Below are 44,634 nucleotides of genomic sequence, written 5' to 3'. Positions count from 1 at the left end.
TCGATTACAAAACACCCATTAGCCGACTCCGCTTGGACGTGAACAACCTGGTGGGTTTACACACCTAGGGCCTGTCGTCGCGAGATAGGCCCTACGCGGGGCGATGATCAACCCGGCATGAAACGCTTCATGCCGGGTTGAATGCGTTAGCCATAACGAGCCGGCCCGTTTTCGGGCCGGCTTTTTCATGCCTGGCTGGATGACGTGTGCGTATCGAGCCAGTCGGCGACCCGCGGCCAGATCTCGGCCTGCGCGGGCTTGCTGACCACGATGCCCGGATGATCGAAATCCACGCTGTAGCCGTGGCTGATGCCGGCGCGCTCGAATTGCGTATCGGTACTGGAAAAATGGCCGATAAAACGTTCGCAGCCCGCGCTCGGGTCGACCCGGTCGGCCGCGCCGGATAGGGCCAGTACCGGCTGGGTCACGCCGGCCAGCGTGGCGCGCAGGTAATCCTGGCGGCGACCGGTTTCCACCCAGTGGGTCGCGTCCATCATGGCGGCCGTGGGTTCGTTTTCCGGGCCCAGTCCGGCCGCACGCGCGGGGAAATACCCCAACAGGCGAGCCAGACCACGGGTGAGGCGATTGGCCGGCCAGTCGAGCATACGTTTGCCGACTTCGAATTGACTGGCGAACAGCACCAGCCCCGCGACCGCCTCGGCTTCCAGATAGCGTGCACAGGCCAGCGCGCTCATCACGCCGCCGAATGAATGCCCGATCCAGAAGGCTGGCCGCGGGTCCTGCGCCTGGAGGTGGCGTTGCACGGCCGGCAGGTCGTATTTGACGTGCTCGATCAGCCCCGCGCGCCCGGCGCTGGCCGGCGAGTCGGATAGGCCGCGGCGTTGCACGATCACGCCCGGGTAACCGCGTCGTGCCAGATAAGCGGCCAGGCCAATCTGCTTATCCGATAACCAGAAGCGCCGCCCGGTGAACATGCCGGGGACCAGTACCACGGGTGCGCGGGCGTTGGCCGCCTGGGCGCGCACATGGGTTATCTGGCAACAGCCACCGTCGGCACCGGTGATCGTCTGGGTTTCGACCGTCAGCGCGGCGTCTGCGTGATCGTCAGCCACGGCTCACCCGCCAGGCAATGGCCACGATACACAGGGTCACCACCAGGGTGAGTAGCCGGCGCAGCTGCAGAAAACCACGGCTTTGCCAGCCGCGCCGTGCGCCGTGTTCGTCGATCAGCCAGGCGGCCAGCAGCGCTGCGATCAGCAGAATGGCCCGCCAGGGCGCGGCCGTGAGCAACGCGCCCCAGGCGACGATGGCGGGCACCACGGCCAGCGCCATGTCCAGGCCCGCCGCGCGCCCGGCCGCGAGCATGCGTCCCCATTGCACGCCGCCGATGAAGGCCACGATCGTGGCCAGATAGGGCAACAGCCAGCGCAGCGCGGTGCGTGCATCCAGTGCATAGCCGCTATAGGCGTAATACACGCCCGCCGCAAACGGCACGAGTGCCAGCAAACCGAGCGCACAGGCCACAGGCAGGGCAGAGCGTTTCTTGGCCATGTCGAACAATCAATACAAGGAAAACGCGATCTTACCCGCTCACGCCGAGCCCGCGTTGAAGTGCGCGACCATCGTGCGCACCAGTGGCTTCATGAAATAGTTGCTGTCGGGCATGAGCGTGACCTGTACACCCTCGGCTTCGAGGCGTTCGGCCACCAGTGGGCCCACTGCGGCCACACATAGCCCGTTCAGGGCCGCGGTAAGGGCTTCATCGCGTTCGTTGGCGCGGGCGACCTTGTACAGGCGCTTGATCTGCGGGGAGCTGGTGAAAGCCACCGCGTCGAGTTCGCCGGCCACGATACGATCAATGAAATCCAGCACCTGCGGCGTTTCGGCCTCGTCGGCGTAGACATAAGGCGCGACCGCCTGCACATGGGCCTGTTTGCGCGCAAGGAAATCCATTAGCGGCGTGTTGGGGTCTTCGCCGTAGAGCTGTACGCGCACCCGATGCCCGGCCAGGTCGATATCGGCCAGCGCTTCGATCACGCCCTGGGTCGTCGGCTGGGTAGCGGCGACATCGCTGCGCAGTTTGAGTGCGCGTAATTCGCGTACCGGCTTGGGTCCGCGCGTGATCGTGCGGGCAGCGTCGAGGCGCGCGATGAACTGCGTGAGGCGCTCGGGGCTGTCGCGCTCGGCGAAGTCGCGCAGCCGGCGCAGGCCTTCGCCGGTCAGCCAGATCATGTCGTCCAGGCCGTGGTCGATAACATCGTTTAGCCAGCGCTGGACATGCGCGTGATCGGGTGTATCGCGGATATCCACCAACGGGCAGCGTAGCGCGACCGCGCCGCGACGCTCGATCATGTCGGCGAACAGGTCGAGCTGGCGCGATTCCGGCACGCCGATCCGGCGGCCTTCGAGGTCTCGAACTTCAGGTGCAGTCGTCATCGGGGCTCAGAGCGTCTGGCAAGCCAATGCACCCAGTGTAGCGAGCGAACGCGCACCTGACAGTTGCTATCGCGCGCCGGATCACGTCACACTGACATCGAGTATTGGCACGGTCCGGAAGACAGTCCATGACGCTTGCAGTCGGTATCAGTATTGTTTTCGCGCTTGCCCTGGCCGTGGTGAGCTATCTGCTCTGGCGTGCATACCGTCGGCTGGATGCGCTCAATGGCCAGATCGATCAGCTCGCCCATGATCTCGAGCACGCCAACGAAGAGCTGGCCGGTGCGCTCAGCGAGGTCAGCGGCAGTCGCATCATCGTGGAGGTCATCAACCCCATGACCCTGGCACGCGCGCGTTCGCGCTGGGGCGCGGCTCTGGTGGGTGTCGCACCGCGCATGATTCGTCGCCGTGTCTATGAAATCGTCGCCCGCGAGATGAAGCAGCAGCTTGCCGAGCAGGGTGTCGAAGCGCACCTGGATATCTTCCACCCCACCGGCTCATGATCGTCATCGCCGCCGTTATCGTTGCGTTCGTGGCCGTGCTCGTGGCAGCGGTCCGGCTGAACATGGCCGTTACTGACGCGGGCGAGCGTTTTCGTGTGCTCGCCGCCGGCTACGGCGATGCCGGCCTGCTGGTGGGTGCGCGCCAGCGCTTCCGGCGCCGCCAGGAAAGCGTGGAACAGGCCGTGGATACCGGCACCGTGGGCCTGCAGACCGCGCATCGTACGATCTCCAGCTGGTTCGGCACGCAGCAAACCGGCGAAGGCTTTTACAACAACGTGCGCGCATTCAACCGCAATCTGGGGCGTACGGTTTCCGGGCTGTTCGCTCCCGGGCCGAAGAAACACAGCGAAAGCCTCGAGGAGTGGCGTGAACAACAGGACTCGGACACGCCGCGCGACAAGCGTTGAGCTCTTAGGTGCCTGCGCACGGCCCCGTTTCGTGCGCCCATGGCATGCAGGCTGTCGATCCTGGGCTACGCCGGCTGTGCTCAAGAATCGGAATGTCGCGGCCGTTAAATCCAGGATGAAACGCATCAATCCCACTCTGGCCGGCGCGGGCGCGCTGATATTCGTCATAGCGATGGCCGTCCCGCCGGTCTGGGCCCAGGCCGCAGGCGCGCCACCGCCTGATGCAGGCACGAATCACGCCGGCCAGGGCACGCATCATGCGCCGTCTCGCCACGGGTACGGCTATCCAGCGCCCGAACTCGAGATCTACATGGCGCCGGAAAACGAGCGCTGGCCGTCGAATTATGTGCCCGACAACTATCGGCTGCATGGCTACGACGGCGAACCGGATCGTGCCACCGTGTGTAGCGGCGAAAGCGGGCGTACCTATGCCACGCGTACGATCGAATGCCCCGATGGCCAGCAGGCCGGAAAGCCGGGACGCAGCTGGTCCACGGCACCGTAAACATCGTCGTGGCAAGGCTCGCGAAAAACGGGCCGAAAAAAGTTTTCTTTTCCTGGCTTATGCATTAAAGGATTCGTGACCCGGCGCCGATAGGCACTGCAACCACGCTCGTTGTATCGAGCAGGCGTTATTCGCAGGTATGCCATGGCACTTACATCGTCACTAGGAATTGGCTCGGGACTGGATCTGAGCTCGCTGCTGGACGGGCTTCGTACGTCCGAGCAGCAGCGTCTGGTTCCGCTGCAAAAACAGGCCAGTAGCTATAACACCAAGTTCTCGGCCTATGGCACGCTGCAAAGCAGCTTCGCCAATTTTCAGTCCGCGGCCGAAGCGCTGGGCAAGGCCAGTCTTTACGAAGGCGTCAAGACCAGCGTCGAGGGCGACGCGTTTAGCGCGGTGGCCAGCGAAAAGGCCGACCCGGGCAGCTACAGCATTGAAGTCGATCAGCTGGCCCGCAGCCAGTCACTGGTCAGCGCCGGTCAGGCCAGCGTAGACGAGCAGATCGGCAACGGCGGTACGATCACGCTCTCGCTGGGCAATAGCGCTGGTGATGTCAGCGAAACCGTGGATATCGACCTCGACGCCGCCGACAGCAGCCTGTCCGGCATTCGCGATGCGATCAACGCCGCCGATATCGGCGTTAACGCCTCGATCGTCAATGATGGCAGCGGCACGCCCTACCGGCTGGTGTTGTCTTCCAATACCACCGGTACCGACTCGCAGATTTCGGTGAGCGTGGCAGAAAACAATGGTGACGGCTCCACGCCGCTGGCGGATCTGCTCGATTACGACAGCACCGCGGGCAACGGCGCGATGAGCGAAACTGTCGCCGCGCGCGACGCCCAGCTCTCGGTCAACGGGATTGCCGTCGTTAGTCAGACCAACCGTGTGGAAGAGGCCATTGCCGGGGTCACCCTGACGCTGTCCAAAACCACCACCGAGCCGCAATCGCTGACCGCCACGCGCGACACCGATGCCGTGAAGTCGGCGCTGCAGAAGTTCGTCAAGGCCTACAACAGCGTCAACTCGATTTCGGACAAGCTCACTGCCTTCGATGCGGAAAAAGAAATCAGCGGCGTGCTGCTGGGCGACTCGACGGCGCGTACCGCCGAAACACGCGTGCGCGGTGCGCTGAACACGCCGATCAGTGGCGGCACGTTCTCGGGGCTGGCCGAAATCGGCATCAGTCTGCAGCGCGACGGCACCATGGAAATCGACGACGAAGCGCTCGACGAGGCGCTGGCGAACAATCTCGCCGATGTCGGGCAGCTGATGGCCGGCAGTGACGGCAATGACGGCCTGTCGCAGGTACTGGTATCCACGCTCGATGCCGTGGCCGGTGACAACGGCCTGTTGCAGTCCGCCAGCGATGGCATGAAACAGCGTATCGACAGGCTCGGCGACCGCATGGAGCGCGAGCAGGAGTCGATCGACGCGACCATCGCACGCTATCAGAAGCAGTTCGTCCAGCTCGACTCGCTGATGGCGTCGATCAACTCGACCAGTAATTACCTCACTCAGCAATTCAAGTCGCTCGGCAATCAGGGCGATTAGTCAAAACAGACACTAAAGGCAAGGAACGCTCATGGCTTCTTACGCAAACCGTGCCGCAAGCGCTTACAAGACTCTCGGCGTCGAAACCGCCGCAATGAGCGCGAGCCCGCATCAATTGATCGTGCTGCTGTTCGACGGCGCGCGCAGCGCCCTCGGGCGGGCCCAGTGGGCTATTTCGCAAGGCGATTCCGCTGGCAAGGGCCAGGCGTTGTCCAAGGCGATCGATATCATCGAACTCGGCCTGCGTGCCGCGCTCGATATCGAGCGCGGCGGCGAGATCGCCGAACGGCTGGATTCGCTATACGATTACATGACCCGTACCCTGATCCGGGCCAACATCAAGAGCGATACCGCGCTGATCGCGCACGTGGATACGCTGCTCGACGACATTGGTTCGGCCTGGAAACAGATCGGTAACGGTGCCGCCCCGGCGACGGCCAGTGCCGCGCCCACGGCCGCGACCGCTTCGGCTTACGCACTACAACAGGCTTGAGGGACATGAACCAGCAGCAGCAGGATATCGTCGCCGGCTATTGTGCGCTTCTCGATCTCAACAAGAAGATGATCGAGATCGCGGTTGCAGGCGAGTGGGAAAATCTGGTCGAAATGAAAAGCGAACACCTGTGTCAGGTGGAAGCGCTGATGAATATCGAATACGACGTGGCCGTCAACGATGCGTTTCGTGAAGCCAAGCGCGCCGTACTGATCCAGATCGCGGCCAGCGAACAGGAACTGCGCGAACGGCTCCAGCAGCGTATGGACGAGTTGTCGGGCGCGCTTTCGCAGGCGCGTTCCCAGCGGCGGGTCAAAAACGCGTATGAAAAGAACGCGGTCTGCTAGTCAGCATTTAAAGATAGATAGGCGACCGTGAGCACGATCACGCCGATGCTCGATACGCTGTTGCCGCAGGTGCTAGGGCGCCGTGCGGACATGGCGCGTTTTACCGGTGCGCGGGTCAATATCCCGCTCGGGCCGGTCGATCCGGTGGCCAGCGTACGCACCGACGGCTTCGATCGGCCGACGCCGGGCACCGGGGCCGATGCCACGCGTGCACGCGGCTCGGGCGAGGCCGATCCGTCCACCCAGGGCGGCGGCGCGCGTCGTACGGGCGAACAGCCCGGCGCGCGCGAGATCGCGACCGGCACGCGTTATCTGCCGGCGGCCAAGCAGCCGCCGGCGGGGCCTCATACCGAGTCAGCCCGCGCCCAGTTCAGCCGCGAGGGCGGCTTGATTGCGTCGCTGCTCGCACGTCGCCCGGCGCCGGTGGCCCATACCACGCCTGCGCATGCAGCCGCGCTTTTCGGTGCCGCCCGGGTGCCGGCCACGCCCATTCTGGCCGCCATTCTGGGCCAGCAGGTCGCACACAGCGGGTTGTTCTACGAATCCCACCTGAGCAAGTGGTTCGATGGCCAGCGTCCGCTTACCGAACTGCTGGAAGAACCGCATAACCAAAAGACACAAAATCCGGCGTCGCAGGGCGATGCGCGGGCGTCGTCGACCCATGCGCCTGCCACGAACACGCGCCAGAGTTTGGCGAATGCCAGCGCCAACGCGTTGCTGGCGCCGGGCGCATTCGATACGGCGGCCGCCCAGGGGCGCGGCGACGGCGCGCGCGGCGATGTGGTCGACGAGCGCCTGCTATCGGTAGTTCGCCAGCAGCTGGATGTGCTGAGCAATTCGGTCTTTCGCTGGCACGGTGATGCCTGGCCCGGCGTCGACATGCAATGGGAGATCCATGAGCACGGCGATGACGGTACGCCGCGACGCGGCCAGGATGAGCAAGGCGAGGCGTCGTTTTCGACCCGCCTGCGTCTGGAGTTGCCGCGTCTCGGGCCGGTGGAGATCGCGCTCAATCTCGCCGGTGGGGCGATCGAGGTTTATGCCTTTGCTTCGAGCGCGCAGGGCGCGGCCACACTCGCGCCCGCCACCGGCGAACTGAAGGCGCGGTTCGAACAGGCCGGTTTCGATCGTGCCCATGTCGAACTTATCGAGGAAGCGGTCGAATGAGTGCTGTCGATCGCTCTCAGTCCCGCGACGAACGCGCCAGCGTCGTCGCCCTGCGCTATGCCGAACAGGATGACGCGCCACGCGTGGTCGCCAAGGGTTATGGCGATATCGCGCAATCCATCATGGATCGGGCCGAAAAACACGGCCTGCACGTACACCGCTCGCCCGAGCTGGTCCGTCTGCTCATGCGTGTCGATCTGGACGATCGTATTCCCCCCGAACTCTATGTGGCCGTGGCGGAACTGCTGGCATGGGTCTACCGGCTGGAAAACGCTGCTGACGCGAAATCGTAGAATCGAGCGCAACACTGCGGCGTAACGTTCACATTTCGTTCGTATCAATCGCGCACAATCCAATATAGAATAAAGGAATGTCGTTAATCGACGACAGTGCGATACGCTGTGTCTTTGCTTTTTCCCACGCGCTGTTGCATTTTTAAAGATACGGCGTTTCAGAAAAAGCACCGAGAGGCGGACATTCTTTTGAGACGGAAAACACAGGCTTACAGCGGTTCGGGCCTGCCCGGCCGGCGCACGAGGGTGACGCGCCGTCAGTACGGGTAACGCTGTCGTTTCACGGCAGGCTTTCGCGACGTCTGCTGCCCGTTTCACGGTACGCTTGTTAGCGACGGGCGTTTTGGTAGGGGAGATAAAATGAGTGTTGATCATCTACTCGATGACGTCCGCGATCTGAATCTGTCCTATCTGATTCTGATGCAGCGGCTGATCAATACCGATCGCGAGCTGGCGATGTTTCGCCTGAAGATCGACGAGGACATGGCCGACCTGCTCAGCCAGATCCCGGTAGCCGATCTCGCGAAGCTGGCCCGTTGCAACCAATTGCTATGCCATTTTTCACTCGATAGCGCCGACCAGCTGTTCGCGCTGATCGATGCGCCGCGTGACGACGATATGCGCCGCCTGCATGCCGGAATTCTGCTGTCGTCGCAGAACAAGCGAAAGAGCGATCGTCGTACCGGTGAACGACGCGCGGCCGGCGACCGGCGTAGCACGGACGGCCCGGACGAGGCCGATGCGCCGGCACGTCGTGGCCAGCCGCGTCGCGAGGCCGACCGCGAGGCGCAGCGTAAAAACGGTAGCGGCGAAGGGTAATCGACGAGCCGCATGAGTCCAACGACGAACAAAAGCGTTATAGACGAGGCCAAGCAGATCGGGCTGGCCATCGAGCTCATCGAGCTCGGTGCACGCCTGCAGGTACTGCAGACCGAAACCGATATCAGTCGTCGTCGGTTAATCAATCTGTACAAGGAAATCCACGGTGTCTCGCCGCCCAAGGGCATGCTGCCGTTTTCGACCGACTGGTATGTCACCTGGCTGCCCAACATCCATTCGTCGCTGTTCTACAACACCTACTGCTACCTGCGCCGGCGCAAGGAACGCAGCCGCATGGAAGCGGTGGTCAACGCCTATCGTCTGTATAACGAGCAGACGCCATTGCAGGATGACGGCAAGCCGGTGCTCAGCCTGACCCGGGCGTGGATGCTGGTGCGCTTTTTCGAAAGCGACATGATGACGCTGTCGGTATGCAACCGCTGCCACGGCAAGTTCGTCAATCGTGCATACAGCCTCGATCAGGATTTCGTGTGCGGAATCTGCCAGCCGCCCTCGCGTGCCGGCAAGACGCTCAAGAACGCGAAAAAGCGCAAGAAGAAAGCATAAGCGCGCGCTGTCTTCGCCTTCCGGCGCCAGCGATTCATTCAAGCTCTGGCCCTGTCGGCCGCTAACCCTTCCTAGAGATTGCGGGTTTACGTGTTTTCACGGCCACTCCATCAGGGAAGGCGACAGTGCTTATATTCTTGGGTTACGTCATCGTCATCGGGTCCGTGCTTGGCGGCTATGCCATGGTCGGCGGGCATATGGGCGCGCTGTACCAGCCGGCGGAACTGGTGATCATCTTCGGCGCGGGTATCGGCGCGTTCGTGGCCGCGAACAATGGCAAGGGAATCGGCGCCACGGTGCGCGTATTGCCCAAGCTGCTGCGCGGCTCGCAGTATTCCAAGGAAATCTGTGTCGATCTGATGACGCTGCTCTACCTGCTGCTGGCCAAGGCACGCCAGTCGGGCATGATGTCGCTCGAGCAGGATATCGAGAATCCGCGCGAAAGCACGCTGTTCTCCGCCTATCCGAAGCTGGTCGAAGACAAGCTGATCATGGATTTTCTTACCGATTATCTGCGCCTGATGATCAGCGGCAACATGGACGCCTTCGAGATCGAGGCGTTGATGGACCACGAGATCGAAACCTTCCAGCACGAAGCGGAAGTGCCGGCCCACGGTCTGGCGGCGATGGGCGACTCGTTGCCGGCCTTCGGTATCGTCGCGGCGGTCATGGGCGTGGTCCACGCGCTGGGCTCGGCCGCACTCGACCCGTCGGAAATCGGCCCGCTGATCGCCCATGCCATGGTGGGTACCTTCCTGGGCATTCTGTTGGCCTACGGTTTCGTCAGTCCGCTGGCTGCACGCGTGCGCTCGCAGGTCGAGGAAGTCGTCAAGATCATGCAGAGCGTGAAGGTCACGCTGCTGGCCAATCTCAACGGCTATGCGCCGCCGCTGTCGATCGAGTTCGGCCGCAAGGCGCTGTTCTCGTCCGAGCGTCCGTCCTTCAATGAGCTCGAAGAACACGTACGCAGCGTGAAATCCGGCGGGACCGCCCAGGCGTCCTCGTGAGCGAGGCACACAAACGCCCGATCGTCATCCGCCGCAAGAAGACGGCGAATCACGGCACTCATGGGGCGTGGAAGATCGCCTATGCCGACTTCATGACTGCAATGATGGCGTTCTTTCTGGTCATGTGGCTGTTGTCGGGCTTGAGTGCAGCCGAACGCGAAGAAGTCGGCGAGTACTTTCGGACCCCGCTCAAGGTCGCGATGATGGGCGGGGACAAGGCCTCGGCCAGCAACAGCGCTATTCCCGGCGGCGGCGACGATCCCATGCATTCGGAAGGCGAGGTATCACTGACCTCGCCCAATGCCACCAATTACCGGCCCAGCCACCGTCCGCTGCGTGATCTGCAGCGCAGCCTGGAGTCGATGATTCATGCCGACCCGGCGCTTGACGAGCTCAGCTCCCAGCTGAGTCTCAAGGTGGTCGAAGACGGCCTGCTCATTCAGATCAGCGACAGCAATAAACGGCCCATGTTCGCGCTCGGCAGTTCCGAGCTGGCCCCGTATATTCGCGATGTGTTGTCCAAGGTCGGGCCCAAACTCAACGAATTTCCCAACTCCATTACGCTGACCGGGCATACCGACGATCTGCGCTTTGCCACCGGCGATCGGCGCTACAGCAACTGGGAGTTATCGGCCGATCGCGCCAATGCGGCGCGGCGTGCGCTCATTCAGGGCGGCATGCAGCCCGACAAACTCTTGCGCGTCATCGGCGCGGCGGCGACCGCGAGCCGGGCAGGCGTCGAGTCGTCGGCCGCCCCGGCAAACCGGCGTATCAGCATTCTCGTGCTCAACGAACACGCACAACATCGTATAGAGCAGGAAAGCGCGCCGCCGACCACAACCCTGTCTGCGGAGGCCGAGGCTGAGGCCGCGCCGCAATCGGGCAGCGAAAGCGGCAATGCCGCGACCATGGTCAAGGTCAAAGATTCGGAAAAAGACGCCCAGTCCGGCTAAACGGGCGGGTAAGCGTAATTCATGTTCGGTCGAACACTAAAGCAACGCGCCGATTGAACGATATGTCTTGAGACATCGGTTTTTTGAGTCCGACCACGAGCGACAGCGGAATAACCAGGCATGACACTAGATATCGCCGAGTTCTACCAGACCTTCTTCGACGAGGCAGACGAACTGCTCGACGAAATGGAGCGCCTGCTCATCAACCTGGATATCGATACGCCGGATAGCGAAGATCTGAACGCGATCTTCCGGGCCGCGCATTCGATCAAGGGCGGTGCTGGCACGTTCGGTTTCACGCATCTGCAGGAAACCACCCACCTGCTGGAAAACCTGCTCGATCGCGCCCGTCACGGCGAACTCGTGCTCGACCGTACGGCGGTAGATCTGTTTCTCGAATGCCGCGATGTGCTCGCCGGGCAGATCGATGCCTACCGCGCGTCCAGCGAACCTGATCAACAGGCCTACGAAGACATCGCCCAGCGCCTGCGCACGCTCGACGAAAAGGGCAGTGCGGCGCTGGCCACAGGCGAGTCGGCTGCCAGCGCGGCGCCGACCGATGCCGAGCCGGACGCACAGCAAGCGCCGGCCAGTTCGGTGCGCGTTGTGGCGATCAGCGGTATCGAAGAAAGCCAGTCCGCCACGCTCGTCGAAGAGCTTGGGCTGTTCGGCGATATCGAAAGCCAGACCTTCGAAGGCGATACGCTGACCGTTACCCTCGCACAGCCGGCCGAGGCCGACGATATCTCGTCGGTGCTGTGTTTCGTTGTCGACGAGGACCAGCTGCATTTCGCTGGTGCGGCGACCGCCGATAGCGACACCACCGCGCCGGCCCAGGACACGGATACCGAGCAGGCCGAAACCGCGGTTGCCCAGGCGGCCAGTGAAGCGGTGGCGGCAGAACGCACACCCGGCACGCAAGCGGCCGCGGCAGCCCAGAACACGCAAGAGGCGGCATCCGCACCGGAAGACAAGAAAGCCGCGCCCGCGGCCAAGTCCAAGGCGTCGGGCAAGTCATCGAGCGAATCCAGTTCCCTGCGCGTATCGACCGAGAAGGTCGACGAAATCATCAACCTCGTTGGCGAGCTGGTCATTACCCAGTCGATGCTGGAACAGACCATCGGCGGACTCGACAGCGAAGCGCACGGCGCGCTGCTTGAAGGTCTGAACCAGCTGCAACGCAATGCCCGCGACCTGCAGGAAGCGGTGATGTCGGTGCGCATGATGCCCATGGACTACGCCTTCAACCGCTTCCCGCGGTTGGTGCGTGATCTCAGCGGCAAGCTGGGCAAGGAAATCAACCTGGTCACCGAGGGCGAATCGACCGAACTCGACAAGGGTCTGATCGAACGCATCATGGACCCGATGACCCATCTGGTGCGCAACAGCCTGGATCACGGTATCGAAACACCGGAACGCCGCAAGGCGGCCGGCAAGCCCGCGGCCGGCACGCTGACCCTGGCGGCCCAGCATCAGGGCGGCAGTATTCTCATCGATATTTCCGACGACGGCGCCGGTCTCAATCGCGAACGCATTCTGGCCAAGGCGCGCCAGAACGGCCTCGCGGTCAGCGATTCGATGAGCGATGACGAAGTCTGGCAGCTGATCTTCGCGCCCGGTTTCTCCACCGCGGAAGCGGTCACCGACGTGTCCGGGCGCGGCGTGGGCATGGATGTGGTCAAGCGCAACATCCAGGAGCTTGGCGGCCACGTGGATATTCGTTCCGCGGCCGGCGAGGGGACGACCATTCGGATCGTGCTGCCGCTGACGCTGGCGATCATGGACGGCATGCTCATTCGCGTGGGCGAAGAGGTGTTCATCATGCCGCTGGGCGCGATCAAGGAATCGATGCAGGTTCAATCCGACCAGCTCAAGCGCGTGTCGCAGGATACGCAGCTGGTCTATGTGCGCGGCGAATATCTGCCGCTGGTCGAAATGCATCGCGTATTCGATATCGATGGCGCGCAGACCGATGTGCTGCGCGGCATCGTCATGGTGATCGAAAGCGAGGGCCGGCATTACGCCGTGCTCGTCGACGAGTTGCTCGGTCAACGCCAGGTCGTGGTCAAGAACCTGGAAACCAACTATCGCAAGGTCGTGGGTATTTCCGCGGCCACGATCCTCGGCGACGGCAGCGTCGCGCTGATTCTCGACGTGGTTGCGCTGTCACGCGCAGGCCCTCAGAGCGAAACCCAGGCACGGCAGGTAGCGCCGGTCTGATTCCTTTCTACATGGACGTTACACGGAGTAAACGACATGGCTGAAGTCATTGCTAACGAAGCCCCGCGCGATGCCACCGCGGATATGGAAGTACTGGTATTCGCGCTCGGCGGCGAAGAGTACGGCGTGGATATCCTCAAGGTCCAGGAAATCCGCGGCTACAATCAGGTCACGCGTATTGCCAACGTGCCGGATTTCGTCAAGGGCGTAACCAACCTGCGCGGCAGCATCGTTCCCATCATCGACGCCCGGATCAAGTTCGGTCTGGAAAATGCGGCCTACGACCAGCATACGGTCGTGATCGTGCTCAACGTGGGCGAACGCGTCGTCGGCGTGGTCGTGGACAGCGTCTCCGACGTACTCACGCTCACGCCCGAACAGATCAAGCCGGCGCCGGATTTCGGCGTGAGTGCCGCCACGGAACACGTACTGGGTCTGGGCAGCGTCGACGATCGCATGCTCATCCTGGTGGATATCGATCGCATGATGAGCAGCCGCGAGCTCGCGCTCGTGGACGAGGTCGAGGCGGTCGCCTGAACCTGATCCGTGGCACGGTTCGACGCCGTGCCAGAACACATCCGAAACGATGCCGGACAACGCTGCGCCGCGTACGGTGCAGCGTTTTTTGTTCCAGCGGCTGTCGACGCCATGCGCGCGCCGTTGTGGGGGGCACCAACGTAGCCCCTGCAACGCGCGCGTCGCTGTGTCGTCGCGCCGCGCCCCGGACGCGCAACGCGTAGGGCTTCCAGGCGCGGCGCCGACCGTCGCGGCGAGCGCCGGTTAATGTGAAGATATGTCGGCAATACAGGGGTCTAGCGCCGTTACGCGGAATCGCTGAACAAGGGCACGACATTTCCTCTGGCCGCCAGCAGCGCTCGGCGCGAACTCACGGGAAACGGCAATAGCCCCTAAGGGTCTGAAAAAACGACGTATTAAAGAAAAAACGCGGTCGGTCGATCCTAGCTACAGGTCCGAATTTCTGCCTCAATCCAGCCGCATTGCAGCGCTGGTTCATGGCACGGGCCTCGCCATCTTCTAGGAGGGCTTGCCCGTGCTGGCTGTTCGAAACGAACGTGATCTATTACTGACGTCGGAAGACTTCGAGTGCGTACGGCGCATGATTCATGCGCGCGCCGGCATCTCGTTGGCGCCGCACAAAACGGAGATGGTCTATAGCCGCCTGGCCAAGCGTATCCGCGTACTCGGGCATACGCGCTTTCACGATTATCTGGCCATGCTGCAGGCCGATGCCAACCATCCGGAATGGGAAGAGTTCGTCAATGCGTTGACGACCAACCTCACCTCGTTCTTTCGCGAAGCCCATCACTTTCCGCTGCTCGCGGCCCACGCCAAGGCGCGCAGCACGCCGCTCAAGGTCTGGACCTGCGCGGCGTCGACGGGCGAAGAGCCGTATTCGATCGCGATCACCCTGGCGGAAGCCCAGGGCCCGGGCCGCGCGCCGGCCAGTATTCTGGCCACCGATATCGATACCCGTGCCATCGAAGTCGCGCGCCGCGGCATCTATTCGATGAACGATGTCAGCAAGATGACCCCGGAGCGGCTACAACGCTTTTTCTTGAAGGGCACCGGCGAGCGCGCAGGCATGGTCCGTGTGCAGCCGAGCCTTTCCCAGAACATCACCTTCCGTGCGCTCAACCTGCTGGACGCCAGCTGGGATATCGAAGGCCCGCTCGATGTGATCTTCTGTCGCAATCTGATGATCTATTTCGACAAGGCCACCCAGGCGCGTCTGCTGGAGCGCTTCGCCGGCTTGCTGCGCGAAGACGGCCTGTTGTTCGCCGGCCATTCGGAGAATTTTTCCAACATCACCCAGTCATTTCGTCTGCGTAGCCACACCGTCTACGAGCGCGTCGCGGGCAAGGGCACGCGTACGGGCAAGGAGTCGGCATGAGCATGCGTGACGGTGCCCGATCGATTCAGAACGGCTCGACCCATACCTATTTCGATCAGCGCCATGGCATGGATGCCATTCGCGTACTGCCCAATGAATACGCGATCACCCGTGAAGACGTAGTGCTGACCACCGTACTCGGCTCCTGCGTGGCGGCCTGCCTGCGCGACCCGGTTGCCGGGGTGGGTGGACTCAACCATTTCATGCTGCCCGCGGCCGGGCCCGATGTTGCCCCGAGCGAAGCGCAATCCATGCGTTATGGCGACTATGCGATGGATACGCTGCTGGAGGCGCTCTACCGGCAGGGCGCGCGTCGCGAGCGTATCGAGGCAAAAGTCTTTGGCGGCGCGATGCTCATGAGCGGCGTGCAGGCCGCGCGGGTGGGGATTGCCAATTCCGATTTCATCCTGGCGTACCTCGACGGCTGCGGCATTGACGTGCTGTCGCAGGAACTCAAGGGCGATTGTGCCCGCCAGGTGCATTATTTTCCGGCCACCGGTCGGGTTCAGCTGCGCCGCTTGCGCGGCGGCGAACGCCGTATGGTTGCCCAGGATGTCGTGTTGGCCAACAAGCTGGCGCCGGTACTGCCGGTGGCCGGTGTGCTGTCGGCCACAACGACCTCGACCAGCACGGGTAAGGAGACGACATCGTGAATACGACGGCCAAACGACCGATTCGTGTGTTGTGTGTCGACGATTCGGCCTTGATTCGCAAACTCGTCACCGAGATCGTCAATAACGAAGACGATATGGAAATGGTGGCCAGTGCGCCCGATCCGCTGGTGGCCCGCGAGCTGATCAAGAAACACAATCCCGACGTGCTCACGCTCGATGTCGAAATGCCGCGCATGGACGGGCTGGACTTTCTCGGCAAGCTCATGCGATTGCGGCCGATGCCGGTGATCATGCTGTCGTCGCTGACCGCGCGCGGCTCGGATATCACCTTGCAGGCACTCGAACTGGGCGCGGTCGATTTCGTGACCAAGCCCAAGCTCGATCTCAATCGCGGCCTGATCGAAAGCGGCCACGAAATCGTGGAAAAGATTCGCGGCGCGGCGCGCGCTACCCTGCGCCGGCCGACCCCCAGGCCCGCCGGTGCCCAGCCGCTGGTGGCCCCGCGGGTATCCAGCGAAAAGCTGTTCATCGTGGGCGCATCGACCGGCGGTACGGAAGCGATTCGCGAGTTTCTCGAACCCATGCCGGCCGATGCACCAGCGATTCTGATCACCCAGCATATGCCGGGCGGTTTCACCGGCTCGTTCGCGCGACGTATGGATTCGCTGTGCCGGATCCAGGTCAAGGAAGCCGAGCACGGCGAACGCGTACTGCCCGGGCGCGCCTATATCGCGCCCGGCGGCGAACAGCATCTGCGGCTGTCGCGCAGCGGCGCGAACTATGTCGTGGCGCTGGAAGCCGGCCCGCCCGTCAACCGACATCGGCCGTCGGTCGATGTGCTGTTCGAATCGGCCGCCAAGCATGCCGGGCGTAATGCAATCGGCATTCTCATGACCGGCATGGGCAAGGACGGCGCGCAGGGGCTATTGCAGATGCGTGAAGCCGGCGCGGCCACGCTCGCGCAGGACGAAGCCAGCTGCGTCGTATTCGGCATGCCGCGCGAAGCCATCGCCATCGGTGCCGCGCAGTCGGTGGTTTCCATCGACGACATGGCAAGACACGCACTGGGCCTGCTGGGCGGGCCGGACAGTCGCGCGCTGCGCATCTAACAGGCGCCGGGCGCCGACCCGGCCAGTATTCACAACGCTTCACTCATCCACAGGCCAGTCAACAAAACCGAGATATCGCCATGGCGGACAAGAACCTCAATTTCCTCGTCGTCGACGACTTTTCCACGATGCGCCGGATCGTGCGCAACCTGCTCAAGGAGCTGGGCTACAACAACGTCGAAGAAGCCGAAGACGGCGCCGAGGCACTGGAAAAGCTCAATACCGGCAAATTCCAGTTCGTCGTATCGGACTGGAACATGCCCAATCTGGACGGGCTGGAAATGCTCAAGCGTATTCGGGCAAGTGATACGCTCAAGCATCTACCCGTGCTGATGGTCACCGCCGAAGCGAAGAAGGAAAACATCGTCGCGGCAGCCCAGGCGGGCGCCAGCGGCTACGTGGTCAAGCCGTTTTCTGCCGCGACGCTGGAAGAAAAACTCGAGCGTATCTTCGACAAACTCGGCATGTAAGCGCGTGCCCGACGGGCAGGAGAAGCCAGCATCATGGAAAATACGAATCCGGCCGATCAGGCCGCACCCGAGCAGGCAGGAGAACTGATCGATCGTATCGGTCAGCTCACGCGCGCTTTGAACGAAAGCATGCGCGAACTCGGCCTGGATCGCGAGGTGGAAAAAGCCGCAGACGCGATCCCCGACGCGCGCGACCGGCTCAACTATATCGCCAGCATGACCGAACAGGCGGCCGAAACCGCGTTGTCTTCGATCGAAGTCGCACAGCCGTTGCAAACCGAAATCGAAAACCGTGCCGTCAAGCTCGATGGGCGCTGGCAAACGTGGTTCGATGCACCGATCGAACTCGCCGATGCGCGCGAACTGGTCCGCGATACGCGTAGTTATCTGCAATGGGTGCCACAGCAAACCCAGGCCACCCAGGGCCAGCTGCACGACATCATGATGGCGCAGGATTTCCAGGATCTGACCGGGCAGGTGATCAAGAAGCTCGTGGTCGTGATCCGCGATATCGAAAAACAGTTGATCGACGTGCTGTTGCAGTATCTGCCGGAAGATCGCGTGCGTGGCCGTGAAGCCGAACTGCGTGAGAAAAAGGGCGAGAATTCGTCGCTGCTCAACGGTCCGCAGATCCAGACCGAGGGCAACACCGAGATCGTGACCGACCAGGCCCAGGTCGACGACTTGCTCGATAGCCTCGGCTTTTAACGCCTGCTTCAAGCCGGTCACATCGCGCCGCGACGCCGGGTGACCGGCGCTTTCGCGGTGCTCATCCGATGATAAGCGCCCATTAACGCCGCTGTTCGCGCAATCGGCGCGCGTGCACGCTTTGCATAATGCTTACTCGAAACTTCGGCTGCTGGCTGTGTATTAGGCCAGCACCCCATCGGGTAAGGCATGTCCAACGAAAGCGACGCCGAAAAAACAGAACCGGCAACCCCGCGGCGCCTGGAAAAGGCGCGCGAGGATGGCCAGGTTCCGCGTTCGCGCGAGCTGGCGACGTTCATGCTGTTGTGTGTGGGCCTGGCCAGCCTGTGGATGCTGTCGGGCTGGATGGGCAGCCAGATGATGACCGTCATGCAGGCGAGCATGCGTTTCGACGCGGCCATGGCCATGGACAGCTCGCGGCTGCTCGATCATCAATGGGCGCAGGTCTTGACCACGCTCGGCGCGCTCGCGCCGATCACGCTGCCACTGGTGGCCGTGGCACTGCTGGCGCCGACGCTGCTCGGCGGCTGGCTGTTCTCGCCCAAATCCATCAAGTTCGATGCCAAGAAGCTCGATCCCATCAAGGGGCTGGGCCGGATATTCTCGTCGCAGGGCGTTATCGAGCTCGTCAAGGCGATCGCGAAGTCGGTGCTCATCGGCTCGGTCGCGGCCTGGTTCGTCTACACCCATCTCGACGAGTTGCTGGTGCTGGCCAAGGAGCAGGGCAATGGCGCACTGCTGCATGCGCTGACGCTGATCGTGACCTGCTGTGCGTTCATGCTGCTGGCGTTTACCGTGGTGGTCGGCATCGACGTGCCCTACCAGCTGTGGAGCCATCACAAGAAGCTGCGCATGAGCCGTCAGGAGATCAAGGACGAACACAAGGAATCCGAAGGCGACCCGCAGCTCAAGGCCAAGATTCGTCAGCAGCAACAGGCGATGGCGCGCGGACGTATGATGAGCGAGGTGCCCACCGCTGACGTCATCGTGACCAACCCGACCCACTATGCGGTCGCCCTGTCGTATCGCGACGGCGAGATGAACGCGCCGCGCGTGGTCGCCAAGGGCGCCGACAATGTCGCTGCCAAGATTCGCGAACTGGGCGCCGAGTCGGGCGTGCCCCTGCTCGAAGCGCCGCCGCTGGCGCGCGCGCTCTATCGCCACGGCGATCTCGATACGGAAATTCCGGCCGCGCTGTATACCGCGGTCGCCGAGGTGCTGGCCTGGGTGTTCCAGCTCAAGCGCTATGAACAAGCCGGCGGCGTGGCGCCGGTCAAACCCACGGCGATCGCCGTGCCCCCGGGCCTCGACCCGGACGAACCAGACACGAACGCATGAACGCTTTAAACACGATGTTGGGCCGCCTCGGCGCGGACGGTGGCAGCCAGTACAAGATGCTGGCTGGCCCGGTACTGATCATCATGATCATGGCGATGATGATCCTGCCGCTGCCGCCGTTCGTGCTGGATCTGTTCTTCACCTTCAATATCGCGCTGTCGATCATGGTGCTGCTGGTGGCAATGTTCACCCAGAAGCCGCTCGACTTCGCCGCGTTTCCCACCGTGTTGCTGTTTGCCACGTTGTTGCGCCTGTCGCTCAACGTCGCGTCGACGCGTGTCGTGCTCATGAACGGGCATTCCGGCGCAGGTGCGGCCGGGCAGGTGATCGAGGCGTTCGGCCAGTTCCTGGTCGGCGGCAATTTCGCGGTCGGTCTGGTCGTGTTCGGTATTCTGATCGTGATCAACTTCATGGTCATCACCAAGGGCGCGGGACGTATTGCCGAAGTGGGCGCGCGCTTCACCCTGGATGCCATGCCGGGCAAGCAGATGGCCATCGATGCCGATCTCAATGCCGGTTTGATCGACGAACAGCAGGCCAAGGAACGCCGCCAGGAAATCGCCCAGGAAGCCGATTTCTTCGGCTCCATGGATGGTGCCAGCAAGTTCGTGCGTGGCGACGCCATCGCCGGCATTCTGATCATGGTGATCAACCTTATCGGCGGGCTGATCATCGGCATGGGCGAGCATGGTCTGTCGGCCAGTGAGGCGGCGCGTACCTATACCCTGCTGACTATCGGCGACGGTCTGGTCGCTCAGGTGCCGGCGCTGGTGATCTCCACCGCGGCCGGCGTGACCGTATCGCGGGTGAGTACCGATCAGGACGTCGGCCAGCAGATGCTCGCCCAGCTGTTCACCAATCCGCAGGTGCTGTTTCTTTCGGCCGGCGTGCTCGGCATGCTCGGGCTGGTGCCGGGTATGCCGAATCTGGTGTTTCTATTCTTCACCGCGCTGCTGGGCGGTCTGGGCTGGTACCTGCAAAAGCAGGCCCGCGAAGCCGAGGCCGAGGCCGTGCAAAAAGCGCCGGCGCCGCCGGTGACCGCAGAAACCAAGGAAGCCAGCTGGGACGACGTGCAGCTGGTCGATCCCTTGAGCCTGGAGGTCGGCTATCGGCTGATCCCGCTGGTCGACGCCCATCAGGATGGCGAACTGCTCAAGCGCATCAAGGGTGTGCGCAAGAAGTTCGCCCAGGAGATCGGCTTTCTGCCGCCGGTGGTGCATATTCGCGACAACCTGGAGTTCCAGCCGCACAGTTACAGCCTCGCGCTCAACGGCGTCGAGATCGGTCGCGGCGAAGCCTATCCCGGGCAATGGCTGGCGATCGACCCCGGCCAGGCGCACGGCACGCTCGAAGGCCGGGCCGGCACCGATCCGGCCTTCGGCCTGCCCGCGGTCTGGATCGAGGAAGGTCATCGCGAACAGGCCGAGATGCAGGGCTTTACCGTGGTCGATGCCTCGACCGTGATCGCCACCCACATCAATCATCTGCTGGCCCAGCACGCCAGCGACATGCTCGGCCGCAGCGAAACCCAGGCCTTGCTGGACCGGGTGAAAAACGACAACCCGGCGCTGGTCGACGACGTGGTACCCAAGCTGGTGCCGTTGAGCACGGTCACGAGCATCCTGCAGAACCTGCTCGAAGAAGATGTCTCGATCCGCGACATGCGCCGGATTCTGGATGTGCTGGCGGTCAATGCCGGCCATACCCAGGACGTCAACGAGCTCACCGCTGGAGTGCGTCTGGCACTGGGTCGCTCGATCGTGCAGCACTGGTACGGCGCGGCGCCGCAGCTGGAAGTCATGACCCTCGACGCCAAGCTCGAACAGATGCTCATGCAGGCGCTGCACAACGGCGGTGGCATGGAGCCGGGCCTGGCCGATACGCTCGTCCAGCAGGTCGAGAACTCGGTCGCCCGTCAGGAAGAGCGCGGTCTGCCGCCGGTGCTGGTGGTGCAACACGAACTACGCCCGCTGCTCACGCGTTTTCTGCGTCGACGCATGCGCCAGCTCGTGGTGCTGTCGCAAAACGAAATCCCCGACGATCGCAGCGTGCGCGTGAACATGCTCATCGGCGGGCGCTAATCGTTCGCCGATGGCGGATGTTGTACACAGCGCCGTACGAATCGCCGCGATCGGCGCGCTTCTGATCCTGGCCCAGGCGCTGGCCGGCTTCGCGAAGCCGGCCATGGCAGCCGGCCGCTGGGTAGCCGAGAGCCAGGCGCCGACGCTTTCGCAACAGGGGTTTCGCTACGCGCTCGGCCCGCTGCTGCCGAGCCGGGACACACCACTGGCAGGTACGGCGATCACGCGCGTGAGCTGGCGTTACAACTATCGTGGATGGCGCCCGCGCGCACTGGCGGTACAGCTATGCGGCGGGGGGCGCTGCGTTGACGCATCGCGCCCCCACGGCCAGACCATGGCCTTTTCCGGCTTGCCCGTGGCGACCGCGTTTCGATTCTATTTTCGAATCGACGGCCCGCCGGCCGCGCGTACGCCGCTGGCCGGCGATCGGCTGAGCTTGATGGTCAACTTCGAGTAGGCCGTTTTTTATCCGACGCCCGGGCACCAGCCGTGCGCTGAATTATGTACAGACGTCAGCCCGCGGCGTGAACATCAGATCATGCGCGTTTTCGGCGATCGCCTGGCGCCTTGTCTGCGTTTGTCTGCGCCCGTGTGCAACCAGGATGCCTGCTCGGTCGCACGACGAATCAGCGCCTGTCGCTGTGTCGGCGAACTGGCGCGACGCCGTCGGTCACACAAACGGCGGCATCCGCGGTCTTTCGTCTTCAAACGAGCAAACCGGTCCGCGAATGCGCGCCAATAAACATAGGTGCAAGGCAGCGATTGATTATCCAAACAGTTATGCATGCGGCGCGAACAGCAAGGCACGCGGTCTCGAGCGATCTGTCTTTCGCCTTGTTCGCGTGTCTTCGCGTTCATTCGCGGACAAGCCCTTCTTTGTCTTGGCTGCCTGTCGTTTGAAGAAATCAGTCCGCAAATAAACGCGAATACACGCCAATGGAAGAACGCGTTTTCCGGCGCACGGGGGCGACGCTGCAGTCTTGCGTCGCCTTCGAAATCTGCGAAACGCTCGTCCGGCCTTTTGCCTTTATTCGCGTTCATTCGCGGACGGGCTTCTGTGCCTTGATTGCCTGTCGCGTGAAGAAATCAGTCCGCAAATAAACGCGAATAAGGCGCAAGTCAGGTCTAAGCCCAGGCTGTCCGCTGTTCACGCTGCATGCTGAACTTTGTACATAATCAAGGCAGGGCTTGGCGGCTGTTTTATTAATCGGGGCACCGAAAACAGCTGACGTGGTCAGCTGTTTTCAACGTCATCGAAAAATAAACGCCGGCCCTGTGCCGGCGTTCTTCGTGGATTCAGAGTGACGAGCGCAAGCGCATACGCGCCAGCGGCCGGGCGCCTCGGCCCCGGCCCGAGCCGCCCCGATTTCTAGACGCCGCTGCGCAGGCTGTGATTGCTGCCGAATGCGCGTGTGCGTCCGTTCGGACCGTAGAGCGTCTGGCCGGTCGCGCGCTGCAGAAACGCCAGCGTGCGGTTGGTGTGGTCCAGGCGCGTTTCGATCGCCAGCCCGTTGATCTGGTTTTGCGCGCGCACGGCTTCGATACGCGTGAGCAGTGCCTGCCAGAGCGCTTCGCAATCCAGGGTCGCGGCCAGGCGGCGGGCGCCATCGCGATCCGTGTCATAGCCGCGTTCGGCCAGCAGCGCACGCCGTTGGCCATCGAGCTGTTCCAGGGCCTTGGCCTGGCCGGCCTTGCGCTCGGTCAACCGCGACAACGCGTCGACGGCGACCGGCGCGTCGGTGAACAACGACTGCTCGGATTCGAGCAGGGTCATGAACTCGCCCAGGGCGTCGTGATGCTGTTGCAGATTGAGCGCGAAGGGGTCGTTCATGCTGTTGTCCTGGTTATGACTTGCCGGAAACCAATGCCTGGGCGCTGGCAATCAGGCCGTCGGCGATCTTGTCGGAACGGATTTCGAGCTTGCCCTGGCTGATCGCGTCGCGAATCTCGTTGACGCGGGCCATGTCGATATCCTGCGATGCGTCCGAAATGCCGGACGCCTGAAACCGGGCCGACGCGGCAGGCGCCTGAGCGCCGGGCTTGGCCTCGTCGGTCTTTTTGATATCGCGCGTTTCGCTCGGGACGATGCGCGGGGTGTTTTGTGTCGGGTCGATGTTCACGGCGGTATTCCTCGAACGTTCCGTTTATTCGGAAACGATTGTGCGTGCCATGGCGCAAACATCGGCGAACGGTTTTTTTTCTTTAATCCCGATCGTCGATTTAGCGCGCGACGGATCAACGCGTGATCGTTACCGTATTCTCGTTCGTGCTCCGACCGATGACAATGGAACCCTCGCGGGTGCTGACGCGCACATCGCCGCCCAGCGGCGCGGCATTGAGGGCCTTGCCCTCGGTGGTAATCGAAAAACCGGGCCCCACGGCCACCACGCGCACCTGCTCACCGCGCTTGATCGCAATCGGCTCGCGCACCATGGCCCCGCCCAGGGGGCGCCCGGCGGCTACGCGTCGGCTCACCGACATGCCGATCAGTGAATCGGGCCGGGTGGCGACGTTGGGCGGCAGGCGCGACAGGTCGCCCTGTTCGCGCCGGATATCTGCCGCGCCAAGCACATCGCCCGGTGACAGATCGCGCGCGGCGACGTAGTAATCCGAGATCACGGTCACGCGCGCCTGAAAATAACGGGTCGCCGGGCGATCCCCTGGGCATTGCACGCCCACGGTGATATTGCCGGCGATGCGCGGGTTACGTGAGGGCAGAAACGGGCGCGGGTGGTGGCATACGGGCATGGACACGCTCGGCATGGCCACCGAAATCTCGACATCGCCCGTGCCGGGCGCCTGTGCGCGTAGATAGTCGCCGATCAACTGCTGCATGTCGGCGTCGTCGGCCTGCGCCGCTATCGCCACGCACACCAGCACCACCGCGGCCAATAGCTGTGGCGCGATGCGTGCTGTGCGGACAAGGGCGACCGGGTTCATTCGTATGCAGGCTCGTAAGGCGCTCGGAAGCTGATGTCGGCGCATTGTAGAGAGGCATGCGCGCGCACCATCCGCCGAAATAGCGCCCAAATCGGTGCCTGTTCTGTCCATCGGCTGGCGTACGGCGCTCTTAGTATGAGCCTCGCAAAACCACCTGTAGGCCATCACGGGGGCCGTCATCATGCTCGACCGACTCGAAGCAACGCTGAGTTTCTACAAGCAGGCGCTGGACATGCGCGACAAGCGCCAGGATGTGCTGGCCGCGAATATCGCCAACGCCGATACGCCCGGGTACAAGGCGCGCGATTTCGATTTTCGTGCCGAGCTCGATCGTGTCCTCGGTGCTGCCGGTAATAACGGCACGCCGGCCGTGCCCTTGAAGACGACCGCGGCCGGGCATATCGGCGCGTCGAGCCCGGGCAGCCTCGAAGGCACGCAGCTGGCCTATCGCAATGCCGCCCAGCCGAGTCTGGATGGCAACACGGTGGATATGGACGTCGAACGCGTCGAATTCATGAACAACGCCGTGCACTACCGCGCCAATCTCCAGATTCTCGGTTCGCAGATCAAGGGACTGCGCGCTGCGATGCAGCCCGAGCGCTAATTGGCGTTTAACCACGAGGGATAAGCATGTCGATTTCCAATCTTTTCAATACCGCCGGCTCGGCGCTGACCGCCCAGGCACAGCGCATGAACGTCGCGGCCAGCAACATGGCCAACGCCGACAGCGTGGCCGGTCCGAACGGCGAGCCGTACCGGGCCAAGCAGGTCAGGTTCGAGCTCGAGGCCGGCGCGGCCGAGGGCATCGGCGGCGTGCGCGTATCCAATGTCCTGGAAAGCGATGCGCCGTTTCGCAAGGAATACAACCCGGGGCATGCGCTGGCCGACGACGCCGGCTATGTCGAAATGCCCAACGTCAATCCCACCGACGAGATGATCAACATGATCTCGTCCTCGCGTTCCTACCAGGCGAACATCGAAGTGCTCAACACCGGCAAGGAGCTGGCGCTGCGTACGTTGTCGCTCGGCGAATAACAACAAGGTTCAAACGTCATGCCTACCGATATTCTGGGTTCCGTCAACGCCGCCGGTGCCGCCAGCGCCACCGGCGCGGCATCGCGCACGCGTGCCAAGGACATGAGCGAGCAGTTCATGACCCTGCTGGTTGCACAGATGCAGAACCAGGACCCGCTCAACCCGATGGACAACTCCCAGGTGACCTCGCAGATCGCGCAGATCAACACCGTGAGTGGCATCAACGATCTCAACGACACCCTGGCCAACATCAACGGCCAGATCGATACCTCGCAGCAGCTGCAGGCCAGCGCGCTGATCGGCCGTGGCGTGCTTGTGCCGGGCAACGACATCAGCGTGGGCGAACAGGGTTCAGCGCTGCCGTTCGGCATGGAGCTGGACGGGCCCGCCAGCGAAATCAAGCTCACCATCACCGACGACAGCGGTGCGGTGGTGCATGAATCGTCCTACGCCGATCAGCCGGCCGGCGTGCAGTCGTTCTCCTGGGATGGCCGCGACGCCGCCGGCAATGTCGTGGCCAAGGGCAATTACCGCGTCAACATCGAGGCTGTGGGCCCCAATGGCGAAGCGGTGAACGCGCAGGCGTTGTCGACGGGCTATGTCAGCGGCGTGGTTGCCGGTGAGAACGGGCCCAAGCTCGATCTCGGGCCCAACAAGGGGCTGGTCGATCTCGATTCCATCCGCCAGATCATTTGATCGCCACAGGTAATGAATTGCGCACGCAAACGCGCGCTAATCGCCTAATCAATTCCACCCGTACGCCGGGATACTAACCACTCGAAACACGAGGGAAACACCATGAGTTTTTCGCAAGGGGTCAGCGGTCTTAACGCGGCCAACAGCAGCCTGAGCAGCATCGGCAACAACATCGCCAACTCGCAGACCGTGGGCTTCAAGTCCGGGCGTAGCGAATTCGCGGACATTTACGCCGGTGCCAAGACCGGTCTCGGCGCCAAAGTGTCGGGTATCACCCAGAACTTCACCGGCGGTGCGCTCAACAACACCGGCCGTAACCTCGACGTGGCCATTGACGGCGGCGGTTTCTTCCGTCTGACCGATGGCACCCAGACCCTGTACTCGCGTAACGGCGAATTCCAGCAGACCAAGGACGGCAACATCGCCAATGCCCAGGGTGCGTTGCTGACCGGTTACAACGTGACCAACTTCAACAACCCGAATGCCGAGCCCGTGGTGGCTGCCGGCGGCAATCCGGTGCCGCTGGTGATCCCGACCGAGCGCATGAATGCCAAGGCGACCACCGAAGCGTCGCTGGAAACCGCGCTGGATGCGGGCGCCGAGATCAAGACCGGCGACTTCAATGCCGATGACACCGACAGCTACAACTGGAGCACGCCCAACACCGTGTTCGATTCGCTGGGCAATGCCCATAGCGTGAATCTGTTCTTTACCAAGACCGCGGCCAACAGCTGGAGCGTCAACGGTGAAATGGCCCTGGGCGACGAGTCCAATCTGCCGCGTACGGTGGATGCCGACAACACCTATAACGGCTTCGATCCGGTGAACGGTGGCAACGGCAGTTACGAGTTCAGCGACGGCGATTACAACTACACCGCCTATGTCTCGGGCGCGACCGCACAGCCGGATGGCACCTTCTCGGGTGGTCAGATTCGTTATGTCGAGCACCTGCCCGCCAGCACGCTGAGCTTCAACGCCAACGGCAACCTGACCGCTGCCGGTCAGCAGGACAAGGCCGATACGCTCGGCGCCTCGTCGGTGGCCTATAGCCTGAATGCCCAGAACGGTTCCGCGCCGATCGATTTCACGTTCGATTTCGCCGGTTCCTCGCAGACTGCCCAGGACTTCTCGGCCAGCACGCCCCAGCAGAACGGTTATGTCTCGGGTGATCTGACCGCGATCAATATCGGCAAGGACGGCATGATCCGCGGCAGCTACTCCAACGGTCAGGCCATCAATGTCGGCCAGATCGCGCTGGCGAGCTTCCGTAACGAACAGGGTCTGTCGCCGGTGGGCGGCAACGCCTGGGTCGAAACCGCGGAATCCGGCCAGGCCGGGCTCGGCGTAGCCGGCACCGGTCAGTTCGGCAGCCTGCTGGGTTCGACCCTGGAAGGCTCCAACGTGGATCTGTCCCAGCAGCTGGTCGAGATGATCATCGCGCAGCGCAACTACCAGGCCAACGCGCAGACCATCAAGACGCAGGATCAGGTCCTGCAGACCGCGGTCAACCTGCGCTAGTCGCCGCTGGCCCGCCCGTTTAACCCGCCGGACGTTTCGTTATGGATCGACTGATTTATACCGCCCTGAGCGGCGCGACCCAGACCCTGGACCGCCAGGCCGTGGTGGCCAACAACATGGCCAATGCCTCGACGCCGGGTTTTCGCGGGCAGTTGTCGATGTTTCGGGCCGTGCCGGTCAACGGCGACGGGCTGGCGACACGGGCAATCACGGCCACCACCACCCCGGGGGCCGATCTGACCCCCGGGGACATGACCGAAACCGGCCGCAGCCTCGACGTCGCCATCGACGGCGACGGCTGGCTCGCGGTGCAGGCCCAGGACGGCAGCGAAGCCTATACCCGAGCCGGCGGGTTGCAGATGGACTCGACCGGTCTGCTGCGCAGCAATGGCAACGTCGTACTCAGCGAGTTCGGTGCGCCCCTGGTGCTGCCGCTGGGCGCCGAGGTCACGATCGCGGCCGACGGCACCATTTCCGCGCTGGGCGCGGGCGATCAGCCCAACGCCATTGCCGAAATCGGCCGGCTCAAGCTGGTCAACCCCGAACCCGACCAGATCGCGCGTGGCGGCGACAACCTGTTTCATCCGCGTAACAACCCCGACGGTACGCCCGGCGCGCCGTTCGCGGCTGACGACACCGTGCGAGTGGTCAGCGGCGCGGTCGAATCCAGCAACGTCAATCCGACCGAAGCCATGGTTTCGATGATCGAAAACGCACGCCGCTTCGAAATGCAGATGAAGATGATCAGCAGCATCGACGAAAACGATCAAAGCGCCAACAAGCTGCTGTCGCTGAGCTAGTTACTTTTGAATAGATATTCGCGTACGGGCGATGCGCCCGTCGCAACGAGGGACAACACATGATTCGTTCACTCTGGATTGCCAAGACCGGTCTGGAATCCCAGCAGGTCAAGCTCGACACCATCGCCAACAACCTGGCGAACGTGTCGACCAACGGCTTCAAGCGCTCGCGCGCGGTCTTTCAGGATCTGCTCTATCAGGACATGCGTCAGCCCGGCGCGTTGTCGTCGGTGCAGACCAACCTGCCGTCGGGTCTGCAGATCGGCTCCGGTGTTCAGCCGGTGGCCAACGAGCGCCTGCATTCCCAGGGTAATCTCGAGCAGACCGGCAACTCCAAGGATATCGCCATCGATGGCCGCGGCTTCTTTGCCGTGCAGATGCCCGACGGCACCAATGCCTATACCCGCGATGGCTCGTTCCAGATCGACCAGAACGGTCAGCTGGTGACCTCTTCGGGTTTCCCGGTAGAGCCGGCGATCACCATTCCGGAAAACGCGCTGTCGATCAGCGTGGCCACCGACGGCACGGTATCGGTCACCCAGCCGGGCACGGCCGAGAACGTCCAGGTCGGCCAGATGCAGCTGACCACCTTCATCAACCCGACCGGTCTGCAGAGCATCGGCGACAACCTCTATCGCGAAACCACCGCCTCGGGTCCGCGTAACGACAGCATCCCCGGCCTGAACGGCACCGGCCTGCTGCGCCACAAGTTCGTGGAAACCTCGAACGTCAATGTGGTCGAGGAAATGGTGAACATGATCGCGACCCAGCGCGCCTACGAGATCAACTCCAAGGCCGTGGAAACCTCCGACCAGATGCTCCAGCGTCTGGCCCAGCTGTAACGAGCCACCCATGCAAAGCGCACGCCTGTCTGCACGGATTCTGCGCCTGGCCGTGGTCGTCGCGGCCCTGGTGGCGCTTTCTGCCTGTGCTCAACTGCCGCGCAAGAACGTGGTCGAAGGTCCGACTACCGCGCCGCCGCAGCTGCCGCCCGCGCCGCCAGCCGACGGGTCGATCTTTCGTGCCAGCTATACCAAGCCGCTGTTCGAGGATCGGCGTCCCACCCAGGTCGGCGATATTCTCACCATCGTGCTCGACGAGGCCGTGAGTGCCTCCAAGAGTTCGGCGGCCAAGGCCAGCCGCAATGGCTCGGTGGAATTCACCCCGACCCAGATCCCGGAAGTGCTGCAAAGCCTGCTGGAAAATCAGGGCACCGATCTGTCGGGTTCGAATAGCTTCAACGGCAGCGGCGGGGCGAATGCCTCCAATAACTTCACCGGCACGATCACGGTCACGGTCATGGATGTGCTGCCCAACGGCAACCTGCAGGTCGCTGGCGAGAAACGTATCGGCATCAATCAGGGCGTGGAATACATCCTGTTTTCGGGCGTGGTCAATCCGCGCACCGTGTCGGCCGACAGCACCGTGGTATCGACCCAGGTGGCCAACGCCCGGCTCGAGTACTACGGCGATGGCTATATCGACGAAGCGCAGCGCATGGGCTGGCTGCAGCGCGTGTTCATGAACCTGTCGCCGCTCTAGGCACGACAGGCTCCACGTTTGTTCCTTTTTTGCGAGCGAGACGAAACATGATCCAGATCGGATGGTGCAAACGGATGCTGCTGGCGATGGCCGGCGCGGTAATGGTCGTGACCAGCGCGCAGGCCGCGCGGCTGGCCGATATCGCCACGTTCAGCGGCGTGCGCTCCAACCCGCTGGTCGGCTACGGGCTGGTCGTGGGCCTGGGCAATACCGGTGACCAGACCACCCAGACGCCGTTTACCGGCCAGGCCCTCAAGAACATGCTCACGCAACTGGGCGTGACCGTACCCGCCGGCACCAACATGCAGCTCAAGAACGTGGCCGCGGTCATGGTCACGGCCGATCTGCCGCCGTTCGCCGGCACCGGCCAGGCATTGGATGTCACGGTTTCCTCGGTTGGTAATGCCAAAAGCCTGCGTGGCGGCACCCTGCTGATGACCCCGCTCAAGGGCGCCGACGGCAATATTTACGCGCTGGCCCAGGGCAATATTCTGGCCCCGGGTATCAGTGCCGAGGGCGGTGGCAGCAGTGTGCAGGTCAATCAGACCGGCGCGGGCCGAATCCCCGGCGGTGCGATAATCGAGCGTACGGTGCCCTCGCAGCTGGGTATGGGTGGCGAAATCGATCTCGCGCTCAAGCGCGCCGACTTCAATACCGCGCTGCGCACGATGAACACCATCAACGAGGCCTTCGGCTCCAATATCGCGACGGCCAAGAATGCGCGCACGATCACGCTCAAGGCACCGGCCGACGAGAGCGCCAAGGTCGCGTTTCTGGCCCGTGTACAGGCGCTCGACGTCACGCCGGGACAGGAAACCCCGCGCGTGGTGATCAACTCGCGGACCGGTTCGGTGGTGATGAATCGCAATGTCACGCTCAACAGCGCGGCGATTGCCCACGGCAGTCTGTCGGTGGTGATCGATTCCAATCCGATCGTCAGCCAGCCGAATGCGTTGTCCGGCGGTCAGACGGCCGTGGTGCCCAATGCCGATATTACGGTCCAGGAAGGCAGTGGCGTGTTGCATACCATTAGCCAAAGCGCTTCGCTGCGCGAAGTGGTGGACGCGCTCAACCGGCTGGGCGCGACGCCGACGGATCTGATGGCCATTCTCGAGGCGTTGAAGTCCGCGGGTGCGCTCAACGCCGAGCTGGAGATCATTTAAATGACCGGTATGGGCAGCAGCGGTGATTTCGCCCTGAGCATGAACTCGGTGGCCAAGCTCAAGTATTCGGCACGTACTTCGCCGGATGAGGGCATCAAGGAAGCCGCCAAGCAGTTCGAAGCAGTATTTCTGCAGAAAATGCTCAAGCAGATGCGCGACGCCATTCCGCAGAGCGGGCTGCTCAACAGCCAGCGCTCGGAGATGTATCAGTCGCTCATGGATCAGCAATGGGCGCAGACGATGTCACAGCGGGGTATCGGCCTGGCCGATATGCTTACCCAGCAGCTGCAGGGCAAACCCGGGCCGGCAGCGACGAACGACAACGGTGTGGATTCGCTGCTGGCATCCATTCCCAGTGCATCGCCCCAGCCGTTGCAGGCCTCCAACCCGGTGTCTGCGAGCCGTTCGGCCGAAAAGTTGGCCGACAAGCCGGCTGATGATCTGGCGCGCAAGACCTTTGCCCGGCCACCGTTGCAGGCAGCGTCTAACGAAGCTTCGGTGCCCGCCGAGGCGGTTGCCCAGACGTCGGCGTCGGATACGGTACGCCGTGCCGTATTGCCTGATCACGTCAACAAGTTTCTGGATCGCATGGATTCGGCCGCTGCGGTGGCTGCCCGCGAAACCGGTATTCCCAAGCGCCTGATCCTGGCCCAGGCCGCGCTCGAAACCGGCTGGGGCAAGCATGAAATCACCCGCGCGGACGGCAGCCCGAGCTTCAACGTGTTCAATATCAAGGCCACCGGCTGGGATGGCGATGCGGCGAGCGTGAAAACCACCGAGTACGAGGGTTCGCGCCGCTACAGCACCCGGGCTGAATTCCGAGCCTATGATTCCTATGAACAGGCATTTTCCGATTACGCACGGCTGTTGACGCAATCGCCGCGCTACAAGCCGGTAGTCGACGCGCCCACCGCGGAGCATGCCGCGCGGGCGTTGCAAAACTGCGGTTATGCCACCGATCCGGCCTATGCCAACAAGCTGGTGTCGATCATGAAACGCCTGCCGGCCGACGCGCCGGCCCCGGCGGTGCAGGTCGCCCAGCTCGGTGAGGTCAAAAGTGCCGATCTGACAAGACTTTTCTAGCCAGGGCGCGGTCGCGAACGATTCAACTTTTTTTCGTTTTCGCCGTTATTTGCACATAGCGAACGCACCGCGGGTGCGCATGCCAAACTTGTAGAGCGATCATGTCCAATCTATTCGGCATCGGCTTGACCGGACTCGGCGCAGCGCAGACCGCGCTGGCGACCACAAGCAACAACATCAGCAACGTCAATACCCCCGGCTATAGCCGCCAGGTGACGGGCCTGAGTACCGCCCAGACCGGCGACGGGCAGGGCGCGGGTGTACGTACCACGGGTGTGGAGCGACAGTATCAGCAGTATCTCACCGGCCAGCTCAACGATGCCAAGAGCCGATCGAGTGCGTTTGACAGCCATCTGAGCCAGATTTCGCAGGTCAACAACCTGCTCGGCGACAGCGAGGCCGGTCTGGCGCCGCTGATGCAGAAATTCTTCGGCGGCATGCAAACACTGTCCGCGAGCCCGGCGGATTCGGCCGCCCGTGAATCGCTGCTGGGCGATGCCAACAGCATGACCGCACAGTTCCGTGCGTTTTCGGAATACCTGTCCGATATGGGCGAAAGCGTGGAATCGCAGCTGGACGGCGCGATCAGCCAGGTCAACAACTACGCCGAGCAGATTTCGAACCTCAATAAGCAGATCGTGCAAACCCAGGCCAAGACCGGCCAGCCGCCGAACAATCTGCTCGACCAACGCGATCAACTGGTATCCGCGCTCGGGGATCTCGTCGACGTCAAGCTGTCGGTACAGGACGGCAACGACTATCACATCTCGGTAGCCGGCCAGCCGCTGGTGGATTCCAACGGCGCCAAGTCGCTCGTCCTGATGGATTCGAGTGCCGACCCGACACGTCCCGTGCTGGGTTTCGAGGTTGGCAACGGCCAGGTGCGCGAGCTGCCGGAGTCGAGTATCAAGGGCGGTACGGTGGGTGGGCTGATGGCGTTCCGCAAGAATTCGCTCGAGCCGGCCCAGCAGCGTCTGGACCAGATCGCCCATACGCTGGCCGCGCGGATAAACGAACTGCATGAAGGCGGCACCACGCTCAAGGGCGAGGCCGGCGGCGCGTTCTTCAAAACCGCCGACCCGGTGAGTTTCAGCGATGCGAACAACAACAGCACGGCCACGCTGGACGTGACCTTCACCGAAGGCGCCAGTGCCGAAGTGCGCGCGAGCAACTACCGGCTCGAATACGATGGCGATACCAGTTCCTACAAGCTCACCCGCATGAGCGATGGCGACCAGCGCTTTTTCGGCGGCGACGAAATGCCGCTGCAATTCGATGGCGTCGAGGTTCAGATGCAGGGACAGCCGCTGGATGGCGATGCCTTCGTCATCAAGCCGCTGGATCGCGCGGCCGCGGCCATGGAGGTCGCGGTCACCAATACGGCAGCGATCGCGGCCGGCCAGGGCGGCGGTACTGGCGACAATCGCAATGCGCTGGACATGGCTGCGCTGCAGGACGAACCCGCCATCGAAGGCGATAGCAGCTTCAACAGTGGTTATGCCCGTCTGGTCAGCGATATCGGCAACAAGACACGTTCGTTGCAGGTCAACAGCAGTGCCCAGGACATGCTCACCAGCGAGTTGGAAACCGCGCAGCAGTCGGTTTCCGGCGTGAACCTCGACGAAGAGCGCGTCAACCTCATGTATTACCAGCAAATGTATCAGGCGAATGCGCGCGTGATCGAAACGGCAGCCAGCCTGTTCGATACGCTGCTCGGCATCCGCGCCTAGTCTTAACCTGAAAAGGCCCACGTCATGCGCTTGAGTACCAATTCGATCTACAGCATGAGCATGCAGTCGATCATGCGTCAGCAGGGCAAGGTCGCCGAAGTCGGCCAGCAGCTGGCCAGCGGCAAGAAGATCGTCACGCCGGCCGACGACCCGCGTGCGGCCTCGCAGGCGCTGGTGGTCTCCCAGGCCAGTGCGGTCAACGACCAGTTCGAAGCCAGCCGTACCGCGGCACGGCGCAGCATGGCGGCCGAAGAAGCCGAACTGGATCAGGTCACCAAAGCGCTGCAATCGGTTACGCCGCTGCTGGTCAAGGCCGGCAATGGCACATTCAGCGATGCCGACCGCAATTCCATTGCCACCGAGCTGGAGGGCATTTATGCCGAAATGCTCGGCAGCGCCAATGCTCAGGATGGCAACGGCCGTTACATATTCGCCGGTCACGACGGCGATCGGACGCCGTTCGTCGAGTCCGGCGGCCGGGTGAGCTATCAGGGCGATGAGGGCCTGCAAAACCTGCGCGTGGATGCATCGCGCATGATGGCGGTCAATGACACCGGCACGCGCGTGTTTTCCTCAGTCACCGATAGCGCCCAGTATGTGGCCAGCGCTGACGACGCCAATGCCGGCAGCGGCGTATTCGGCGCGATCAACGTGGCTGACTCGGGTGCAGCCGATTTCGGCGACGAATTCCGCCTGAGCTTCAGCGAAGCCGGCGGCGAGACCCGCTATACCGTGGTCAATGCCACGACTGGCGAAACGGTGACGGCCGATCAGCCCTATAAGGCAGGCGAGCCGATCGCGCTGGGCGATAGCATGCTCGCGACCATCAAGGGCGAGCCCGCGGATGGCGATAGTTTTACCTTTGCCCGCGATCGCGACGAAGACAACAACATCCTCAATACGCTTGCTTCGGTGATCGACGTGCTCAAGCAGGGCACCGAGACGCCGGCCTCGCGCGCTGCGCTGGAAAACGGCATCAACAGTGCGAATCGCAAGGTCGCCAACGCGCTCGACAACGTACTCACCGTACGCGCCTCGCTGGGCTCACGGCTCAACGAACTGGATACGCTCGATACGGTCGGCGCGGCGCGCGGGCTCAACTACGATACGACGCGTTCGCAGCTCGAGGATCTCGACTACATGTCCGCCTATTCGGACTACAGTCTCGCCCAAGTGGCCCTGCAGTTCTCGCAGAAGACGTTCACCGATATCCAGAAGCTGTCGATGTTCAATCTCTAGCGAGGCGCTTGCGCCGGGTCCGGCTACCAACCCGGACCTGTAGCGTGAAGAAAACAGTCCGCAAATAAACGCGAATACACGCGAATGCAAGAAGGCGGTTTCGGCGCACGGGGCGACGCCGCAGTCTTGCGTCACCTTCGAAATCCGCGAAACGCCCGTCCGGCGTTTTGCCTTTATTCGCGTTTATTGGCGTTCATTCGCGGAAAGCTTTTCTTTGCCTTGGCTGCCTGTCGCTTGAAGAAATAGTCCGCAAATAAACGCGAATACGCGCGAATGGAAGAAGGCGGTTTCGACGCACGGGGCGACGCTGCAGTCTTGCGTCGCCTTCGAATGCCGCGAAACGCCCGTACGGCCTTTTGCCCTTATTCGCGTTTATTAGCGTTCATTCGCGGACAGACCTTCTTTGCCTTGACTTCCCTCCGCGTGAAGAAAATCGGCCTTGCGAACCTTTCGAAGACTGCAAAACGCCAGTCCAGCATTTACTAGCGTTTCTTCGCGTTCATTGGCGGACAATCTTGCCGCGCATTTCGCACAGCGCGTGTTTTTCCGATGCTGGGAACAGCCGATGCTCAGTTGTTGCCGGCCATGGCGCTCAGGATTGCGCCCATGGCCTCGATGCCGTTGGCAAACATCTGCTCGAACAGGCCGCCGAGTTCCGGCACCATGAAAAACAGCAACACCACGCCGGACAACAGGGTCAACGGAAAGCCGATCGAGAAGATCGACAGCTGGGGCGAGGCGCGGTTGAGAATGCCCAGCGCCATATTGATGGTCAAAAGCGCGGTGACCAGCGGCAGCGCCAGGCCGAGCCCGGCGCTGAACACGGTGCCGCCCCAGCGCACCAGCAAGTACCAGCCATCGGCTTCGATCGCGCCGGCGCCGACCGGCAGCTCGATAAAGGTCATGGCGAGCACGCGGATCATGATCAGATGGCCATCGAAGGCCAGGAAGAACAACAGCGCGAAGACATTGAGAATCTGGGCGAGCACCATGATGTTCGCGCCCATCGCCGCAGAGTAGAACGAAGCAAAGCCCAGACCCATCTGCAGGCCGATATAGTCGCCGGCCGCGCGTACCGCGGCGAAGACAACGCGCATCACCAGACCCATGGCGATGCCGATGAGAATCTGCTGCACGATCAGCCACACGCCCACGTACGATACGGGCGGTATATCCGGCGGGGGCGGCAGCGTCGGGGCGATGATGAAGGCCAGCAGCACGGCGATGCCGACCTTGGCCACGCGCGACAGGCTGTTTTCGCCGAGAATCGGTGCGACCGCGACGAACGCGAGAATACGCACGAATGGCCAGAACAGCGCCATCACCCAGGGTGTGATCTGGCTCGTGGTGAACTCGATCATCGCGACGCGGCCCGCGCGGCTAGCCGATCAGGCCGGGGATGCTCAGAAACAGATCGCGAGTGAAATCCTGTATCAGCCCGAGCATCCACGGCCCGGCCACGATGAGCGCGGCGAATACCGCCAGGATCTTGGGGATGAACGACAGCGTCATTTCGTTGATCTGGGTGGCGGCCTGAAACAGGCTGACCACCAGGCCCACGAGCAGCGCGGTCAACAACAGCGGCGTGGCCATGAGCAGGGTGACTTTCATGCCCTGATAGGCCAGCTCCATGACGGTTGCAGGACTCATCGACGATGCCTCAGGTCATGAAAAAGCTGTCGGCCAGCGAACCGATCAGCAGTGTCCAGCCGTCCACGAGCACGAACAGCATGAGCTTGAACGGTAACGATATGGTGGCCGGCGGCACCATCATCATGCCCAGCGACATCAGCACGCTGGCCACCACCAGGTCGATGATCAGAAACGGGATGAAGATCATGAAACCGACCTGGAAGGCCGTTTTCAGCTCACTGGTGACGAACGCCGGCAGCAACAGCCGCAACGGTACGTCTTCCGGGCCCTGCATGGGCGGAATATCGCCGAGATTGGCGAACATGGCCAGATCGCTCTCGCGGGTCTGGCGCAGCATGAATTCGCGCAACGGCCCGACGCCGTTCTGTATGGCCTGCTGAAAAGTGATCTCGTCGCGTGAAAGCGGTTCGTAGGCGACATCGTAGATGCGCTCGAACACCGGCGACATCACAAAAAAGGTCAGAAACAGGGCCAGCCCCAGCAATACCTGATTGGGTGGCGCCGTGGGCGTGCCGATGGCGCTGCGCAGCAGGCTCAACACGATGATGATGCGGGTAAAGCCGGTCATCATCAGCAGTACGGCGGGCAAAAATGCCATGGCCGTGAGCAGAACCAGGGTCTGGACCGACAGGGTCCAGGACTGGCCGCCATTTTCGAGTTGGCGTGTGACCACGCCCGGCAGGGCACCGGGTTCCTGGGCGCCGACGGCAAAGCTCACGGTCAGCCCCAGCAGCGCGAGCAGCAGGTGGATCGACCGGCGGCGCATCAACGCTTTCCGTCGTGCCGGGTGAAACGCGTGCCGGCGCGGCGCAGGTTTTCGGCAAACGCCTCGCCGAAGCTCGGGTTCGACGGCCTGGCCGGGCTGGTTTCGGCCGGCACGTCGCGTTCACCGGCGGGCATGGTATGCAACGTGTTCACGCTGTTGGGGGCCACGCCGAGTACCAGCCAGGTATCCTCGACTTCGATGACCACCACCCGCTCGCGCGGGCCCAGGCTCTGGCTGGCGATGATATCCAGCGAACGCCCGCCGCGTTTGCGGTAGGGGCCGAAGCGCTTGAGCAGCGCACTACAGGCAAAGATCAGCGCAATCACCACAATCAGACCGAGCGAGGTGCGACCGATGCTTTCCATGCCCAGCGAGCCGTTGGCCTTGGGCACCGCCGATGACGGCGTATCGGCGCTGGTCTGGGTGCGCCCGTGCAGCCAGTCGGCCGAGCCGTTACGCGGTGCGTTTTGCGCAGCGTCGATCGTCTGTTGCGCCTGATCTTCGTTCATTTGTTGAGCTTGTGGATGCGTTCCGAGCGGGTCACGATTTCGGTGATACGGATGCCGTATTTCTCGTCGACCACCACGACCTCGCCCTGGGCAATGAGATAGCCGTTGACCAGAATCGACATCGGCTCGCCGGCCAGCCCGTCGAGTTCCACGACCGAGCCCTGGGCGAGGTCGAGCAGTTCGCGAATGGTCAGGCGCGTCTGGCCCAGTTCCACCGACAGGGTGACCGGGATTTCCATGATCATGTCGAGTTCGCGCGGCGTACCCGCCTTGGCCTCGTCGGCCAGCGGCTTGAACACGCTGTCACCGGCGCTGGTGGCCTTGTCGCCGGCGCCAGACGCCTTGGACGCGCTGCTCTTGTTCGACTCGACCTCGGCCTGCTCCGCCATGGCCTCGCCCCAGGCGTCTTCCATGCTGTCCGCGTTGTCCGTTTCGGTTTCGCTGCCGGCCTGTTCGGCAAGCGCGGCCGCCCAATCGTCGTCGGCGTCGCTCTGGGGCACTTGATCGTTCATTTTTTCGGTCCCTGTTTGGACTTGGAAGCCTCTTGGTTGATGACCCGGGTCACGCGCAGCGCCTTGCGGTCGTTGAGTCGTCCGTAGTCGCATTCGAGCACCGGCACGCCATCAACCCGCGCGGTAATCGCGCGCGGCAGTTCGATGGGCAGTACATCGCCGACCGCCAGGCGTGAAACCTCGCCGAGGGTGGTCTCGATCTCGGTGAAATCGGCGACCAGTTTGATATTGCTTTGCTTGATCTCGCCGGCCAGCTGACGCGTACGGTGCTGCTCTTCTTCCGGATCGCGCTTTTGTAGCGGCCCCGACAACAGATCCTTGATCGGCTCGATCATGGAATAGGGCATGCAGATCTGGAAATCGCTGCCGAAGGCGCCGACCTCCACATGAAAAGTCGAGCTGATCACCAGTTCGTTGTCGTTATTGGTGATATTGGTGAATTTCACCTGCATTTCGGCGCGCTGATACTCCAGCTCCACCGGATAGACGCTCTTCCAGCCTTCGGCATAGCTTTCCAGTGCCAGCGACAACAGGCGCTGGATGATGCGCTGTTCGGTATGCGTGAACTCGCGGCCTTCCGAGCGGGTGAGAAAGCGCCCATCGCCGCCGAACAGGCTGTCCACCACCAGATAGACCAGATTTGGCGGAAACACCACCAGCGCATTGCCGCGCAGCGGCTTGATGCTGATGAGGTTGATATTGGCCGGTACCGGCAGATTGCGGGTGAAGTCCTTGTATTTCTGGATCTTGATACGGCCGACGGTGATATCCGCATTGCGCCGGATCAGGTTGAACAGCGACATGCGAAAACGCCGCGCAAAGCGTTCGTTGATGATATCGAAGGCATGCAGGCGCCCGTGGACCACGCGCTGCTGGTCGTTCGGATCGAACGGACGAATGCGCTTGCCACCGTTATCGGTCTGGGAGGCGGACGGTTCGTCATCGCCGCTGACGCCGAGCATCAGCGAATCGATTTCGTCCTGCGATAGCATGTCGTCGTTGGACACGAGCGCGGCCTATTGAACGATGAAATCGGTGAAAAGGACTTCCTGCACGCCGATCGCGTCTTCGTCTTCGTCGAAGGGCCGGGCGATGGCGACCTGCAAGCTGTTGGCCAGCGACTGCTTGCCGTTGGCGCTGGTCAGGTTGTCGGCCTGGGTGTCGGCGATCGTCATGAGAATCCGGTTGCGTACCTGGGGCATGTGCTCGGCAAGTTTTTCTGCCGCCTTGTCATCGTCGACCTTAACGGCGATACGAACATACAGGATACGCCCGCGTGGATCGCGCAGGTTGGCCGTGAACGGCTTGATTTCGACGAATACCGGCGCCGGTTTGGGCACGGGTGCTGCGTGCGCTGGCTCAGCCGCGGCCTGATCGTCGTCGCTCATGAAGAAATACGTGCCGCCGATCGCCGCACCGGTCACGATGATCAGCGCCAGCGCCATGATGATCAGCCAGAGCATGCGATTGCCGCCGGCAGCGTTGGGGGGCGATGTGGCCATGACGAGAGGTATCCTGTTCGGGCCGGTATAAAACGGCCGGGTTTGCGATGACTAGGCGAAGATGTCGATGCCGCCGTCGAGCGTGCGCCCGGCGAGCGTGGTCACCGCGACTGGCGCGGTCAGCGTATCGGCGCTGGCGACGTCCGTGCTATCGGCCGGCATGCGCCCACCCTGAGCGCGGCCACTGCCATCCCCGTTCGATGCGTTCGAATTCGTGCCCTGATCGCTGACCGAGGTCTGGCCGAGGTTGATCCCGTTGTCCGCCAGGGTCTGGCGCAACTGGGGCAGTGCAGCTTCCACGGCGGCCCGCACATCGGCATGCGCCGAGGCGAAGTGCAGCTGCGCGTGTTCACCCATCTTCAGTGATACATGCAGCTGGCCCAGTTCACGCGGATAGAGCGTGAGTTCGGCTGCGCCATCGCCGACGTGGCTCAGCCGCAGGGCCTGCTGGTTGATCGCCTGCTTCCAGGCTTCGCTGCCCAGCGGCGCGTTGATATTGGCGCTCAGCGTCGCGGCCGGCGCGCTTGTCGCAAGCGCGGGGTTCGTGCCCGCCTGGAGGCTCGTTGCCGTACCCGGCAGCGATTTCAGATCGGCAGCGTCGGTGGCCTCGGTGCCCGCGGCGGTGGCAAAACGCTTGCCGAAGCTCTGAGTCTGCGCATCGCCGGTAAAGGCGGCCCAGGCGGCCGGATTATTACGTGCGTCGGTGGGCATATGCTGCGCACCGAAGGCGATACGGGATCGATCGGCGGCGAGCGCCTCGTCGCCCTGTCGGGTCAGCGCCGCATCGCCGGCGGCGGCAAGCCGCAGACCGCTGTCGTTGTCGGCCCGGCCAGCCCGGGCGCTGCGTGTATCCAGCGTGCGCCACTCGATCGCGGCGCGTCCATCCTGTGCGCCAGCCTGGCCTGTACCCGACAGGGCCAGTTGCAGGTCGGTGGTGGCGCCAGCCATGCGCGTATCGGCTGCGCTGGCATTGATGGCGGTGTGGGCGCCGGCTGGCAAAGCGCCTTTGGCCGCTACGGCAGTGCCCGTATTGTGCTGTAGCGACACGGCGATCGTGTGCCAGCGGATATCGGCAAAGACGGTCGCATCGTTATCGGACGCCTCGTCGTGGCTCGACGCATGCGCCGGTTCGGCCTGCGTGGCGGGCTCGAGATCGAGCGTCTCGGCAAGATCACTGGGGCGCGTGTCGCCGGCCGGCCGGGCCTCGCCCGTCAGATCGGTCAGCGCAATCTGGTCGCCACGCGCTGGCCGCGTTTTCGCGCTGGCCAGGTCGATGTCCCCGTGGCGTTTGGCCGCGGTATCGCGGGGCACGCCATCGCCATCGGCGCCTGCCTGTTGTTTGTCTGTCAGCTGCGCGATGCGCGCTTGCGGGCTGGACGGCGCCTGCTTCGGCGCATCGGTGGTACGCGTATCGGCGGGCGTATCCGCGCGCCGGCGATCAGCCAGCACGGCCGAGAAACTGGCCTCGCCCTGGGGCTTGTCGCCCGCCGGCCCGGCCTTCGCCGGACCCTCGGTCGACGTCGGTGCAATCTTGTTGACCAGTTGAATACTCATATCACGATCCCGTGAGCCGCGCGGGCTTATTGATACAGGCCGGCGGACAGCGCGCGGCTGGCGAATTCATCGGTCTGGCGCTGTTCGCGCCGGGCCTCGGCTTTTTCGGCGGCTTCGCGCCGGCGCACGGCCAGCACGTCGTAAGAGTTCAGGCGTTTCTGGCGTGCACGCCAGTCTTCGTTGCCGTGCTCGATACGGCGTTCGCTTTGATTGACAGCGCCGCGTTGTGCCTCGATGGCGTGTTCCAGCGAGGCAATGAAGCGCTGGTAATTCTGCAGCGTGGCAATACTCATGCCCATGGTCATGGCTTCATCCAGACGACGCTGATATTCGGCGTGATAGCCCAGCAGCGCTTCCAGCTTCTGCTCGGTCTGCAGGTGATCCTGGCGCAGCTGGCCGAGCTTGACCGCGGCCGCGTCGCGGTCGTCGGTTGCCAGGTCGATGAGCGTATCGAGTGCGGATGTCTTGGCCATGTTCTAGTGATTGGTTCGTTGCGGTAGCAGTTGGGCCAGGTGCTCGCTGGCGTGTTCGAAGTCGGCGCGTTGATTCATCGATTGCTGCAAAAAGGCTTCGAGCTGCGGGTACATCTCGATGGCCTGATCGAGCAACGGGTCGCTGCCCTTGGCATAGGCGCCCACGCTGATCAGGTCGCGATTGCGCTGGTAGCGAGAGAGCATTTGCTTAAAGTACTGGATACGCGACAGATGCATTTCGTCGATAAGCGCGGTCATAGCGCGGCTTATCGAGGCTTCGATATCGATAGCCGGATAATGGCCGGATTCGGCCAGCTGGCGCGACAGCACGAAATGGCCGTCGAGAATGGCGCGCGCGGAGTCGGCGATCGGGTCCTGCTGGTCGTCGCCTTCGGTGAGCACGGTATAGAAGGCCGTGATCGAGCCCTTGCCGGGCGCATCGTTACCGGCGCGCTCGACCAGTTTGGGCAGTTTGGCGAATACCGACGGTGGATAGCCCTTGGTCGCCGGCGGCTCGCCGATGGCCAGGGCGATTTCGCGCTGGGCCATGGCATAGCGAGTCAGCGAGTCCATGATCAGCAGCACGTTCTTGCCGCGCTCGCGAAAATCCTCGGCCAGACGGGTCGCATAATCCGCGCCCTGCAGTCGCAGCAGGGCAGAGTCGTCGGCCGGCGCGGCCACGACCACCGCCCGTTTGAGGCCTTCGGTGCCGAGAATGTTGTCGATGAAGTCCTTGACCTCGCGCCCGCGCTCGCCGATGAGCCCGACCACGATGACGTCGGCCTGGGTGAAACGCGCCATCATGCCCAGCAACACGCTCTTGCCCACGCCGGAGCCGGCGAACAGGCCCAGGCGCTGCCCGCGCCCGACCGTCAGCAGCGCATTGATCGCGCGGACACCCACATCCAGCACTTCGTGGATGGGTTCGCGATCGAGCGGGTTCAGACGCGGCGCGGCCAGTGTTGCATGGGCCGGGCCGTGCAACGGGCCGCGCCCGTCGAGTACACGCCCGCGCGCATCGACCACGCGCCCGAGCAGACTGTCGCCCACGGGCACGCGCTTGCTGCCGATCGCCTGCGCGCCCGGCGGGGGCAGGGTGGCCCATACGCGCGCGCCTGGCACCATTTCGGCGGTATCGACGAACGGCATGAGCAGCAGTTTTTCCTGATTGAAGCCCACCACCTCGGCTTCAGCGAAATCGTTGCCGCCGCGGATTTCAACAATGCAATGCGCGCCCAGCGGCAGCTGTAGGCCCACGGCTTCGAGCACCAGGCCCGTGGCGCGAGTCAGGCGTCCGCCCTGGCGGGTGCGTGAAAGGCTGGTTACGCGTTGTCGGGCCTCGCGCAGATTTTCGATCCACTGCTGAGCAGTGCTGGGATTTCCGGTCATGACTCTTCTCCATGCCCGACGGTATGCAACAGTCGGCTCCAGCGATCGCCGCCCGTGGCGTCGACGGCGCGCTGTTCGCTTTCGACACGACAATCGCCGCGTGCCAGCCCCATATCGGGGCGTAGTTCCCAGCCAGCGGCCTGAAGTGTCTGCGATAGATGTGATTCGACCAGCGCGTGATCCTCGATATTCACATACAGCGTCGGATTGCCGCCGATGGTCGGGTTTTCGGCCATCAGCTCCTCGATGTCATCGAGGATGTGTTCGGGTTTGAGCTGTAATGCCCGGCCTGCGAGTTTCTGGCCTGCTTCAAGCGCGAGCTCGACGAGTTCGTAGGAGACCTTGTCGTTAAGGCTGTCCACAGCCGAGCGAAACGAGCCGCTCAACTCGCGAATCGGGGCGAGAAGCGTTTCGAGCTCGGCGGCCAGACGTTGTTCGTGTTCCGCTTTGGCCTCGGCCTTTCCTTCTTCTCGGCCTTGTTCCAGGCCCTCGGCATAACCGGCCTCGTGGCCCTTGGCCACTGCCTCTTCCTTGGCGAGCTCGAACAGCGCGAAGCTGATGGCATCCTCGCGCCGGCGTGCCGGCGCATCCGTGGCATCGTCAATATTACGGCGCGGCATGCGCCGTTCGAGCGCGCCCATCTGCCAGGGGCGCCAGGCATCTTTTCGCGCGCTCGAGCGATCAGACATACTCGTCGTCTTCCTTGCTTAGCGTGATTTCGCCGGCGTCGGCCAGACGGCGCACGGTCTGCAGAATGGCCTTGCGTTCGGTTTCGACCTGCGACACGCGAATCGGGCCGCGCAGATCCATGTCTTCGCGCAACATTTCGGCCGCGCGATTGGCCATGTTCGAGGTAAAGCGCGAGATCAGTTCCTCTTGCGTGCCCTTGAGCGCGACCACCAGGCTGTTCTGGTCGACTTCCTGGAGCAGGCGCTGGATGGTGCGATCGTCGGCGCTGGCCAGATCCTCGAATACGAACATCTGGTCGATGATCTTCTGGGCCAGACTGTCGTCGTGCGCACGCACGCTCTCGAGCACGCTTTCCTCGTTGGCCGAGTTCATCAGG

Annotated in this window: 51 protein-coding genes (1 of these 51 cut by a window edge); 33 read left to right on the top strand and 18 right to left on the bottom strand. The window is 62.9% G+C overall.

The window, feature by feature from the left end; genetic code table 11:
* Positions 1-185 precede the first annotated feature (185 nt).
* From S4A8_RS16310 to S4A8_RS16300, 3 genes are read right to left on the bottom strand one after another with little or no spacing between them, the layout of a single operon-like run.
* Positions 186-1,073 (bottom strand): alpha/beta fold hydrolase, encoded by an 888-nt coding sequence (locus tag S4A8_RS16310; protein ID WP_353220939.1) that lies wholly within the window; start codon positions 1,071-1,073, stop codon positions 186-188.
* Complete coding sequence (locus S4A8_RS16305) at positions 1,066-1,512, bottom strand: DUF3429 domain-containing protein (protein ID WP_353175254.1); 447 nt, start codon at positions 1,510-1,512, stop codon at positions 1,066-1,068. Before S4A8_RS16305 ends, S4A8_RS16310 begins: the two co-directional genes overlap by 8 nt.
* 39 nt (positions 1,513-1,551) lie before the next feature.
* Entirely contained in the window at positions 1,552-2,397 is an 846-nt protein-coding gene (locus S4A8_RS16300) for a uroporphyrinogen-III synthase (RefSeq protein ID WP_353220938.1), read from the bottom strand.
* Between the two features lie 128 nt (positions 2,398-2,525).
* Here S4A8_RS16300 and S4A8_RS16295 point away from each other — a divergent pair, with 128 nt between their 5' ends.
* The 22 genes from S4A8_RS16295 (at position 2,526) to S4A8_RS16190 (ending at position 21,921) form a co-directional block, all read left to right on the top strand.
* On the top strand, positions 2,526-2,900 hold the full coding sequence (locus S4A8_RS16295) for a hypothetical protein (RefSeq protein WP_353175251.1): 375 nt from the start codon (positions 2,526-2,528) through the stop codon (positions 2,898-2,900).
* Positions 2,897-3,307, top strand: a complete 411-nt coding sequence (locus tag S4A8_RS16290) for a hypothetical protein (RefSeq protein WP_353220937.1) — start codon at positions 2,897-2,899, stop codon at positions 3,305-3,307. Before S4A8_RS16295 ends, S4A8_RS16290 begins: the two co-directional genes overlap by 4 nt.
* Before the next feature lie 115 nt (positions 3,308-3,422).
* A complete protein-coding gene (locus tag S4A8_RS16285) occupies positions 3,423-3,812 on the top strand; it encodes a hypothetical protein (protein WP_353220936.1) in 390 nt (129 codons plus the stop codon).
* A 144-nt stretch (positions 3,813-3,956) separates the two neighbouring features.
* On the top strand, positions 3,957-5,366 hold the full coding sequence (gene fliD / locus S4A8_RS16280; protein ID WP_353220935.1) for a flagellar filament capping protein FliD: 1,410 nt from the start codon (positions 3,957-3,959) through the stop codon (positions 5,364-5,366).
* A gap of 31 nt (positions 5,367-5,397) precedes the next feature.
* On the top strand, positions 5,398-5,859 hold the full coding sequence (fliS, locus tag S4A8_RS16275; RefSeq protein WP_353175244.1) for a flagellar export chaperone FliS: 462 nt from the start codon (positions 5,398-5,400) through the stop codon (positions 5,857-5,859).
* Between the two features lie 5 nt (positions 5,860-5,864).
* Positions 5,865-6,206: a flagellar protein FliT gene (fliT, locus tag S4A8_RS16270; RefSeq protein WP_353175242.1), complete on the top strand. Its 342-nt coding sequence runs from the start codon at positions 5,865-5,867 to the stop codon at positions 6,204-6,206.
* A gap of 27 nt (positions 6,207-6,233) precedes the next feature.
* The gene (fliK, locus tag S4A8_RS16265; RefSeq protein WP_353220934.1) at positions 6,234-7,373 is read left to right on the top strand and encodes a flagellar hook-length control protein FliK; all 1,140 of its coding nucleotides are present in this window, start codon (positions 6,234-6,236) and stop codon (positions 7,371-7,373) included.
* Entirely contained in the window at positions 7,370-7,666 is a 297-nt protein-coding gene (locus S4A8_RS16260) for an EscU/YscU/HrcU family type III secretion system export apparatus switch protein (RefSeq protein WP_353175238.1), read from the top strand. The genes fliK and S4A8_RS16260 overlap by 4 nt, the downstream gene beginning before the upstream one ends.
* A 360-nt stretch (positions 7,667-8,026) precedes the next feature.
* Positions 8,027-8,485: a flagellar transcriptional regulator FlhD gene (gene flhD, locus S4A8_RS16255; RefSeq protein WP_353175236.1), complete on the top strand. Its 459-nt coding sequence runs from the start codon at positions 8,027-8,029 to the stop codon at positions 8,483-8,485.
* Between the two features lie 12 nt (positions 8,486-8,497).
* The gene (flhC, locus tag S4A8_RS16250) at positions 8,498-9,052 is read left to right on the top strand and encodes a flagellar transcriptional regulator FlhC (RefSeq protein ID WP_353175235.1); all 555 of its coding nucleotides are present in this window, start codon (positions 8,498-8,500) and stop codon (positions 9,050-9,052) included.
* Positions 9,053-9,177: 125 nt separating this feature from the next.
* Positions 9,178-10,059, top strand: a complete 882-nt coding sequence (gene motA / locus S4A8_RS16245) for a flagellar motor stator protein MotA (RefSeq protein ID WP_353175233.1) — start codon at positions 9,178-9,180, stop codon at positions 10,057-10,059.
* Entirely contained in the window at positions 10,056-11,012 is a 957-nt protein-coding gene (gene motB, locus S4A8_RS16240; protein ID WP_353220933.1) for a flagellar motor protein MotB, read from the top strand. Before motA ends, motB begins: the two co-directional genes overlap by 4 nt.
* 120 nt (positions 11,013-11,132) lie before the next feature.
* Positions 11,133-13,232 carry a chemotaxis protein CheA gene (gene cheA / locus S4A8_RS16235; protein ID WP_353220932.1) on the top strand — a complete coding sequence of 700 codons (2,100 nt, stop codon included), beginning with the start codon at positions 11,133-11,135 and terminating at the stop codon, positions 13,230-13,232.
* Positions 13,233-13,268: 36 nt separating this feature from the next.
* Positions 13,269-13,769, top strand: coding sequence for a chemotaxis protein CheW (locus S4A8_RS16230; protein ID WP_353175228.1), 501 nt, complete (start codon positions 13,269-13,271; stop codon positions 13,767-13,769).
* A 508-nt stretch (positions 13,770-14,277) separates the two neighbouring features.
* Entirely contained in the window at positions 14,278-15,144 is an 867-nt protein-coding gene (locus tag S4A8_RS16225) for a CheR family methyltransferase (protein WP_353220931.1), read from the top strand.
* Positions 15,141-15,797 (top strand): chemoreceptor glutamine deamidase CheD, encoded by a 657-nt coding sequence (locus tag S4A8_RS16220; RefSeq protein ID WP_353220930.1) that lies wholly within the window; start codon positions 15,141-15,143, stop codon positions 15,795-15,797. The genes S4A8_RS16225 and S4A8_RS16220 overlap by 4 nt, the downstream gene beginning before the upstream one ends.
* Positions 15,794-16,867 carry a protein-glutamate methylesterase/protein-glutamine glutaminase gene (locus S4A8_RS16215; protein ID WP_353175222.1) on the top strand — a complete coding sequence of 358 codons (1,074 nt, stop codon included), beginning with the start codon at positions 15,794-15,796 and terminating at the stop codon, positions 16,865-16,867. The genes S4A8_RS16220 and S4A8_RS16215 overlap by 4 nt, the downstream gene beginning before the upstream one ends.
* A gap of 80 nt (positions 16,868-16,947) precedes the next feature.
* Positions 16,948-17,337, top strand: coding sequence for a chemotaxis response regulator CheY (cheY, locus tag S4A8_RS16210; protein WP_293627655.1), 390 nt, complete (start codon positions 16,948-16,950; stop codon positions 17,335-17,337).
* 33 nt (positions 17,338-17,370) lie between these two features.
* Complete coding sequence (cheZ, locus tag S4A8_RS16205; RefSeq protein ID WP_353175220.1) at positions 17,371-18,045, top strand: protein phosphatase CheZ; 675 nt, start codon at positions 17,371-17,373, stop codon at positions 18,043-18,045.
* 189 nt (positions 18,046-18,234) lie between these two features.
* Complete coding sequence (gene flhB, locus S4A8_RS16200) at positions 18,235-19,383, top strand: flagellar biosynthesis protein FlhB (RefSeq protein WP_353175218.1); 1,149 nt, start codon at positions 18,235-18,237, stop codon at positions 19,381-19,383.
* Entirely contained in the window at positions 19,380-21,464 is a 2,085-nt protein-coding gene (gene flhA / locus S4A8_RS16195) for a flagellar biosynthesis protein FlhA (RefSeq protein ID WP_353175216.1), read from the top strand. The genes flhB and flhA overlap by 4 nt, the downstream gene beginning before the upstream one ends.
* A gap of 10 nt (positions 21,465-21,474) precedes the next feature.
* The gene (locus S4A8_RS16190; protein ID WP_353220929.1) at positions 21,475-21,921 is read left to right on the top strand and encodes a flagellar protein FlhE; all 447 of its coding nucleotides are present in this window, start codon (positions 21,475-21,477) and stop codon (positions 21,919-21,921) included.
* Positions 21,922-22,833: 912 nt separating this feature from the next.
* On the opposite strand, the gene S4A8_RS16185 is transcribed toward S4A8_RS16190, so the two are convergent.
* From S4A8_RS16185 to flgA, 3 genes are all read right to left on the bottom strand, one after another.
* Positions 22,834-23,295 (bottom strand): flagella synthesis protein FlgN, encoded by a 462-nt coding sequence (locus S4A8_RS16185; RefSeq protein WP_353220928.1) that lies wholly within the window; start codon positions 23,293-23,295, stop codon positions 22,834-22,836.
* A 13-nt stretch (positions 23,296-23,308) separates the two neighbouring features.
* A complete protein-coding gene (gene flgM / locus S4A8_RS16180) occupies positions 23,309-23,584 on the bottom strand; it encodes a flagellar biosynthesis anti-sigma factor FlgM (protein WP_353175211.1) in 276 nt (91 codons plus the stop codon).
* Positions 23,585-23,699: 115 nt separating this feature from the next.
* Positions 23,700-24,404, bottom strand: coding sequence for a flagellar basal body P-ring formation chaperone FlgA (gene flgA, locus S4A8_RS16175; protein ID WP_353220927.1), 705 nt, complete (start codon positions 24,402-24,404; stop codon positions 23,700-23,702).
* Positions 24,405-24,585: 181 nt separating this feature from the next.
* On the opposite strand from flgA, the gene flgB reads away from it, so the two are divergent.
* The 11 genes from flgB (at position 24,586) to flgL (ending at position 35,210) form a co-directional block, all read left to right on the top strand.
* Complete coding sequence (flgB, locus tag S4A8_RS16170) at positions 24,586-25,008, top strand: flagellar basal body rod protein FlgB (protein ID WP_353220926.1); 423 nt, start codon at positions 24,586-24,588, stop codon at positions 25,006-25,008.
* A gap of 26 nt (positions 25,009-25,034) precedes the next feature.
* On the top strand, positions 25,035-25,439 hold the full coding sequence (gene flgC / locus S4A8_RS16165; RefSeq protein ID WP_353175206.1) for a flagellar basal body rod protein FlgC: 405 nt from the start codon (positions 25,035-25,037) through the stop codon (positions 25,437-25,439).
* Between the two features lie 18 nt (positions 25,440-25,457).
* Positions 25,458-26,135 carry a flagellar hook assembly protein FlgD gene (locus S4A8_RS16160; protein ID WP_353175204.1) on the top strand — a complete coding sequence of 226 codons (678 nt, stop codon included), beginning with the start codon at positions 25,458-25,460 and terminating at the stop codon, positions 26,133-26,135.
* A 102-nt stretch (positions 26,136-26,237) separates the two neighbouring features.
* Positions 26,238-27,653 carry a flagellar hook-basal body complex protein gene (locus tag S4A8_RS16155; protein ID WP_353220925.1) on the top strand — a complete coding sequence of 472 codons (1,416 nt, stop codon included), beginning with the start codon at positions 26,238-26,240 and terminating at the stop codon, positions 27,651-27,653.
* Positions 27,654-27,694: 41 nt separating this feature from the next.
* Complete coding sequence (gene flgF / locus S4A8_RS16150; protein ID WP_353175201.1) at positions 27,695-28,453, top strand: flagellar basal-body rod protein FlgF; 759 nt, start codon at positions 27,695-27,697, stop codon at positions 28,451-28,453.
* A 59-nt stretch (positions 28,454-28,512) separates the two neighbouring features.
* Positions 28,513-29,295: a flagellar basal-body rod protein FlgG gene (gene flgG, locus S4A8_RS16145; RefSeq protein WP_353175199.1), complete on the top strand. Its 783-nt coding sequence runs from the start codon at positions 28,513-28,515 to the stop codon at positions 29,293-29,295.
* Positions 29,296-29,305: 10 nt separating this feature from the next.
* The gene (locus tag S4A8_RS16140) at positions 29,306-29,995 is read left to right on the top strand and encodes a flagellar basal body L-ring protein FlgH (protein ID WP_353175197.1); all 690 of its coding nucleotides are present in this window, start codon (positions 29,306-29,308) and stop codon (positions 29,993-29,995) included.
* A gap of 47 nt (positions 29,996-30,042) precedes the next feature.
* The gene (locus S4A8_RS16135; RefSeq protein ID WP_353220924.1) at positions 30,043-31,158 is read left to right on the top strand and encodes a flagellar basal body P-ring protein FlgI; all 1,116 of its coding nucleotides are present in this window, start codon (positions 30,043-30,045) and stop codon (positions 31,156-31,158) included.
* Positions 31,159-32,241 carry a flagellar assembly peptidoglycan hydrolase FlgJ gene (gene flgJ / locus S4A8_RS16130; RefSeq protein WP_353220923.1) on the top strand — a complete coding sequence of 361 codons (1,083 nt, stop codon included), beginning with the start codon at positions 31,159-31,161 and terminating at the stop codon, positions 32,239-32,241.
* 101 nt (positions 32,242-32,342) lie between these two features.
* The gene (gene flgK, locus S4A8_RS16125) at positions 32,343-33,971 is read left to right on the top strand and encodes a flagellar hook-associated protein FlgK (RefSeq protein ID WP_353220922.1); all 1,629 of its coding nucleotides are present in this window, start codon (positions 32,343-32,345) and stop codon (positions 33,969-33,971) included.
* Between the two features lie 24 nt (positions 33,972-33,995).
* Entirely contained in the window at positions 33,996-35,210 is a 1,215-nt protein-coding gene (flgL, locus tag S4A8_RS16120; RefSeq protein WP_353175189.1) for a flagellar hook-associated protein FlgL, read from the top strand.
* 569 nt (positions 35,211-35,779) lie between these two features.
* On the opposite strand, the gene fliR is transcribed toward flgL, so the two are convergent.
* The 12 genes in view from fliR to fliG are tightly spaced (at most 51 nt apart) and all read right to left on the bottom strand, a layout consistent with a single transcriptional unit that may run on beyond the window.
* Entirely contained in the window at positions 35,780-36,571 is a 792-nt protein-coding gene (gene fliR, locus S4A8_RS16115; protein ID WP_353175187.1) for a flagellar biosynthetic protein FliR, read from the bottom strand.
* A gap of 19 nt (positions 36,572-36,590) precedes the next feature.
* Entirely contained in the window at positions 36,591-36,860 is a 270-nt protein-coding gene (gene fliQ / locus S4A8_RS16110) for a flagellar biosynthesis protein FliQ (RefSeq protein ID WP_353175185.1), read from the bottom strand.
* Positions 36,861-36,870: 10 nt separating this feature from the next.
* Positions 36,871-37,629 (bottom strand): flagellar type III secretion system pore protein FliP, encoded by a 759-nt coding sequence (gene fliP, locus S4A8_RS16105; RefSeq protein WP_353220921.1) that lies wholly within the window; start codon positions 37,627-37,629, stop codon positions 36,871-36,873.
* Entirely contained in the window at positions 37,629-38,138 is a 510-nt protein-coding gene (fliO, locus tag S4A8_RS16100; protein WP_353220920.1) for a flagellar biosynthetic protein FliO, read from the bottom strand. The genes fliP and fliO overlap by 1 nt, the downstream gene beginning before the upstream one ends.
* Positions 38,135-38,650, bottom strand: coding sequence for a flagellar motor switch protein FliN (gene fliN, locus S4A8_RS16095; protein ID WP_353175180.1), 516 nt, complete (start codon positions 38,648-38,650; stop codon positions 38,135-38,137). The genes fliO and fliN overlap by 4 nt, the downstream gene beginning before the upstream one ends.
* Positions 38,647-39,657: a flagellar motor switch protein FliM gene (gene fliM / locus S4A8_RS16090; protein ID WP_353220919.1), complete on the bottom strand. Its 1,011-nt coding sequence runs from the start codon at positions 39,655-39,657 to the stop codon at positions 38,647-38,649. The genes fliN and fliM overlap by 4 nt, the downstream gene beginning before the upstream one ends.
* 9 nt (positions 39,658-39,666) lie before the next feature.
* Positions 39,667-40,152: a flagellar basal body-associated protein FliL gene (gene fliL / locus S4A8_RS16085; RefSeq protein WP_353175176.1), complete on the bottom strand. Its 486-nt coding sequence runs from the start codon at positions 40,150-40,152 to the stop codon at positions 39,667-39,669.
* A gap of 51 nt (positions 40,153-40,203) precedes the next feature.
* A complete protein-coding gene (locus tag S4A8_RS16080) occupies positions 40,204-41,706 on the bottom strand; it encodes a flagellar hook-length control protein FliK (protein WP_353220918.1) in 1,503 nt (500 codons plus the stop codon).
* 26 nt (positions 41,707-41,732) lie between these two features.
* Complete coding sequence (gene fliJ, locus S4A8_RS16075) at positions 41,733-42,179, bottom strand: flagellar export protein FliJ (protein WP_353175174.1); 447 nt, start codon at positions 42,177-42,179, stop codon at positions 41,733-41,735.
* 3 nt (positions 42,180-42,182) lie between these two features.
* Positions 42,183-43,568 carry a flagellar protein export ATPase FliI gene (gene fliI / locus S4A8_RS16070; RefSeq protein WP_353220917.1) on the bottom strand — a complete coding sequence of 462 codons (1,386 nt, stop codon included), beginning with the start codon at positions 43,566-43,568 and terminating at the stop codon, positions 42,183-42,185.
* A complete protein-coding gene (locus S4A8_RS16065; protein WP_353220916.1) occupies positions 43,565-44,257 on the bottom strand; it encodes a flagellar assembly protein FliH in 693 nt (230 codons plus the stop codon). Before S4A8_RS16065 ends, fliI begins: the two co-directional genes overlap by 4 nt.
* Positions 44,250-44,634, bottom strand: the end of a protein-coding gene (fliG, locus tag S4A8_RS16060; RefSeq protein WP_353220940.1) for a flagellar motor switch protein FliG. The gene runs 608 nt beyond the window's last position; the window shows 385 of its 993 coding nt (coding positions 609-993); its start codon lies off the right edge, out of view; it ends in the stop codon at positions 44,250-44,252. The genes S4A8_RS16065 and fliG overlap by 8 nt, the downstream gene beginning before the upstream one ends.

Source organism: Salinisphaera sp. S4-8, assembly GCF_040361235.1.
In the GTDB taxonomy this organism is placed as follows: domain Bacteria; phylum Pseudomonadota; class Gammaproteobacteria; order Nevskiales; family Salinisphaeraceae; genus Salinisphaera.
This window is presented reverse-complemented; position numbering and strand designations above follow the sequence as displayed.

What these genes read in the sequence shown, in the direction of transcription:
- S4A8_RS16305 (WP_353175254.1), bottom strand. Translation starts at nt 1,512, where the DNA reads ATGGCCAAGAAACGCTCTGCCCTGCCTGTGGCCTGTGCGCTCGGTTTG.
- S4A8_RS16300 (WP_353220938.1), bottom strand. Translation starts at nt 2,397, where the DNA reads ATGACGACTGCACCTGAAGTTCGAGACCTCGAAGGCCGCCGGATCGGC.
- S4A8_RS16295 (WP_353175251.1), top strand. Translation starts at nt 2,526, where the DNA reads ATGACGCTTGCAGTCGGTATCAGTATTGTTTTCGCGCTTGCCCTGGCC.
- S4A8_RS16290 (WP_353220937.1), top strand. Translation starts at nt 2,897, where the DNA reads ATGATCGTCATCGCCGCCGTTATCGTTGCGTTCGTGGCCGTGCTCGTG.
- S4A8_RS16285 (WP_353220936.1), top strand. Translation starts at nt 3,423, where the DNA reads ATGAAACGCATCAATCCCACTCTGGCCGGCGCGGGCGCGCTGATATTC.
- fliD (WP_353220935.1), top strand. Translation starts at nt 3,957, where the DNA reads ATGGCACTTACATCGTCACTAGGAATTGGCTCGGGACTGGATCTGAGC.
- fliS (WP_353175244.1), top strand. Translation starts at nt 5,398, where the DNA reads ATGGCTTCTTACGCAAACCGTGCCGCAAGCGCTTACAAGACTCTCGGC.
- fliT (WP_353175242.1), top strand. Translation starts at nt 5,865, where the DNA reads ATGAACCAGCAGCAGCAGGATATCGTCGCCGGCTATTGTGCGCTTCTC.
- S4A8_RS16260 (WP_353175238.1), top strand. Translation starts at nt 7,370, where the DNA reads ATGAGTGCTGTCGATCGCTCTCAGTCCCGCGACGAACGCGCCAGCGTC.
- flhD (WP_353175236.1), top strand. Translation starts at nt 8,027, where the DNA reads ATGAGTGTTGATCATCTACTCGATGACGTCCGCGATCTGAATCTGTCC.
- flhC (WP_353175235.1), top strand. Translation starts at nt 8,498, where the DNA reads ATGAGTCCAACGACGAACAAAAGCGTTATAGACGAGGCCAAGCAGATC.
- cheA (WP_353220932.1), top strand. Translation starts at nt 11,133, where the DNA reads ATGACACTAGATATCGCCGAGTTCTACCAGACCTTCTTCGACGAGGCA.
- S4A8_RS16230 (WP_353175228.1), top strand. Translation starts at nt 13,269, where the DNA reads ATGGCTGAAGTCATTGCTAACGAAGCCCCGCGCGATGCCACCGCGGAT.
- S4A8_RS16220 (WP_353220930.1), top strand. Translation starts at nt 15,141, where the DNA reads ATGAGCATGCGTGACGGTGCCCGATCGATTCAGAACGGCTCGACCCAT.
- cheY (WP_293627655.1), top strand. Translation starts at nt 16,948, where the DNA reads ATGGCGGACAAGAACCTCAATTTCCTCGTCGTCGACGACTTTTCCACG.
- cheZ (WP_353175220.1), top strand. Translation starts at nt 17,371, where the DNA reads ATGGAAAATACGAATCCGGCCGATCAGGCCGCACCCGAGCAGGCAGGA.
- flhB (WP_353175218.1), top strand. Translation starts at nt 18,235, where the DNA reads ATGTCCAACGAAAGCGACGCCGAAAAAACAGAACCGGCAACCCCGCGG.
- flhA (WP_353175216.1), top strand. Translation starts at nt 19,380, where the DNA reads ATGAACGCTTTAAACACGATGTTGGGCCGCCTCGGCGCGGACGGTGGC.
- S4A8_RS16190 (WP_353220929.1), top strand. Translation starts at nt 21,475, where the DNA reads ATGGCGGATGTTGTACACAGCGCCGTACGAATCGCCGCGATCGGCGCG.
- S4A8_RS16185 (WP_353220928.1), bottom strand. Translation starts at nt 23,295, where the DNA reads ATGAACGACCCCTTCGCGCTCAATCTGCAACAGCATCACGACGCCCTG.
- flgA (WP_353220927.1), bottom strand. Translation starts at nt 24,404, where the DNA reads ATGAACCCGGTCGCCCTTGTCCGCACAGCACGCATCGCGCCACAGCTA.
- flgB (WP_353220926.1), top strand. Translation starts at nt 24,586, where the DNA reads ATGCTCGACCGACTCGAAGCAACGCTGAGTTTCTACAAGCAGGCGCTG.
- flgC (WP_353175206.1), top strand. Translation starts at nt 25,035, where the DNA reads ATGTCGATTTCCAATCTTTTCAATACCGCCGGCTCGGCGCTGACCGCC.
- S4A8_RS16160 (WP_353175204.1), top strand. Translation starts at nt 25,458, where the DNA reads ATGCCTACCGATATTCTGGGTTCCGTCAACGCCGCCGGTGCCGCCAGC.
- S4A8_RS16155 (WP_353220925.1), top strand. Translation starts at nt 26,238, where the DNA reads ATGAGTTTTTCGCAAGGGGTCAGCGGTCTTAACGCGGCCAACAGCAGC.
- flgF (WP_353175201.1), top strand. Translation starts at nt 27,695, where the DNA reads ATGGATCGACTGATTTATACCGCCCTGAGCGGCGCGACCCAGACCCTG.
- flgG (WP_353175199.1), top strand. Translation starts at nt 28,513, where the DNA reads ATGATTCGTTCACTCTGGATTGCCAAGACCGGTCTGGAATCCCAGCAG.
- S4A8_RS16140 (WP_353175197.1), top strand. Translation starts at nt 29,306, where the DNA reads ATGCAAAGCGCACGCCTGTCTGCACGGATTCTGCGCCTGGCCGTGGTC.
- S4A8_RS16135 (WP_353220924.1), top strand. Translation starts at nt 30,043, where the DNA reads ATGATCCAGATCGGATGGTGCAAACGGATGCTGCTGGCGATGGCCGGC.
- flgJ (WP_353220923.1), top strand. Translation starts at nt 31,159, where the DNA reads ATGACCGGTATGGGCAGCAGCGGTGATTTCGCCCTGAGCATGAACTCG.
- flgK (WP_353220922.1), top strand. Translation starts at nt 32,343, where the DNA reads ATGTCCAATCTATTCGGCATCGGCTTGACCGGACTCGGCGCAGCGCAG.
- flgL (WP_353175189.1), top strand. Translation starts at nt 33,996, where the DNA reads ATGCGCTTGAGTACCAATTCGATCTACAGCATGAGCATGCAGTCGATC.
- fliR (WP_353175187.1), bottom strand. Translation starts at nt 36,571, where the DNA reads ATGATCGAGTTCACCACGAGCCAGATCACACCCTGGGTGATGGCGCTG.
- fliQ (WP_353175185.1), bottom strand. Translation starts at nt 36,860, where the DNA reads ATGAGTCCTGCAACCGTCATGGAGCTGGCCTATCAGGGCATGAAAGTC.
- fliP (WP_353220921.1), bottom strand. Translation starts at nt 37,629, where the DNA reads ATGCGCCGCCGGTCGATCCACCTGCTGCTCGCGCTGCTGGGGCTGACC.
- fliO (WP_353220920.1), bottom strand. Translation starts at nt 38,138, where the DNA reads ATGAACGAAGATCAGGCGCAACAGACGATCGACGCTGCGCAAAACGCA.
- fliN (WP_353175180.1), bottom strand. Translation starts at nt 38,650, where the DNA reads ATGAACGATCAAGTGCCCCAGAGCGACGCCGACGACGATTGGGCGGCC.
- fliL (WP_353175176.1), bottom strand. Translation starts at nt 40,152, where the DNA reads ATGGCCACATCGCCCCCCAACGCTGCCGGCGGCAATCGCATGCTCTGG.
- S4A8_RS16080 (WP_353220918.1), bottom strand. Translation starts at nt 41,706, where the DNA reads ATGAGTATTCAACTGGTCAACAAGATTGCACCGACGTCGACCGAGGGT.
- fliJ (WP_353175174.1), bottom strand. Translation starts at nt 42,179, where the DNA reads ATGGCCAAGACATCCGCACTCGATACGCTCATCGACCTGGCAACCGAC.
- fliI (WP_353220917.1), bottom strand. Translation starts at nt 43,568, where the DNA reads ATGACCGGAAATCCCAGCACTGCTCAGCAGTGGATCGAAAATCTGCGC.
- S4A8_RS16065 (WP_353220916.1), bottom strand. Translation starts at nt 44,257, where the DNA reads ATGTCTGATCGCTCGAGCGCGCGAAAAGATGCCTGGCGCCCCTGGCAG.